Here is a 57671-nt window from a genome sequence, read left to right as displayed (position 1 = left end):
CGCCGCGCGCGGCTCGCGTTGCAGGGTTTACGCGAGTTGCTGACGGACTTTCATGCGCGTGCAGCGGCGTCCAAGATGCGCACGGTGATCGCCACCACGCCGATGCTCGCCGCCGTCGTACTGCCGCAACTCATCCAGTCGTTCCGCCAGGCGTATCCGTCGATACAGATCCAGGTTCGCGACCTGCAATACGAGGCCGTGCTCGCGACGCTCGAAGCCGGACAGGCGGACCTGGCCGTCAGCGCGTTCGATGGCGATTCCAGCAAGCTGCACTTCGAACCGCTCGCCCGCGAACCGATGCTCGTCGTGCTGCCCAAGGCGCATCCGCTGGCGGGCGCGCAGGACATCACGCTGGAGCAACTCGCCGATCTGCCGCTGATGCTGCTCGACCGTTACGCGTTGCTCCAGACGCGTCTCTCGGCCGAACTCGCCCGACGCGGCCTCACGCTCTCGACCATCCAGCACGCGACCAATGTCGGCACGGTGCTGGGGCTCGTCGATGCCGGGCTCGGCGCGACCTTCCTGCCGCGCTACATGGCGCAGCGCTACTCGCTCGAATCTCGTGCGACGCTGAACGTGCCGGAGATCGACCTGTCGCGCAACTTCGGCATTCTGGTGCGCGAAAAAGCCGATCTCAACCTGGCCTCGACGCTGTTCCTCGATCATCTGCGCGCCCACTTCGCCACGACGCTGCACGCCGGACAGACGTGACTACCTCGCGCCGGCCTTCGACTTCTTCGGCGCGCGCGGCGGCTCGGTCATCGACGTCATCGCCTCGGGCACGGGAAGGCCCAGCGAGCGAAAAGTCGTGTCGGTGATGATGCTGCGGAAGGTCTGCTCGGCGAAGTCGGGATCGCCGGACTTGAGCGCTTCGACGAACTCGTGATGATGATGCACGACGCTTTCGCTGCGCACCTCGTAGCTCGTATTGCCCTGCTGATAGAGCCGCACGAGCGAACTGATGGAATGCCAGGTGGTTTGCAGCAGATCGTTGTCGGCGAGCGTGCAGACGAGTTCGTGAAACTCCCAGTCCACCGCACGCAGCACGGCGGCATCATGGCCCGCTTCCGCGCGCTCCAGTTCCGCGAGCGACTGCTCCAGCTGCACGACGACATCCGGCTCATGACGGCAACGCGCCGCCACGAGCCGCGCGGCGAAGCCTTCGAGCACGGCGCGAATGCCGGTCATGCGCACGAAGTCGTCGTGCGAGACCTCGGCCACGTAGGTGCCCTTGCCGCGCACGGTGAAGACCAGCCCGTTGGCTTCGAGCGACTTGAGCGCCTCGCGCAACGGCCCGCGGCTCACGTTGAGCTGCCGGGCCAATTGCGTTTCGACGATGCGCTCACCCGCCTTGAGATCGCCTGAACGGATGGCGCTGACCAGCCGCGCCTCGACGAGTTGCGGCAACGAATGCTGCGGCGGCAGGGCCCATTTCTGATCGTCTGCGCTCATGGCGGTGGGCTGTTTCGTGATGACCCGAAGCGCGGCGCGAGGCTCGTCTGTCAACACGCCAGGGCCGCCGAAAAAGGATGCGCGATCATATCAGATGGCCCCTTCTTCCCTGAGCGTGGCGAGCTGCTCGGTATCGAGTCCGAGCAAGCCGCGATAGATGTCGTCGTTATGCTGGCCGAGGTCCGGTCCGAGCCAGTCGATGCCGCCCGGCGTCGCAGAGAGACGCGGCACGACATTCGGCACCGCCAGTTCGCCGATGCGCGCGTCCTGCATGGTCTTGATGTTCTCGCGCGCCGCGTATTGCGGATCTTCGAAGATCTCGTCGATGCCGTACACCGGCCCGCACGGCACCTGGAACTGTTCGCAGCGCGCGAGCACTTCGTCGCGCGTGAACTGCGTGGTCCATTCGCCGACAGTGCGGTCCACGTCGGCACGATCGCGCTCGCGACCCGAAATGTGCCCCCACTTGCCTTCGCCCGCGAGTTCCGGCGTGCCCATCGCTTCAGCGAGACGCGCGAAGATCTTGTCGCTGGTGCAGGCAATGGCGATCCAGCGGCCGTCGCTGGTCGGATAGTGGCTGTGCGGCACCACGTTCACCGTGCCCGGACCCATGCGCTGCCGCACGAAGCCGTTCTTCTGGAACGACGGCGCGAGTTCATCGAGGATGCGGAAGATCGGTTCGTACAAGCCGATATCGACGAACTGCCCTTCACCCGTGCGTTCGCGCGCCTGAATGGCCAGCAGCGCGCCGAGCGCGCCGTAGAGGCCCGCCATGTAGTCGGGAATGGTCGCGGAGCCGGGCGTGACCGGCGGCCGGTCCGGATAGCCCGCGAGGAACGACAGCCCGCCGAACGCATTGCCGATGCGCCCGAAGCCCGGCCGGTCGCGATACGGCCCGGTCTGGCCGAAGCCCGAGATGCGCACCATGATGAGCCGCGGATTCACTTCATGCAGCACGTCCCAGCCGAGGCCCCACTTTTCGAGCGTGCCCGGCTGAAAGTTCTCGACAAGGATGTCGGCGTCCGCGACCAGCTTCTTCAGCAACTCGGCGCCACCGGGCTTGCGCAAGTCGAGCGTGATCGACTTCTTGTTGCGGCATTCGGACAGCCACGGCAGCGTGACGCCCGCCTCCGTCATCGAGCCGAAGCGGCGCAATGCATCGCCCACGTCGGGCAGCTCCGCCTTGATGACCTCGGCGCCGAATTCGCCGAGCTGCGTCGAGCAGAACGGTCCCGCCAGGAAACTCGATACGTCGATCACGCGAATGCCGTCGAGCGGACGAACGTTGCGGGTGTCAGCCGATGTTGCAGTCATTGCCGTTTCTCCGATGGATGAAATGTTCTCAGCGCGCGTCGATCTGCGCGGCGAAGTCGAGCACGCGTTGCGCGCGATACGCGACCGGGTAATCGATGAAGGCGCCGTCGAGCCGGATCGACGCAACGCCTTCCGCTTCGGCGCGCTTGAACGCCTCGACGACGGCGCGCGCCTGAGTGATCTCGGCTTCGGTCGGCGAGAACGCGCGGTTCACCGCGTCGCATTGCGCCGGGTGGATGCACAACTTGCCCTGGAAGCCCATGCCGCGCGCACGGACCGCCGAGCGCGCGAGACCGTCGGCGTCGTCGAGGCGCACCCATACGGTATCGACGGGCGCCTGCAGTCCTGCCGCGCGCGACGCCAGCACCAGCGCGCTGCGGTACGCATGCAGTTCCGACTCGTCGCCGCTCCATATGAGGTTCATGTCGAGGCAGAAGTCGCCTGCACCAAAAGCGAAGCGCTTGAGACGCCGCACACGCTGCGCCGCCGACGTGCACAGCGCCTGAATCGCCGCGAAGCCCGCGCCGGTTTCGATGATCGGCATCAGCTCGATGGAATCCGCGTCAAGGCCACGCTCGCGCTCGAGCTGGCTCATGATCCAGTCGGCGGCATGCAGCTGTTCCACCGATTCGAGTTTCGGCAGCACGATGCCGTCCACGCCACGCGCGATCACCGCGTGCAGGTCGCCGAACGCGTACTCCGTGTCCAATGCGTTGATGCGGATATAGCCGCGCGCGCGATGCGGTGCTTGCAACGCTTCGACGACCGCCGCGCGCGTCGCAACCTTTTCGCTGGCCGCGACGGCGTCTTCGAGATCGAGGATTGCCGCATCGACATCGGCGTTCAGCGCCTTCTCGACGCGGCGCGCATGATTGCCGGGGACGAACAGAAAGGTGCGGGACAGCGCCATCGAACATCTCCTCAAGGTTTGGGGTCCAGTCCGGATTCGAGACTTTCGAGCGTCCGGCCGCGCACGTTCGGACCGAGCACGGCGAGCAGCAGCGCCATCACGACATAGGCGACGCCGACGGACGACACGACATAGAACGGGTTCTTCAACGTGAGCAACGCGGCCGCGACGGCGAACGGCGTGGCCGCCGACGCCAGCCGGCCGATCAGCGCGGCAGTGCCGAGGCCGCGCAGGCGCACGCCGGTCGGCAGGATCTCGGGGATATAGGTCGCAAAGCCGACCGACGATATAAAAAATATCGCCGTGACGAGGATCAGGCCGGTGATCATCAGTCCCTGCGGCGATGTCTGTCCCGCATAGGCGACGCCCGCGCACGCAGCGACCAGCGCGGCCGCCACCAGCGACCAGCGCCGCTCGATGCGGTCCGCCACCACGATGCCCAGCAGCGGCCCGAGGAAGCCGCCCATGAAGCTCACCGCAGCGAACGTGAAGGTGGAGCCGAGCGTGAGGCCGCGCGAGACGAACAGCGTCGGCAGCCAGCTGATGAGCACGAACAGGCCCGTCAGATGACAGATGTTGAACACGACGGCCAGCGCGAACCGTCCGCGCACGAGCGGCGAGAACAGCGCATCCCAGCCGAGATGCCGCGCCGGTTCGCGGGCGAGTTCGGCATCGGGCAACGTCTTGCCTTCGCGCTGCACGATGCCGGCCTCGATCGAATCGACCACGCGTGCCGCTTCCTCGTCGCGACCGACCGACGCAAGCCAGCGCGGCGACTCCGGCAACAGGCGCTTGTTTGCGAAGACCAGCAGCGCCGGAATCACCGACAGCAGGAACAGCACGCGCCAGCCGACGTTCACGTCGGTGTTCGGCACGATGAGCCGTGCCATCAGGGCGCCGAACGGCAGGCCGCCGTTCAGCAGCAACGCCACCGCCGACTGGAAGCGTCCGCGATAACGCCGCGGCGTGAACTCGTTCAGATACGCATAACCGGTGACGGTGACCGTGCCGATCGCGAAGAGGTTGATCGTGCGGAACGTGAGCAGCATGCCGTAGCTTGTCGCGAAGCCGCAGCCGAGGCTCGACAGGCTGTAGACCAGCACCGTCGCCTGGAACAGACGTCGGCGGCCGATGCGGTCACCGAGCAGTCCCGCCGCGATCGAGCCGAATGCGGCAGCGATGAGCGGCACCGAGATGAAGGTGGCCGTGGTCGCCGGCGTGAGCCAGCCGTGCTTGTGCAACGCCGGGATGACGAAGCCGGTGACGGTGAGATCGTAGCCGTCGAAGAACATCGCGACGCCCAGGATCGCGAACAAGGTCCAGTGAAAGCGCGACAGCGGCAGGCGCTCCATGCGCCCGGCGATGTTCAGCGCGGAGACATGCGCGTCGGTCCGCGCACGCACGTCGGCATCGTCGTACGAGGTCAGCGTGGCCTGCTTCATGACGTTCTCCCTTGCGCGTAGGCGGCGATGTCGAGCAGCCGCTGCATGCGCGGCACCAGATCGATGGCGACGAATTCGCCGTCGACGATGGCCGTGCCCTCGCCGCTCGCCTTCACCGCCTCGAACGCGTCGACGATGCGTCGGGCTCGCGCGGTTTGCGCTTCGGTCGGCGTGAACGCGCCGTTGACCGCATCGACCTGAGCGGGATGGAACACCACCTTGCCGCTGAAGCCCAGTTCCCGCGCGCGCAACGCGTCTGCATGCGTGCCTTGCGGATCGCGCAGGCCGTGCAGATAAGGCGCGTCGATGGCGTCGCAAGCAGCGGCGCCCGCTGCCGCGACGATCGTCGAACGCGCCCACAACAAGGCGGTCGGCGTGATCTCGGCGCCGGTTTCCATCGTGTAGTCGCCCGAGCCGAAGAAGAACGCGCAAAGGCGCGGCGAGGCGTCGGCGATGCTCAGTGCGTTCAGCACGCCGCGCGGCGTCTCCAGCGTGGCGATCAGCCTGACCGGCGCATCGCGACGTGTGAGTTCGGTGTCGAGCCAGCGCAGTTGCTCGGCGGATTCGACCTTGGGCACGAGCAAGGCGTCGCAGTGCGTCAGCGGCACGGCGTCGAGATCGCGCACGCAATCCGCCGTGCCCACCGCGTTGATCCGCACCACGCGCTCGCGGCCGCCGAAGTCCAGCGTCGGCATCAGCTTCGCGAGATTGGCGCGCGCTTCGTCACGGCGCACGGGCGGCACGCCATCTTCGAGATCGAAGACAAAGGAATCGACTGCCAGCTTCATCGCGCCCGCCATGCGGTCGGGGCGATGCGCGGGCGTGATGAGCATCGAGCGGCGGATACGCATCATTGCGGCCTCCGCGTCGAAGCTCGATGAAACAGCGCCGGAAGGCGCGGAGAGAGCATGCACGTACGCATTCGGTCGTCTCCTGAAGAAGCCCGCCGGGTCACTGCCGGCGGGTCTGCAATTCATTCTGTCAAGCTGTCGACAGTCGGACGATAGGGGTAAACGCGCCGAGCCCTGCTTTTCCCGCAGTACGGCACGTTTCGCTGCAAGCCTTACAGCACAAGGGTTCGCGCGCCATGAACACCCGTGCGCTATGCGGATCCTGCATAACAGGTATTCGAGCGTTTGCGTCGGGCTATCAATACGCTCCACCGAAACAACCCGCCATTGACGAACCATCCGGGAGGAGATACCCATGAGCATCGACGCAATCGACGGCGCCGCCGCGCAGTCCGTCGACGAAGGCAAGCTGTACAAGAAGCTGTTGTGGCGCATCGCGCCGATCCTGTTCCTCTGCCACACGTTTTCGTTTCTCGACCGCGTCAACATCGGCTTCGCGAAGCTGCAGATGCTCGGCGATCTCAAGATCGGCGACTCGGCCTTCGCATTGGGCGCGAGCATGTTCTTCATCGGCTATATCGCGCTGGAGATTCCGAGCAATATCGTGCTGCACCGCGTGGGCGCGCGACGCTGGATCGCGCGCATCATGCTGACCTGGGGCCTGATTTCCGCCGCCACGATGTTCACCGCCGAACTCGCGAAACTGTTCGGCGTCGAGAACGCGACGATGTTCTATATCCTGCGGCTGCTGCTCGGCTGTTGCGAAGCGGGCTTCTATCCCGGCGTGCTGCTGTACATCAATTACTGGTTCCCCTCCGACCGTCAGACCAAGGTGACCTTCGGCCTGTTGCTCGCGCTGCCTACCAGCCTCGTGCTCGGCGGCCCGCTGTCCGGCTGGCTGATGCAGCATTCGCACGGCTGGATGGGTTATAGCGGCTGGCAATGGATGCTGCTGATCGAAGGCGTCCCGGCGATGGCGCTCGCGTTCCTCGTCTACTTCGGTCTCGCCGACAAGATCCATCAGGCGAAGTGGCTCACCGACGCCGAGAAGCGTCTGCTCGACAAGAACGTCGTCACCGAAAACGCGCACAAGGAATACAAGTTCGGTCCCGCGCTGCGTGACTATCGCGTATGGCTGTGCGCGGGGATCATCTTTACCTACGCGACCGGCTGGTACGGGCTGTCGTTCTGGCTGCCGTCCATCGTGCGCGAGTCGGGCGTGAAGGACACGTTCCACATCGGCCTGCTCACGGCGCTGCCCTTCGTCTGCGCCGCCGCGACGATGCTCTTCAACGCATGGCATTCGAGCAAGACCGGCGAGCGCCGCTGGCACGCCGCGATTCCCGCGTTCGTGGGCGGTGCGGCGCTCATCATGAGCGCGGCCTGCGCGGGCAATCTGCCGGTTGCAATGATCTGCCTGTGCGTCGCCGCATCGGGCGTGCTCGGACTCACGCCCGTAGTGTGGACCTATCCGGGCAGTCTGCTGTCCGGCACGGCGGCCGCCGCCGGTTTCGCGATGATCAACTCGTTCGGCAGCCTCTCGGGCATCGCGGGATCTTGGATCACCAGCGTCATGAAGCAGGTGACCGGCAACATCAACAACGGCACCTATGCGCTCGGCTGCGTGCTCCTCTGCACCGGCATCCTCGTGCTGTGCATGCCCGCGGCGACCTTCGTGCGCGGCGGCGCGAGGAAGGCGCCTGCCGGGCCGAACGTCGCGAACGATGCGCTGACCGATTCGCCGGCTTGAGGCGCTAAGGCCGTTCGTCGATCGCGCGCCAGACGCCGTTTCGCACCAGCGATTCGGTTTCCTGGCGCACGATGCGATACAGCGCCTTCATCGCGAGCGTGGCTTCCTTCTTTGGCGAGAACGCAATCGACAGCACGCCGGACAGCGACGGCTCGCGAAGACGCCGCGCCTTCAGCGTGCCGCGTTCGAGGCGTTTCTCGATCGCGGCAAACGGCGCGATGCTGAAGCCCAGCCCCGCTTCGACGAGATCGAAGATGCCCGCCATGGCGTCCAGTTCGACGACGATGTTCAGTTGCAGTCCCTGCGCGGTCGCGGCATCCTCGGCGAGCGTGCGCAGGCCATGCGGACGCGGCGGCAGGACCCATTGCAGGTCCACGGTTTCAGCCAGCGCGATGGAGTCCGCCGAGGCATTCAGCACCTCGGCATCGGGCGGGCCGATCAGCAGCATCTCGTCCGACAGCAACGGCTCCACGCCGATCGTATTCAGCGACGTCACGTTGTACAGCACGCCGATATCGAGCTTCCCGGTCATCAGCCATTCGAGCAGATAGCCGCTCACGCTTTCGCGCAGCTTGAGCCGCACGTCGGGAAACTCCGCGCGGAAGCGCCTGGTGAGCGGCACCAGCAGGAATTCGCCGAGCATCGGCGGAATGCCGATCGTCACCGTGCCGCCCGGGTTCGAGCGCAGCGCCTGCATCTGGTTCAGGGCGCTGTCGGTGCGCATCAGGATGTCGCTGGCCGAGGCGAGGAAGGTCTTGCCGCCGTCGGTCAGCGACATGCCATGACCGTTACGGTAGAGCAGCGCCAGGCCGAACTCCTGTTCGAGACTCTGGATATGGCGTGTCAGCAGCGACTGGCTCACGCCGAGCAGTGTCGCGGCGCGCGAGAGACTGCCTTCACGCGCGACGACCTCGAAATACCGCAACTGTTTCAGTTCCACTTGCGCACCCTCCGGACTTGCCGGTATTGTCAGCGGCGACGGATTTCAGGTTTTGCATAACTGGTATGCAAGCGGCGCGGATGTCGCGTCGCTACGCTTGCCTCGTTCCATTCGATCAAGATCAGGAGAGTGCATGCTGCCGAAAGCACCGGGCTTTTCATTGCATGGCAAGACAGCGTTGATCACCGGCGGCGGACGCGGCATCGGCCTCGCGGCGGCGGCGGCGCTGGCTCAGGCGGGCGCGCGCGTGACGCTGGTTGCGCGTTCCGCCGATGAACTCGAACGCGCGTCCGGCCAGATCAACGAGGAAGGCGGCCAGAGCGACTTCATCGCGTTCGACATCACCGATTCGGCCGCCGTCAGCGCCGCCATCGAGGCGCGCGAGCCCTACGACATCCTCGTGAACTGCGCGGGCACCAATCGCCCGAAGCCGCTCGTGGAGGTGACCGATGACGATATCAACGCGATCATCGACCTCAATGTAAAGTCGGTCTTCCATGTGTCGCGCGCGGTCGCGAAGGGCATGCTGCGCGCCGGGAACGGCGGCTCGGTCATCAACGTGTCGTCGCAGATGGGGCACGTGGGCAGCCCGGGCCGCACGGTGTACTGCGCATCGAAGCATGCGCTCGAAGGCATGACCAAGGCGCTGGCATGGGAGCTCGGGCCGCACGCCATTCGCGTGAACACGGTGTGCCCCACGTTCATCGAGACCGTGCTCACGGCAAGCATGTTCGATGCGCCCGGCTTTCGTGACTGGGTCACGCAGCGCATCGCGCTGGGCCGCGTGGGACGCGTCGAGGAAGTGATGGGCGCCATCGTGTTCCTCGCCAGCGATGCCTCCACGCTCGTGACCGGCAGCGCGCTCATGCTCGACGGCGGCTGGACGGCTGCGTGATATAGACCATAACTCAAGCGAGACAATTGATGAACGTAGCGAAGATGAAGCTGGACAAGCCCGTTGCCATCATCGGCGCGGGGCTCGTGGGCGCGGGCTGGGCGATTGCCTTCGCGCGCGCCGGGCTGAACGTGCGCGTGTACGACGCGAATCCGCGCACCGCCGAGAACGCCATTCCGTGGGCCGCGAACCAGTTGGCGGCGTTGCACAGGCACGGTCTCATCGACGAAGCGCCGGAAACCATCGCCGCCCGCCTGACGCTCGCCGATTCGCTCGCGCAAGCCATCGACGGTGCTGCGTACGTGCAGGAGTCGGTGCTCGAGCGCGTCGATGTGAAGCGCCAGCTGATGCTGGATCTCGACAAGGTGGCGGACGCCGATGTGATCATCGGCAGTTCGAGTTCGGGCATCAAGGCCTCCGACTTCGCCTGCGACCTCGCCATCTCGCCGCGCGTGCTGATCGCGCATCCGGTCAATCCGCCGTACCTCGTGCCGGTCGTCGAACTCGTGCCGTCGACGCAGACATCGTCGGCGACGGTCGAGTTCACCGATGCCCTGATGCGCGGCATCGGGCAAAGCGTCGTGCATGTGCGCAAGGAGATCGAGGGCTTCGTGCTGAACCGTCTGCAGGCGGCGCTGCTGCGCGAAGCGTGGGCGTTGCAGCGCGACGGCATTGCGAGTTGCGAGGATATCGACAAGACCGTGCGCGACGGCCTCGGCTGGCGCTGGTCGTTCATGGGCCCGTTCGAGACGATCGACCTGAACGCGCCGGGCGGCGTGGCCGACTATGCGAACCGGCTCGGACCGCTGTATCACTCGATCGTCAAGTCGCGCGTCGATGACGGTCCGTGGGATGAAGCGCTGATAGCACAGGTCGAGAAGGACCGTCGCCAGCATCTCTCCGCCGATGACCTCGCCGCGCGCCGCGACTGGCGCGACGAACGGCTGATGCAGTTTGCGGCGCAGCGGGCGAAGGAAGACGGCGAGCGTTAAGCGGCTTTAACGGCGGGCTTCGGTCGCCATTCTGAGCGCGAGGCCCGCGAGCACGGTGCCCATCAGCCAGCGCTGGATGAGCAGCCACGCAGGCTTGCGCGCGAGAAACACGGCGATGGAGCCCGCGGTCATCGCCACCGACGCATTCACCGCGATGCTCAGCGCGATCTGCACGAGGCCGAGCATCATCGATTGCGCGAGCACGCTGCCGTGTTGCGGATCGATGAACTGCGGCAGCAGCGACAGATACAGCACGGCAATCTTCGGATTCAACAGGTTGGTCACGAAGCCCATCGTGAAGAGCTTGCGCGGGCTGTCGACGGGCAGATCGCGCACCTGGAACGGCGAGCGGCCGCCAGGCTTCACGGCTTGCCACGCGAGCCAGAGCAGATACAGCGCGCCGCCGAAGCGCAGCGCGTCATAGGCGAACGGAATGGCGATCAGCAGCGCGGTGATGCCGAAGGCCGCGCACAGCATGTAGAACACGAAGCCCAGCGCGACGCCGCCGAGCGAGATCAGGCCGGCCGTGCGGCCCTGGCAGATGGAGCGGGAAATCAGGTAGACCATGTTGGGCCCGGGCGTCAGGGCCATGCCGAGCGCGACCAGCGCGAAGGCGATGAGGTGGGATGTCTGGGGCATGAGGGCGGGCTCCGGTGGGACGGGTGGAACATTGTCCCGTGCCAGGAGGTGGCGGGACAGGGACACATGCTGTGCGTGCCTTCGATACACTTGCCCACGGGTTTCAGCGCTTCAAGTCCGTGAAATGAGTTCCTGCACCAGCTTGCCGAGCCGCTGGCCCGTGTCCGCGAGCGCGGCTTCCTCCACCGGCGCGCCGGACGCCAGCAGCTTGCGCAAGGGCGTCACGTCGCCCCCGCTATTGAGCGCGACCGCCGCCACTGGGCGCGCATCCCGCAGTCCGATCCACACCGCGCGAGCGCTGTTCTGCGTCGAGCCATCGCGCACGATCCAGCGCATGTCCGGCGCGAGCGGATCTTCCAGTCCCAGAAACTGCATGTTCCAGTCGGCCTGATCGGTCCAGAACCACGGCAGCAGCGTATAAGGCGTCTCGATACCGAGCGCGTTGGCCGCCGCCGCGCGGCTCTGCTGCTCGGCGTTCTGCCAGGACTCGACGCGCACGCGCCGCCCGGTCTCGCCAAACGGAAAGCTCACGCAATCGCCAGCCGCATACACGTGCGGCGCCGACGTGCGGCAAAGCCGGTCCACCGCGATGCCCGTATCAGTGACGAGCCCCGCCTGCGCCGCGAGTTCGACGTTCGGCAACTGGCCAATGGCGATCAGGCAAAGATCCGCGTCACAGGTCTCGCCGTCACGCAGTGAGACGCGCAACGGCTTTCCCGGTTCGTCGACGATCTGCTTGATCTGCCCGCCGAAGCGAAAGCGGATGCCGCGCGCCTCATGACGCTTCAGCAATTGCGCGGAGAGCGCGGCGGGCAGCTTGTCGGGCAACAACGAATGGCGCGATTCGATCACCGTGACGTCGATGCCCTGCGCACGTGCGGCGTCGGCACATTCGAGCCCGAGAAAGCCGCCGCCGATCACGATCAGCGAGCGCGCCTGTTGCAGGCGTTCGCGCAGCACGCGTGCATGCGCGAGGCTGCGCAACGTGAGCAAACGGGCGCCGTCGCCGCGGATGCGTCCCGGCCACGGGCGCGCGCGGCCACCGGTCGCGAGAATGCAGCGGTCATAGCGGAGCGTGCGGCCGTCGTCGAGATCGATGGCGTGTTCATCCGCACGCAGCCGCAGCGCGCGCGTGCCGAGCAGCAGGTCGATCCGCGCGTCGTCGTAACGAGCGGCTTCGTAGAGGTGTACGCGCGTGGCGCCGGCGTGCGCGCCGAGCATCGCCTTGGAGAGCGGCGGGCGTTCATAGGGCGCGTCGGGCTCGTCGCCCACCAGCGATACCGCGCCGTCGTAGCCGAACTCGCGCAGCGCATGCGCGCACCGCGCGCCCGCCTGCCCGGCGCCGACGATCACGACATGCGCCAGCGCGTTCATGCCGCGTCGCCGAGTTCGACCAGCACCGCGCCCGCCTCCAGCGCCACCCGATACACGCGCAGTCCGCGATCGACCGGGCCGCATTGCGCCGCGCCGGTGCGCACGTCGAAACGCGCCTGATGCAGCGGACACTCGATGCAGCCGTCCTCGAGATAGCCCTCGCTCATCAGCGCGTATTGATGTGGGCAGACGTTCTCCGTCGCGAAGTATTCCTCGTCGATGCGGTAGATCGCCACCTGCCGGCCGTCGATCTCCACGCCAAGCGGTTCGTCGTCCGGTACGTCGGCGGCATTCACCGCGTATACAAAGCCTTGCTCCATCCATTCACCTCGCGTGAGACGTTATTCATGTCCGCGTGTTTCAGCTTGTGCTTCAGCGCCTGCCCGCCGACGGCACCAGCAAGCTCAATCCAATCCAGCGCTGCATCACCAGGATGCCGGCCGCCGACAGCACCACGACGAGCGTCGAAAGCGCCAGGATCACCGGCTCGAAATCGAACTGCAACGACTGGAAGACCTGGACCGGGAACGTCACGTTGCCGTCGCTCGCGAGAAAAACGGTGACCGGCACGTCGCCGAAGGACACGATGAAGGCATAGAAGAAGCCCGCCACCACGCCGGGTTTCATCGCCGGAAAGACCACGCGCCAGAAGATGGTCCAGCGGGTCGCGCCCAGGCTCTGCGCCGCCTCTTCCAGCGCAGGATTCAGGCGCGTCAGCACGGCGGCGACCGTGCCCACCGCGTAGGGAATCGTGAGGAACACATGCGCGATGATGAGGCCGGTGAGCGTATCGATGAGATTCACGCCGCTGTCGGACAGACGGTAATAGAACTGCAGGAACACCACGCCCGTGACGACCGAAGGCACTTGCAGCGGCAGCCGGAAGAAGCTCTGCAACGCGCCCTTGCCGCGATACGTGCCGCGCACGATGCCGAGCGCCGCCATGCTGCCGATGACCGTCGAGATGAGCGCCGCGCTCAGGCCCACGATCAGGCTCGTCTGCAACGAATGCAGATACTTGACGGGCAGATGCCGGTACCAGTGCAGCGAGAACTGCTGCGGCGGGAAGCGAAAATAGAACGTCTGGCTGCCGTCGAACGACGCAATGGCCACGGCCAGGATCGGCGCGAGCATGAACGCGTAGACGAGCGCGGTGATCGTGGTCAGGACGACGCGACGCGACGTGCGCCAGTGACGGTCGGCCAGCCGCGCGAGCGGAAGAGGCATGGACAGGTTCATCGCGGCTCCCTGCGGCGGGCACGGAAGAAGAAGGCGAACGCAGCGTTCAACGCCAGCACGAAGACGAGCAGGATGGTCGACAGCGTCGCGCCGGTGCCGTAGCTCACGTCCTGCACGATCTTCTGCTGGATCAGCAACGGCAAGGTCAGCACCTTGCCGCCGCCCAGCAGGACCGCGGACGTGAAGGCGCCCATGTTCATGTTGAACGTGATCAGCGCGCCGTTGATGATGCCCGGCGCGGCGATCGGCAGGACCACGCGGCGCAGCGTGCCGAGCCAGCTCGCACCGTGGATCTCGGCGGCTTCCTCGAGGCTTTCGGGAATCGTCTGGATCACGCTCAGCAGGATCATCACGAGCAGCGGCAGCGTGTACTGCACGAGCCCGATCACCACGCCCACGCCGTTGCTCGTCAGCTGCAAGGGCTCGTCGATCAGGCCGATACCGCGCAGCGCCGCGTTGATCAGCCCTTCGCGGTTGATCAGCAGCGACAGGCCCAGCACCTTCACGACCAGCGTGATGAACGACGCCATCAGCAGCAGCGCCAGCAGATGCGAAGCCCAGCGCGCCTTCATGCGCGCGAGAAGATACGCGCACGGCAGCGCGAGCAGCAGGCCCACGACCGTACCCATCACTGAAAGATAGAAGGTCACCCAGATGGTCTTCAGGTAGAAGACATCGGTGAGCACGCGCGCGTAATTGCCGAACGTGAACGCGGTCCCGGTCTGCCCCATGCCGAGATCGCGATGGAAGCTCAGCCAGACATAGAAGGCCTGCGGCACGACCAGCAGGAGCGTGGCGATCACGAGCGGCGGCCACAGCAGCGTCGACCAGCCGGACGCGCGCGACAATCCGGCGGGCCGTCCGCGCGTTGCGGTCTCGGCACTCATGGGCGGAGGCGGCGTAAGCGGTGCGCGGCGCTCGGCGTTCGGCGGCGAGTCGACGGCGTTCATGCGCGCGCGCCTTGTGCTGAAACATGCGCTGGATCATGCGGGCGCGCGTCGAGGGCGAAGCAGCGCTCCTGTCCGGGCGGCCACGCAAGCCCGATCCTTTCGCCGACCTGCGCGAGAATCTCATCCCCGCTCCGCTCCACGACAATTTCCCCGCCCGCGCCGAGATCGACGTGATAATGCACCGCGTTGCCCAGGAAGCGCCGCTGCGTCACCACGCCATCGAGACGGTTGCCCGTGGGCGGCGCATCGGGCGGCAGCGCGCGCAAGGTCTCCGGACGCAGCGCGAGCGCGACGCGCGCACCCAGAACCATGTCCCCGTGCCGCGCCGCGGCAATCCGTGCACCGCCGACATCGATCATGCAGCCGTCCCCCGCCACATGCATGACCGTGCCCTCTATCAAGTTGACCTTGCCGATGAACCCCGCCACGAACGGATTCGCCGGCCGCAAGTAGATGTCCTCGGGCGTGCCGGTCTGCTGCACGCGGCCGCCGCTCATCACGACGATGCGATCCGCCAGGCTCATCGCTTCCTGCTGATCGTGCGTCACCATGACCGTGGTGATGCCCAGTTCGCGTTGCAGGCGCGCCAGTTCCGCCTGCATCGCCTCGCGCAGCTTCAGGTCGAGCGCGCCGAGCGGCTCGTCCATCAGGAGCACGCGCGGACGCGTGGCGAGCGCGCGGGCCAGCGCGACACGCTGCTTCTGGCCGCCCGAGAGTTCGTCCGGATAACGCTGCGCCAGATCGGGCAGCCGGATCATGTCGAGACATTCGCCGACGCGCCGCGCAATCTCGCGCGAGGGCACCTTGCGCTGCTCGAGCCCGAACGCGACGTTCTTCGATACCGTCATGTTCGGGAACAGTGAATAGTCCTGGAACACCATGCCGACATCGCGCTTGCGAGGCGGCATCCAGGTAACGTCCTGACCATCGATGCGAATTTCGCCCGAGGTCGGTTCGACGAAACCGGCGATCATGCGGAGGGTCGTCGTCTTGCCGCAGCCGGACGGACCGAGCAGCACGAGGAACTCGCCCTCCGCGATGGAAATGTCCACGTCCGACACGACCGGCCCGGATGAATAGCTCTTGCACACACGCTGCAACGAAACGTTCGCCATGCTTCTGCTCCGACTTTCATCGCGGCCCGGCGGATGATCCGGGCCGAAGTTCAGACGCCAAACACTCAGGACGTACTACATACGCCGGATAAGCCCTAGCGCGTGATGTCGCGTGCCCAGCGGTCGTGCCAGGCGGCCAGATCGATCTTCGAGTAATCGACTTCCTTCATCGCGTTGATGTCGGCGTCCGAGAACTTGAGGATGTCCTTCACCGACGCTTCCTTCGACATCCGCTCGCGCGCCTGCGGGTTCATCGGCAGATCGCCGACGGCCATGCCGAAGCTGAACTGCGTGTCGGGCGCGAGGTACTGGTTCAGGAAGGCCTCGGCTGCGGCCGTGTTGGCCGTGCCCTTGACGATGTGGTACAGGTTCGGCCAGATACAGCCGCGCATCGTGTCGCCGAACTGCATGTAGGACACGGCGATCGGCAGGCCGGAGCGCTTCAGGCGCAGCGCCCACGCCGCCGACCATGGCGCGGCCCAGATCTCGCCGGAGCCGAAGCGCGTCGCCAGTTCGGTGGAGGCCGCGAAGTAGTAGGCGGGCTTGATCTTGTTGACGAGCGGAATGGCGCGCGCGATGGAAGATTCGTCGCCGCCCGCGTCATAGGCCAGGCCGACGATCGCGCCGAGGTGCTCGGTGTGATCGACGTCCGGGAAGGCCACGCGGCCCGCGAGCTTCGGATTGGCCAGATCCGAGTAATGCGTGGGCGGTGCGATGCCCGCTTCCTTGAACTTGTCGGCGTTGTAGACCACCACGTCGAGCAGCGCGAAGGTGGTCACCGCGTACGGCTTCACGGCGATGGCCGGCAGCGGCTTCATGTTGGGCACGTTGGCGGCATCGATCTTTTCGATAAGACCCGCGCTGACCATCCGGTTGACGAGTTCCGGCGCGCCTTCCATCGCGTCGAACGGACGGGCGCGGCCGCGTGCCGCGATCAGCTTGGCGAGATTGCCGGTCGGCGAATCGATCACATAGCCGACATTCGCGCCGCGCGCCGCCACAGGCTGGCCGACGAACTTGTCGAGGTTGTCGCGCCACGATCCGCCGTAAGTGCCGACCTTGAACGCTCCGTCGAGCTGTTCCGCGGCGCGCGCCGACGGCGTGAAAGCCGGCAGCAGCGACGACGCCGCGCCCGCCAGCGCGGTCTTGAGCAGACTTCTTCTACCTTTGCTGAACGAACCCGTCGCATCCATCGGCTTTCTCCCCTTCGCTGCGCGCGTGAAAAGTAGTGAGAACTTGTCAGGGCGTCTTCGGACGCGGTGTCCTCAGATCGCACAAACGTTCATCTATGTGAACGTCCATTTCCAATTATGTACATCCAAAAAATTCAAAACACAAACTTTTCAATAATCTGTTCTCGCGCAGGATGAGGCGTTATAAAGGTTTGCGAGAAGAATGGACAGGAACGCACGGATTGTTTGACAATCCAAATTTGTTTGAATAGATTGATAACACGGAACGTTCATTCACATATGTGAACGAATTTACCAAGGAGATGACTTGAGCAAGATTCCGTATCAGGCCACGCCCATCGACGCCGCTGACCCCGCAGCGTCGCGCGCCAGCGAGGACACCCGGGCCAAGGCCGCCGACAGTGCGGCAGAGCCGGGCCGCGGTGCGGGCGTGAAGAGCGCATTGCGGGTGCTGACCATCCTCGAATTCTTCGCGACCACGCGGCGCCCCGCCACGCTGGCGCAGATCGCGCGTCAGCTGGAGTGGCCGAAGTCGAGCCTGCTGGCGCTGCTCGAAACCTTGCGCCAGGAAGGCTATCTGTACTGGCTCGGCCGTGACGACGGGTATTACCCGACGCGGCGCTGTCTCGACCTTGGTCAGGCCATCACCGGCCACGACCCCATCCTCGCCGCTGCGCGGCCGTTCCTCGCGCGCATCTGCGAGGAGACCGACGAAACCGCCATCCTCGCCAAGCGCGAAGGGCTCGAAGTGCTGTATCTCGAAGTGGTGGAGCCGTCGCGCGCGCTGCGCTACAGCGCGCGTCCCGGCCAGCTGAAGCCGATCCACAGCGGCGCGTCGGGCCGCGCGCTGCTCGCGCTGATGTCGGCGGAAACGCGCGGCGAGCTGATCCAGCGGCTCGAGCGGCGGCGCTTCTCGGACCAGACGCTGGTGGATCCGCAGGACATCGCGAACGCGGTAGAGATCGGCTCGGCGCGCGGCTGGCACGTGGCGGTCAATGAGTATCAGGCGGAAACCACCTCGATCGCGGCGGGCTTCCGCTTCGGCGCCGAAGACTATGCGTTCGTCGTCGCCGCGCCCAATGCGCGCGTGCTGGAACGCGAAGAGGAGATCGGCGCGATCGTCGCGGCGCAGGCCGCCGACATGTACCGGAGATATGCACGATGAGTCTTTCCACCCGGCTGGTCGACGCCTGGACCCAGCTCTTCGCGCTGTGCAAGCTCAAGTCCGAAGAGAGCGTGCTGATCCTGATCGGCGACATCACGGACCCGGAACATCACGCGGCGGCGCGCTTCGCGCTCGCCCGGCTGGGCAATCCGATGATGAGCGTGGAACTGGGCGCGTCCGTGGCGGTCAAGGTGGGCGGCGACAGCACCGCGCACTACGGACCCACCGCGCTGTCCGGCAACCGGCTCGCCATCGAGGCGATGAAGCGCACGGATCTCATCGTCGATTTGATGGGCATGTATCGCGGCTCCGAACAGGAAGAGATTCTCGAGTCCGGCGCGCGCATCATCCTCGTCAAGGAACCGCCCGAGATCTTCATGCGCCTGCTGCCCACGGAGACGGACCGGCTGCGCGTCAAGCGCGCCGAAACGCGCATGCGCGCGGCGCGCCGGCTGGACGTCACGTCGGCGGCCGGCACGCGCTTCAGCGCGCGCTTCGGCGAGTATCCGCCGCTGGTCCAGTACGGTTTCGCCGACGAACCCGGCCGCTGGGATCACGCGCCGAGCGCGTTCATCGCGCGCTGGCCGGACGAGGCGTCGAGCAACGGCATCGTCGTGCTCGACGAAGGCGACACCATCCTGCCGTTCAAGGACTACGTGCGCACGCCCATCCGCCTCACCATCGAGAACGGCTTCGTGACGGGCATCGAAGGCGGCCTCGACGCCCGCTACCTGCGCGATTACATCGCCTCCTTCAACGATCCCGACGGCTACGCGGTCTCGCATCTGGGTTGGGGCCTGCTCGACCGCGCGCACTGGACCATGCTCGGCATGTACGACAAGCGCCAAACCAACGGCATGGACGCCCGTTCCTACGCCGGCAATTTCATGTTCTCCACCGGACCAAACGCGGAAGCGGGCGGCACGCGCCACACGCCCTGCCATCTGGACATTCCGATGTCCGGCTGCAGCGTGCAGATCGACGGCGTGCCGGTGGTGATCGACGGACAAGTGATCGAAACCGCGCCGGATACCGTCCGCGCCTGACGCAACCAAGCACGTTCAAAACAAAGGAATCGCACCATGAATTCAGTCATGCAGACGTTCGACGACGAACCGGCGCACCGCACGCTGCATCCTTGGGACGGTGTGATTCCCGACGCGGATCTCGCTGCGTTCGACGCCGCCGGCTTCGACGGCCGCAGCGGCACCGGCCAGCGTCCGGCGCTGCTTGTCATCGACATGCAATACCGCTCCTTCGGCGAGACGCCGCGCCCGCTGCTCGACGCCATCGCCGAATATCCGACGAGCTGCGGCGAATACGCCTGGTCGTGCGTGCCGCACATGGTGCGTCTGCTGGCCGCGTTCCGCCGCAACCGCTTCCCGGTGATCTTCCCGCACGTCGCGCCGAAGGGCGTCCACGACGCCGGACGCTTCGGCGACAAGGTGCCCGGCATCATGGATATCGACCGGCGCGGCTATGACTTCGTCGAGGAAGTGGCCCCGGCGGCGGCCGAACTGCGCATTCCCAAGTACCACGCGAGCGCCTTCTTCGGCACCGCGTTGACGAGCTATCTGATCGACCAGCGCATCGACACGCTGTTCGTCACCGGCGGCACGACGAGCGGTTGCGTGCGGGCCTCGGTGGTCGATGCGTCGTCGCTCGGCTTCAAGGTGGTGGTGCCGCACGAGTGCGTCTTCGACCGCTCGCGCATCTCGCACGCCGTGAACCTGTTCGACATGCACAAGAAGTATGCGGACGTCGTCGATACGGACCATGCGCTCGCGTTGCTGAGCGAGGCGAACGCGCTCGCGCAGCGCGGCGTGTGAAGGCTTTGTCAGACCCATTCGGCGCGCGGGGCGAACGCCCGCGCCAGACGGTATTCCGGAGATCCCCATGAACGCCAATGTGCCGCTGCAATTCATCGACCTGCAAGACCGCTTCGCCCGGACCCGCGAGCAGCTCGCCGCCGCGCGTCATCTGCCCGGCGAGGTCTACGCCAAGACTGACGTGCTCGCCCTTGAAAAGCAGAAGATCTTCCTCGACACCTGGCTGTGCGTGGGCCGCGAGGAAGAACTGCCGAACGTGGGCGATTACCTCACCGCCAGCATCTGCGATGAACCGTATGTGCTGACGCGCAATACGTCGGGCGAGATCAGCGCGTTCATGAACATGTGCCTGCATCGCGGCGTCGCGATCGCGGAAGGCCGCGGCAATGCGCGCGACTTCAGTTGCCCGTATCACGCCTGGCTTTACGATCTCGAAGGCAAGCTGCTGGTCGCGCCAGGCATGGGCAAGACGCCGCTCGACATCGCCGGCAAGCGCCTCAAGACGCTCGAAGTGCGCACCTGGCGGGGCTGGATCTTCATGAGCTTCAACCGCGAGCCGATGCCGTTCGAGGAATTCATCGGCGAATTCGCGGAGAACACGCCTTGGTTCCGCACCGACGAATGCCGGATGGCCGAGAAGATGCAGATCGAAGTGGCCTGCAACTGGAAGCTGCTGGTCGAGAATCTGGTCGACATCTATCACGTTCCGGTGCTGCATACCGGCACATTCGGGCGTTTCAACGACTACCGCAACCTCGATGTGAAGCTGCATGCGCGCGGCAGCTGGTCCTACGACCAGAAGGCCCGTTCCCACTCGAAGACGGGCAAGAGTCTCTTCCCCACATTGCCCTGGCTCGAAGGCCTGCCGGACGACACCTCCTCGCGCGGCGGCCTGTTCCCGAACGTGACGCTCTCCATGCGCAGCGACAGCCTGCGGCTGTGGCAGGTGTGGCCCATCGACGCCGAACGCACGCGGCTCGACATCTACCTGATGTTCCCGCCGGTCGCGTTCGAGCAGCCCGATTTCGAAGCCAATCTCGCCGAATACAAGGCCTTCGTCGCGAAGCTCGTGGCGGAAGATGCGTCGATGGTGGTTTCGTTGCAGAACGCCATGAAATCGCCCTTCTACGAGCCGGGTCCGATGTCGTCGATGGAAGTCGCCGTGCATCACCTGATGAAAGCCTATCTCGACGCAATCGAACGCTGAGCCGTCATGTCCACCGCACGTCTGCCTCAAGGAACCTCTCAAGTGAGCCGTCCCGTTATCGAAACTTCGGTGCTGATCGTCGGCGCCGGTCCCGCTGGTCTTTCTCTCGCGCTCGACCTCGGCTGGCGCGGCATCGACTGTCTGCTGATCGACCAGCAGCCGTCCGCCGACGTGGTCCTCCCGCGCGCATCCGGACTAAGTTCGCGCACGATGGAGTTCTTCCGCCGCTGGGGCATTGTCGAGGATGTCGCGCGCGCGGGCTTCCCGCAGGACTATGCGCTCGACATCGTTTACTGTACGAGCCTCGCCGGACACGAACTGGCGCGCGAGCCCTATGCGCCGCTCGGCGGCCGGGAAGCGCCCGACTTCACGCCGCAGGACCGGCATCGCTGCCCGCAGAAACTGCTTGATCCAGTTCTTGAAAAAGCGCTCGCACGCTTTCCTTCCGTCACGCTGATGCGCAGTCTGCGGCTCGCCAGTTTCTTTGATGACGGCCAGGGCGTGCGCGCGTTCGTCGACCGCCTGCCGGGCGGCAAGCGGCATCAGTTCACGGGCGAGAACATCGACCGTGTGTTCATCGGCGAACGGGCGGAGCCGCCGCAATCCGGTGTGGAGACGCTCGAGATCCGCGCGAAGTACATGGTGGCGTGCGACGGCGTGGACAGCGGTATCCGCAACGCGCTGGAGATTCCGCTCGAAGGCACGCCGGTCCTGAACTACACGATGAGCCTGCTGGTCGACGCCGAGCACCTGCAGGACAAGCACAAGATGGGCGCCGCCGAGCGCTACATGATGATCGGGCCGGAAGGCGTGTGGGGCAATCTGACCGTGGTGGACGGCCATACGGAATGGCGGCTGTCGCTCTCGGGTTCGGCGCAGAAGCTCGATCTCGCCAATCTCGACACGGACGCGCTCGTGCGCCGCTGCTTCGGCGACGACACCATTCCGTTCAAGGTCCGCGCAATGTCGCCGTGGCGGCGCCGCGAAGTGGTGTCGTCAAAGGTGCGCGCGGGGCGCGTGTTCATCGCCGGCGATGCGGCGCACGCGATGTCGCCGACGGGCGGCTTCGGCATGAACACGTGCATCGGCGATTCCGTCGATCTCGGCTGGAAACTGGAAGCCGTGCTGAAAGGCTGGGGGGGCGAGGCGCTGCTCGATACCTACGAATGCGAGCGCAAGCCGGTCATGACCCGCTTCGTCAAGGCCGCCGCCGATCTCTTCAAGCCGTGGATGCTCAAGCTCGACTACAGCGCCGTGCTCGACGAAACGCCGGAAGGGGAAGCCGCGCGCCGGCATGTCGGCGCGACGCTCAAGGACGCGATGCTCGCGGAATGGGAGATCGCGGGGACCTCGATGGGGTATCGCTATGACCGCTCGCCGATTGTCATCGGCGACGGCACCGAGCCCGTGCCCGACGAACCGATGGTATATATCCAGAACGCGCGGCCTGGCTCGCGCGCGCCGCACGCCTGGCTCGACGACGGCCGCTCCACGCTCGACCTGTTCGGCGAGGGATTCACCCTGCTGTCGTTCGCCGGCGATGCGCCGTCCACGCAGGCGCTCGAACGGGCGGCGAGCGAGCGCGGCATGCCGCTTTCGGTGGTGCAACTCGACCGCCCGGATATTGCGGCGCTGTACGAGAGGCGTTTCGTGCTGGTGCGTCCGGACGGTCACGTGGCGTGGCGCGGCGACGCGCTCGACGCACCGGACGAACTGCTCGACACCGTGCGCGGTGCACGCTGCGTGGCGCAGGCCCAGGCCGCGGCATGACTCACACGCCACCGGCGACGCCCATGTCCAGCACCTTCCAGTACGGCGCGCATGTCAGCGCGAACGGCATCCGCCAGCATTACCTCCGCTTCGGCGGACGCGGGCCGGCGCTCGTTATCGTGCCCGGCATCACGAGTCCGGCAGCCACTTGGGATTTCGTCGGCGAGGCGCTGGGCGAACAGTTTGATACTTACATCCTCGACGTGCGCGGACGCGGCCTGTCTGAAGCGGGTCCGCATCTCGAGCACGGCACGGCGGTCTATGCGGCCGATGTCGCCGCGTTCGCCGGCGCCATGCGCTTCACGCGCTTTCACGTGCTGGGACATTCGCTCGGCGCGCGCGTCGCGGCTCGTCTTGCAGCCAGCGCTCCGGGCGCGCTGGAGCGGCTGATTCTCGCCGATCCGCCGGTCAGCGGACCGGGGCGCCGGCCGTATGTGAAGTCGCTGCCGTTCTATCTGGATGCGATTCGCGAAGCGCAATGCGGCGGTCTCGATCACGAGGCCATGCGCAAGACCTACCCGACGTGGTCGGATGCGCAACTGCGGCGCCGCGCCGAATGGCTACATACGTGCGATGAAACCGCGATCGCCGCGAGTTACGCGAGCTTCCAGGACGACGATTTCCATGCCGACCTGCCGCGTATTCAGGCGCAGACGCTGCTGATGGTCGCGGGAAGGGGCGACGTGATTCGCGAGGAAGAGCTGCTCGAGATCGAGGATCAGGTGCTGGATCTCAAGGTGGCGCGCTTCCCGCATGCCGGACACATGATTCCATTCGACGATGCCCGCGGGTTCACGTCATGCGTGCTCGAATTTCTGGGCACGGACTGAAGGTGTCATCCGGCGGCGCTGTCGAGACCCAACGCCGAAGCCAGCCCGCGCGACTCGCGCCAGGCGATTTTCACGAACGGATCGGTGGCGTCGTAACGTCCTTTGCCCGTCGACATCACCAGATTCGCATCGGTGAGCGCCAGTAGTGCGTTCTGGATCGCACTCTGCGAGACCGGCATGCCAATCTCAACAGTGAGCGCCTGATTGGTTTCAGAGGAATAGAACCCGCCGGTGGGTCCGTCGCTCAGGCAGATTCGATTGAACAGGGTCGTGGCAAGATCGCCCAGGCTCTCGGCTCGCGAGATCTCGGCATCGGCCGCGGCATGGCGCAACGCCTGCACGATGATCGGCAACTGGGCGTCGGGCGCGAGGTCGGAGGGGCTGTCGCGCAGAGCAATCAGAGCCTTCAACAATTCTTCCGGCCGGCTGCCCAGCTGCTGGAAGGCGTTGACCGCAGCAGGCAATGTGGTCAAGCGTTCGCCGAGCTGCTCACGCGTCAGGTCCAGCACATGCATCACGTAGTCCTGGCCCAGCAGCGGGAACGCCTGCGACCATGCACCCTGAAACGCCTGATTGCCGCGCATCATCATTTCCTGCACCTGCGCCCGGTGCGACCCGGTGCCGATGATGAAGAGCCGCCCGGGCATGCCGGGCTCCAGATTGACCGCGTCCCGGGCCGCCTTCAGGGCCAGCAGCAGTTCGTTGCCGGCGACGCTGCCCATTGCGTGCTGAATTTCGTCGATGATCAATACGACATCGGCACGTGTTTTCTCCACGACCTCAGTGAACACGTCCGCCAGAGTCGGTCCGGTTTTCTTGCCCAACTGATCCAGCCTGAAGCCGAATTCGAAGCCGGCGCCCCCTATGTCGATTTCTGAAACACGCTTGAGCTGCCGGGAAATTCGGCCGAACAGGTCGGATGCCGGCGTCTGCAGGTCCGCCAAGGTTTGTTCCATGGCGCCCGTGACCAGATCCGCAGGATCGGCCTGTACCTGACTCCACAAATCGGCATACATGACGATGGCGTCCTGACGCTGCAGCGCCGGCATCAGATCCTGCCGGATGAAAGTCGTCTTGCCGATGCGCCGCGGCCCGGACAGAAACACGCCGGCCCCGAAGTGCGGATCGAGCGCTCGGGGATGAAAGATCTGCCAAACCATTTCTTCAGCCAGCTCCGTGCGGTGGTAGGCCATGGCAATTATGAAAATTATTTACTTGGGATAATTACCCCATCCAAATAATTTTGGTTAAAGGCCGCCCGCGCCTCTTCGCTGTCAAAGAAAGTGCCCTCCTCAACCCCGCAAGGCCAGCCCGATATAATCGCCGGACCATTCCACGAGGATCCGCGCATGAAAATTCTTGTCGCCCTGAGCACTGCCCTGGCCCTGTCGAGCACCGCGTTCGCCGCCAACACCACCGAAAAGCTGCCCTCCGGCGTCGTGGTCGAGCACCTGAAGCAAGGCACCGGCGCACAGCCGACGGCCAGCGACGTCGTCCGCGTCAACTATCGCGGCACACTCGCCGACGGCACCGAATTTGACAGTTCCGCGAAACACGGCGGCCCCGCCACCTTTCCGCTCGGCCGCGTGATTCCGTGCTGGACGCAAGGCGTACAGAAAATGAAAGTGGGCGGCAAGGCCAAGCTGACCTGCCCGTCCGCCACCGCCTACGGCAGCCAGGGCGTTGGCCCCATTCCGCCGAACAGCGATCTGACCTTCGAAATCGAACTGCTCGGTATCGGTCAGTAAGCCATCGCGCAGTAACCATCGCGCAATAAGAAAGGGCGCCGCAGGAGTTCATCCTGCGGCGCCCTTTCTTTCGCGCCGTGGCGCGTCAGCGAATTACATCGTCACGGTGTCGGCCACTTGCTTGAAGTCGTCGATGCGGTCGAAGTTCAGGTACTGATAGATCTTGTCGCCATTGGCGTTGATCACGCCGATATCGCCCATGTACTCGTCCTTGGTCGGAATCCGGCCCAGACGCGAGCAGATGGCCGCCAGTTCCGCCGAGCCGAGATACACGTTCGTGTTCTTGCCCAGACGGTTCGGGAAGTTACGCGTGGACGTGGACATGACCGTGGCGCCCTCGCGCACCTGCGCCTGGTTGCCCATGCACAGCGAGCAGCCCGGCATTTCGGTACGCGCCCCGGCCGTGCCGAACACGCCGTAATGGCCTTCTTCGGTCAGCTGCTTCTGGTCCATCTTGGTCGGCGGCGCGACCCACAGCTTGACCGGAATGTCGCGCTTGCCTTCCAGCAGCTTCGACGCCGCACGGAAGTGGCCGATATTCGTCATGCACGAACCAATGAACACTTCGTCGATCTTCGCACCGGCAACATCCGACAGCGTCTTCACGTCGTCCGGGTCGTTCGGGCAGGCCACGATGGGCTCATGCACGTCGGCCAGATCGATCTCGATGACCGCCGCGTACTCGGCGTCCGCATCCGGCGCGAGCAATTGCGGATTGGCGAGCCATTCTTCCATCGCCTTGATGCGGCGCTGGAGACTGCGCGGGTCCTGGTAGCCCTCGGTGATCATCCACTTCAGCAGCGTGATGTTGCTGTTGAGGTATTCGATGATCGGTTCCTTGTTCAGGTGCACCGAGCAGCCTGCCGCCGAACGCTCGGCCGAGGCATCCGACAGTTCGAACGCCTGCTCCACCTTCAGATCCGGCAGCCCTTCGATTTCGAGGATGCGGCCCGAGAAGATGTTCTTCTTGCCTTGCTTGGCGACCGTCAGCATGCCCTGCTTGATGGCGTACAGCGGAATGGCATTGACGAGGTCACGCAGCGTGACGCCCGGCTGCATCTTGCCCCTGAAGCGCACCAGCACCGATTCCGGCATGTCCAGCGGCATGGTGCCGGTAGCGGCCGCGAAGGCCACCAGTCCCGAACCCGCCGGGAAGCTGATGCCGATGGGGAAACGCGTGTGCGAGTCGCCGCCGGTGCCGACGGTGTCGGGCAGCAGCATGCGGTTCAGCCACGAGTGGATCACGCCGTCGCCGGGACGCAGCGCGATGCCGCCACGGTTGCTGATGAAGTTCGGCAGGGTCTGGTGCGTCTTGACGTCGACCGGCTTCGGATACGCGGCGGTGTGGCAGAACGACTGCATCACCAGATCGGCCGAGAAGCCGAGGCACGCCAGGTCCTTCAGTTCGTCGCGGGTCATGGGGCCCGTGGTGTCCTGCGAGCCGACCGAGGTCATCTTGGGTTCGCAGTACGTGCCCGGACGCATGCCCTGGCCTTCCGGCAGGCCGCAGGCGCGGCCGACCATCTTCTGCGCCAGCGAGAAGCCCTTGGCCGTGCCGGCCGGCTGTTGCGGCAGACGGAACAGGTCCGACGGCGCCAGGCCCAGCGCTTCACGCGCCTTGGCCGTCAGCCCGCGGCCGATGATCAGCGGAATGCGGCCGCCGGCGCGCACTTCGTCGAACAACACTTCCGACTTGACCTGGAATTCCGCGATGACCGCGCCGTTCTTCAGCGCCTTGCCTTCGTACGGACGCAGCTCGACGACGTCGCCCATTTCCATCTGCGACACATCGAGTTCGATGGGCAGCGCGCCCGCGTCTTCCATCGTGTTGTAGAAGATCGGCGCGATTTTCGAGCCGAGGCACACGCCGCCGAAACGCTTGTTCGGGATGAAGGGAATGTCTTCGCCCGTGAACCACAGCACCGAGTTGGTGGCCGACTTGCGCGAGGAACCCGTGCCGACGACGTCGCCCACATAGGCGACCAGGTGGCCCTTCTCCTTCAGCGACTCGATGAAGCGCACCGGGCCGCGCTTGCCGTCTTCTTCCGGCGTGATGCCGGGACGCGCGTTCTTCAGCATGGCCAGCGCGTGCAGCGGAATGTCCGGGCGCGTGGTGGCGTCCGGCGCCGGCGACAGGTCGTCCGTGTTGGTTTCGCCCGTCACCTTGAAGACGGTCACGGTCAGGCTGTCAGGCACTTCCGGACGGCTCGTGAACCATTCGGCGTCCGCCCAGCTCTGCAGCACGGCGCGCGCGTGGGCGTTGCCCTTGTCTGCGAGTTCCTTGACGTCGTGGAACTGGTCGAACATCAGCAGGGTTTTCTTCAGCGCGTCCGCGGCGACGGCGGCCACTTCGGCGTCAGAGAGCAGTTCGATCAGCGGCGCGATGTTGTAGCCGCCCAGCATCGTGCCGAGCAGTTCGGTGGCGCGCTGGCGCGAGATCAGCGGGCAGGCGGTTTCGCCCTTGGCCACGGCGGCCAGGAAGCCCGCCTTGACGCGTGCAGCCTCGTCCACGCCGGCCGGCACGCGGTTCGTGATGAGGTCGAGCAGGATCTGCTCTTCGCCTGCGGGCGGATTGGTCAGCAACTCCACCAGCTCGGCGGTCTGCTGAGCAGTCAGGGGCAGAGGCGGAATGCCGAGCGCGGCGCGTTCGGCGACATGAGCGCGAAAATTTTCAAGCATGAGGGGACCGTTCGTTTGCGTTTCAAAGGACGACTTTCCAGTCGCGCCGAGGCTGCTCCCGGCATTGCTTCGAGCGCAATTTTAGCGTTTTGACCGTGTCGCGTCAATTATCTTATGTCTTATGTCTTATACAAGACTCAGGCTCAAAGCCTGTTGCGACCGTCGGTTTTCATGGTTCGACGGCATGCCTGACTGGCGCCCCGCGCTCACGCCGAAGCCGACGGCCACGAAGCTTCGATCGCCTGCAACGCACTCGTCACGATGGAACGGTTCAGTGCCGCCGCCAGCACGCCGTCGCGTTCCTCATAGGCTTCGCACAGGCGTTGATGATCGGAGCACGAGCGTTGCAGGCGTCCGGGCAGCGACGTACTCAGGCGGCGCAGTCTGTTGATACGCATGCGCATGGATTCCAGCACCTCCTTGAAGATGCCGTTGCCGCACACGCGCAACTCTTCATCGCGGAACGCGACGTTAGCCCAGAAGTAGGCATCGACGTCGCCGCGCGCGGCGGCCTCGGCAAGGTGCCGATGCGCGTGCCAGAGCCGCTCGATGTCCTGCGGCGTCGCCCGCTCGACCACGCCCAGCGAGATCTGCGCGTACAGCAGCGCGCGCAGCTGATACAGCTCGCGCGCGTCTTCGATCCTGATGGCCGAGACCCTCGGACGCTTGCGCGGCGGCCAGTCAACCAGTCCTTCGCGGCTCAGGACGAACAGCGCTTCGCGCACCGGCGTGCGGCTGACCTCAAAGCGCCGTGCGAGTTCGACGGAGTTCAGATCGTCGCCGGGTGCGAGCCGCCCTTCGATGATCCCGCGCGCGACCCAGTCGATGATCTCTGCGGTTGCGGGATTGAATGTGTCGACACTTTCGCTCATGACGATCATTTCGGATGTCTGGTAAGGTGCAATAAGACGCCAATAATTCTACCTTCGCCGCGATGGAGTTCGGTATCAGATACTCCATCTGTCGACACTTGGAAGAATTTCCACTACGAGGAGACAATGCATGTCCGAGCGCCATCGGCCTCAACGTCGCAGGCTGTTGCAATCCGCCGGCGCACTCGCCGCGCTATCGCTGGGCGGTTCGCGCCTCGTCTTCGCTGCGGACGAAAGCGCGAGCGAAGCAGCGAGCACCGGCGCAGACAGCGAGCACATCACCGCGCAACTCGCGCGCTACATGGCGCAGGCCCGCACGATGCCGCTCCCCGCTCCCGTCGTCCTCGCCTGCAAGCACCGGATTCTGGACACCTTCGGCGCGATGGTCTCCGGATCGCGTATGCGCCCCGGCATGCTCGCGGCGAAATACGTCGGCACGCTCGGCGGCGCGCCGCAGGCGACGGTCATCGGCACGCACGCGCGCACGAGCATCGTCAATGCGGCGCTGGCCAACGCCATGTGCGCCCATTCCGATGAAACCGACGACTTCGAACCGGTGACGAAGGCGCATCCCGGAAGTTCGGTGGTGCCGTCGGCGCTGGCCATGGCCGAGCACGGCGCGCAAAGCGGCGAAACGATGATCCGCGCGGTCACGCTCGGCTATGACCTCGCCTGCCGCCTGCTGATGGCGCTCGGTCCCGATCTCGTGCGCGGCTCGCATCGCAGCGCGGAAGGCACGGCCTCGACCTTCGGCGCGCTCGGCGCGGCGTCCGCCCTTGCGGGTCTCGACGAAACCGCGATGCGCTATGCGATCTCCTATTCGGCACAGCAGGTGTCGGGACTGTGGAGCTGGGTCAAGGACAAGGACCACATCGAGAAAGCCTTCGACTTCGCCGGCATGGGCGCGCGCAACGGCGTCATGGCGGTGAGCATGGTGCAGTCCGGCATGACGGGCGTGCGCGACGTGCTCGACGGCACGCACAACCTGTTCATCGCGCTTTCCACTCAGCCTGATCCGCACGCGATGATCGACGGGCTCGGCTCGCGTTTCTACGTGACCGAGACGGCGATCAAGACGTACTCGGTGGGTTATCCGATCCAGTCTCCGCTCGACGCGCTGCTCGCCCTGCGCAAGCAATACGGCCTGACGCCGGACAACGTGAGCCGCATCGTCGTGCGGATTCCGCCGGATGCGGAAGGCATCGTCGGCGATAGCGCGATGCCCGACGTCAACTGCCAGCATCTCGTGGCGCTCGCGCTGGTGAAGGGCGCGGTGTCGTTCCGCGACAGCCACGATGTCGCCCTGATGCGCGATCCCGCCATTCTCAAGGAACGCGCGAAAGTGACGGTGCAGCCGGACCCCGCGTTGCACGATCCCGCCGCGCCGCGCGGTGCGAAAGTGCAGGTCACGCTGACGGATGGCCGCACGGTCGAGCACTTCACGCGCTTTGCACCCGGCACGAAGGAGAACCCGCTGTCGAGCGAAGCGGTCGCGGCCAAGGCGCGCGACCTGATGGCGCCCGTGCTGGGCGCCGCGCGCACGGCCGCGCTCATCGAGAAGATCGAGCATCTGGAAACGCTCAGGGATGTGCGCGAACTGCGCCCGCTGCTTACCGCCTGACGCCCGACACACTACAAGGAGACGAACACATGGCCAACATCGACCGGCGCTACTTCCTGAAGACCGGCGCGGCGGGCGCACTCGCGTCCGCCACCGTGGGCACGAGCGCGCTGGCGCAAGGCAACAGTGCGGCATCGCAGCCCGGCGCCACGAATGCGCGCCCGCCGAAGGTCACGCGCATCCTTGCCGAATTCATCGGCAAGACGCGCTACGAAGACCTGCCCGCACCGGTGCGCCGCGAAGGCGTGCGCACGCTGATGAACTGGGTCGGCGTGGCGGTGGGCGGTTCGCACGACACGACAGTCGATCGCGCCGTGGCCGCGCTCACGCCTTTCTCGGGGCCGCCGCAAGCGAACCTGCTTGGACGCACGGAGCGCTTCGACATCATGAACGCGGCGTTCATCAATGGCGTCAGCAGTCATATCTTCGATTACGACGACACGCACCTGAAGACCATCATTCATCCGGCCGGTCCGGTGGTGTCCGCGATTCTCGCGTATGCGCAATACCAACCCGTGTTGGGCAAGGACTTCCTCAATGCGCTGGTGCTGGGCGTGGAGACCGAGTTGCGCATCGGCAATGCGGTGTACCCGAATCATTACGATGTCGGCTGGCACATCACCGGTACCTGCGGCGTGTTCGGTTCGGCGGCGGCGATGTCGAAGCTCATGGGCCTCAGCGTACAACAGACGGTCTGGGCGCTGGGACTGGCGGCGTCGCAGCCGGTCGGCTTGCGCGAGTCGTTCGGGTCGATGAACAAGAGCTTCAATCCCGGCCGCGCCGCTGCCAACGGCATGTTCGCGGCGATCCTGGCGAGCAAGGACTACACGAGCTCGGACGGCATGATCGAGGCGAAGCGCGGCTGGGCGAACACGATCAGCACCAAGCAGGATTACCGCGAGATCACCGACGGGCTCGGCACGCATTACGAGTCCACGCTCAACACGTACAAGCCGTTTGCGTGCGGCATCGTGATTCACCCGGCGCTGGACGCCGCCATCCAGCTGCGCGACCAGAACCATCTCAGCGCCGATCAGATCGAGCGCATCGACTTGCGCGTGCATCCGCTCGTCATCGAACTGACGGGCAAGAAGACGCCGCAGATCGGCCTCGAAGGCAAGTTCAGCATCTATCACGCGGTGGCGATCGCGATCATCGACGGCGCCGCCGGCGAGAAGCAGTTCAGCGACGCCAAGGTGCGCGATCCGCAGACCGTCGCGCTACGCGAGAAGGTGAATACGATCGTCGATCCTTCGATCAAGCCGGAACAGGTGGACATGACCATCACGCTGAAGGATGGCCGCAAGCTGCACAAGTTCATCGAGCATGCGATCGGCAGTACGGAGGTGCCGATGAGCGATCAGCAGCTGGAGAAGAAATTCTCCGATCTCGCCGACGGTATTCTGCCGGCGGATCAGACGCGGAAGCTGATCGACACGTGCTGGCATGTCGAGGCGCTGGAGAATGCGGGGGATATTGCGGTGGGGGCGGTGAGGCGTTAGCGCATCCCGCCACTCGCAATCAGACTCTCACCCGTCAACCACCGCGCATCGTCCGACGCAAGAAACACCGCAACGGCCGCAATATCATCCGGCCGCCCAACCCTGCCGAGCGGCGTTTGCGCCAGCGCCGCCGTTTCGAATTCCGAACCGATGACGCCCGCCGTATGCGTGCCTTCCGTCACCACGACGCCCGGATTGATCGAGTTCACACGGATCTTCCTCGGACCGAGTTCGCGCGCCAGCGAACCGGTGATGGCATCCACAGCGCCTTTGGTGCCGCTATAAACGGCAGTAGTCGCCGGCGTGATGCGGCTCACGACCGAACTCACATTGACGATGCTCGCGCCTTCGCCCATATGCTTGACGGCGGCCTGCGCGGTCAGCAGCGTGCCCAGCACGTTGACATTGAACTGCTTGTGGAAGTGCTCTTCGGTGATCTCTTCCAGCGCCGCGAATTCATAGACGCCGGAATTGTTCACGAGAATATCGAGGCGGCCGTAGGTTTCGATTGCCGCGTTCACGATGCCTTGCGCATCCGCCGCCTTCGATACATCTCCGCCCACTGCAACCGCACGGCCGTTCGCCGCGGTGATCGCGGCGACGACGGCATCGGCGCCTTCCTTGCTGCTGGCATAGTTGACGACCACCGCCGCGCCTTCGGCTGCGAGCGCCTTGGCGATGCCTGCTCCGATGCCCTTCGATGCACCCGTGACCACCGCGACCTTGCCTGCAAGTTTGCTCATGATGTCTTCCCTGAAAAGTTGACTGGACGGTAGAGGACCGGCTGCTTTGTTGTTTCGCTGGGTCGGCCCTGCCATGGTGACAATGTAGTTGGGCTGTCACCACCGATAAAGCGGACTAAAGTGAATTGACATGCAGGCAAACGCGAATAATGAACCGGCGCCATGGAGGCAGACCGCATGAGCATGCTTCGAAGCGATGCGAACTTCGCTGGACCGATCGCCGGGCTGTATGAACAATTACTCGTGCCGATGCTCTTCGCGCATTACGCCGACGACCTCGTCCGCCGTATCGCCGCACTTGATCCATCGCGGGTACTGGAAACCGCTGCGGGAACCGGCGCATTGACGCGTGCGATGTCGCGCAGGCTGCGTCCGCAGGTTGCCATCGTCGCGACGGACCTGAGCCAGGCCATGCTCGACCACGCAGACGCAGCAGGGACGCCCGCGAACGTCACGTGGCAACAGGCTGATGCGCAAATCCTGCCGTTCGCCGATGCAGGCTTCGATGTCGTCGCCTGCCAGTTCGGCGCGATGTTCTTTCCCGACAAGCCGGCTGCCTTCGCGGAGGCGCGTCGCGTGCTGCGGCCGGGCGGGACGCTGTTGTTCAACGTGTGGGATTGCATCGAAGAAAATGCTTTCGCCGATACGATCACCACCGCGCTCGGCCACGTGTTCCCCGATGATCCGCCGCTGTTCATGAAACGCACGCCGCACGGCTATTTCGATGCGCACACGATCTCGACGGACCTCGCCCGCGCAGGCTTCGATGCAACATCGCGCATCGAAACGGTAACCGCGCAAAGTCATGCGCCATCCGCGCGGGCCGTCGCCGTCGCGTACTGCCAGGGAACGCCTTTGCGCAATGAGATAGAAGCACGCAAAGGCGCGACGCTCGACGAAGCCACGGCCGTCTGCGAAGCTGCAATCGCGGATCGCTTCGGCACCGGACCCGTGCACGCGAAGATGCAGGCGCACATGATCGTCGTGCGCCGCTGAAGCCTCACGCGCGATCCAGCACCCGCGTGAGCCATGCGATGAGCGCCTGCCCATCGCAAGACGCGCTGCGGTAGCCCAGATGACCATCGGGCCGCACCGCCCACACCATGCCGTTGCGCGCGCCGAACTGCGCCGCGAACTCGCCCTGGAAATCGCTCAGCGTGCGATAACGTTCGTTCGCGCCGTTCATGATCGAAGGGGACATGATCAGCACCACGCCGCCCGTGAGGCCGAGCGCGGCGCGCCATGCATCGACGGCTTCATCGAACGCGGCGCCGCGCGCGCCATCCTCGTCATCGTCGATATAGCCGAGCAGCGTATGCCGGCCACGCCCGATGTGATCCTGCAAACGCTGCACCTGGCCGACGAACGCCTGCGCCAGACCGCCCACTTGCGGCACGCGGTCGCCGGGCGCGGGCAGTTCGGATGCCATGTCCCGGCATTCGTCGACGACAGCGGGACTGCCGCGATAGCCCACCAGCAACTGCGTCTCGCGCATGCCGGGCCGCATCTCGCCATGCGCGAGCACGGTATGCATGGCGCGGCTCGTCGACTCGACCACATCGAGCCCGACGGGCCGCCGTTCCGCTTCATAACTGTCGAGCAGTTTCGGGCCAGCCATCCCGCGCGCCGTCAGGCCGATCTTCCAGGCGAGATTGTGCGCATCCTGCAAGCCCGTGTTCATGCCCTGCCCACCGACCGGCGGATGGATATGCGCGGCATCGCCGGCAAGGAAGACGCGGCCCCGCGCATAGTGCTGTGCAATGCGATGACTCACGCGATACACCGACGACCAGCGCATCGACGACAAGCGCGTGTTGCGCGGCAGGATCGGCAGCATGATGCGCTCGACTTCATCGAACCCGGGCGCCGAGTTCAACGCGTGCAGCGCGGCATCGTCGGGAAGCAGCACCATCGACAGGCGATAGCGGCGCTTCGACCCGCGCACCGGCAACGCGGCAAGCGTGGTGGATTGGGGCGCGGCGCCTTCTTCCGTGCCCTGAACCTTGCCGGAGAGATTGAAGCGGTACATCGGTCCACGCGGCAGATTCCAGTCCACGTCGACATCGGCGAGCATGAAGGTCTGCGGGTATTGATCGCCTTCGAAAGGCACGTTCAACTGATGCCGCACGCTGCTGCGCGCGCCGTCGCAACCCACCAGCCAGCGGCAGCGAACCGTGCGGATCTCGCCGTCCGCCATCTGCACGCGGGCATCGACGGCGTCGCCCGAGTCGGTGAAGTCCACCAGCGTCGCACCATAGTCGACGTGCCCGCCATGCACCGCGAGCGCCGTCTCCAGCAGGCGCTCGGTTTCGAACTGCGCCAGCGAAAGTGCGCCGTAGGGCATGCCTTCGCGCGGAAACTGCGCGCTGAACACGGGATCGCCGTCCTGGAAGGTCTCGGCGCCCGTGAGCCAGACGCCCGTGTCGATCGCATCGCGCGCGATGCCCAGGTCTTCGAAGATTTCCAGCGTGCGCGCTGTCACGCCCAGCGCCTTGACGAAGAATGCACGCGTTTCGTGCGCATCGATCAGGCACACATCCAGCCCGTCGCGCTTCAGTTCCGCGGCGAGCAGCAGGCCAACGGGGCCGGCGCCGGCTATCAACACATCGGTCGTATCGTTCATGATGCGATTTCTCCCGAGGAATGCGATGCGTGCGCGTGTGACGCGCGAGATCGTCGTCCGGCGAAAGGGAGAATAACCGTTGTGCCTATGCTTGTGCCGCCATTCGATCGCCCGATCCGTCAGCCGGCGAGCGGACCGAGCCGCACGCCGAGCACGCAGCCGGCCGCGATCACGGCGAGCACGGCGGTGGCGAGCGCGGCGTAGAGCATGTTGCGCTGCCGGGCGAACACCGCGAGCAGCAGCGCGACGCGCATGACGGGAAGCAAGACGAACAGCGCGACGCCCGCCGTCATGGCCTGCGCGGCCCACGGCACGGGCCACGCCTGAAGCACCAGACCCGCGCCGATCAAGCCGCACGCGATCCACGTTCCGGCCTGAAGAAACACGGCGAGCAGGCGGTCGAGCGAAACATGCGCGGGCGACTTTGTCATCCGGCGAGTTCCGTGAGGTTGATGCCCATGCCTTGCAGCACCATCTGGCCCGCGACGATGACGAGCACGGAAAGAAACAGCACGCGCAGGCGTTCGCTGCGCACCTTCATCAGCACCCGTGCGCCGAGCACGGCGCCGAGCACCGAACCGAGCGCGACCGGCGCGGCCAGCGCGCTGACGATCTCCCCGCGCAGGAAGTACGCGCATCCGCTGGCGGCAGCCGTTACGCCGATCATGAAGTTGGAAGTGGCCGTTGAAACCTTGATGGGCAGCCGCAACGCATTGTCCATGGCGGGAATCTTGAGGATGCCGCTGCCGATCCCAAGCAACGCCGACACCATCCCGGCCACCACCATCAACGTGAGACCCAGCGGCACACGCTGCACGCGATAAGCGACGTCGCGATGCAGCCGATGATCCGGATAGCTCGAATGCAGTTCGAGCGCGGCGGCGAGCCCATGCGAAGGCGCGGTGGAGGTAGCCGACGCCGGATCTTCGCGCCGCACGAACATCTGCCATGCCGACACGAGCAGCACGCCTGCGAACAGGAAGTCCAGCGCCGATACCGGCACGACGCCCGCCAGCAGCACGCCGCAGAGCGCGCCGAGCGTCGTGCCGGTTTCGAGCACGAGGGCCAGCCGTACATTGGTCAGCCCGCCGCGCAGGAACGCGGCCGCGCCGCCGCACGAACAGGCGATGACCGACACGATGCTGGTGCCGATGGCCGCATGCATGTCGACGTGAAAGAACATGGTCAGGATGGGCACGATGAACAGGCCGCTCGCCATGCCGAGCATGCCGCCTGCAGCACTTGCGCCGAGGCCTGCGCAGAACAGCCACAGCGTTGCCTGCAAGCTCATTGGATCCGCTCTGAGGAGATCAGTGAGCTTGAACTATAACATGTCATAACAAGTATGAAAATGCATGACGGACAGCCCGTCATGCATCCGGCTACACCAACTTCACTGGAACTTCACCGGCACCGGCCGCGTGAGCAGATCGACATAGAACGCGAAGAAGCGGTTGTTGTCATAGCGCGTCACATACGTGATCTTCTGCGGCGAAGCGCCGGCCGCAGGCGCATCGGGATAGACCATCACATGCCCCTGATCTTCTCCGGGCGTCGTGTCGATGTCGAGATACGCGCTCTGCGTCTGCGTCGCATAAGTGGGATCAAGAAAGTATCCGATCGTCAGCGTGTCGTAGATGTCGGTGTTGTTGGCGAACGCGCCCGCATTCTCGATGGCATATACCTTCGTCACGGCGGTCTGTCCCGTCGGCGGATTGACGATCTGGTTATAGACGGTCTCGGTCAGCGGAACGGTATTGGTGACGTCGAGCGGAATCACCTTCTGCGGGATCGTGGTCTGCAACAGCGTGCGCACTGCGACGGGATCGAACCACCAGTTCAGTTCGCCCACTGCGTTCGCGTTACCCGGCACGTTCATCGCACCGCCCATGTAGACGATCTGCTTGATGAGCGGCACGATCTCCGGCGCCTTCTGCACGGCGGTCGCGAGATTGGTGGGCGGCCCTACTTCGATGATCGTCACCTGGTTCGGATAACGCTTGATGGTGTCGATCATGAAGTCCGCGGCGGCCTGCGCTTGCAGCTTCGTCGAAGTTGCGAAGCCGTCGGGCGGCGCGGTCAGTTGCGATTGCTGAGTGGGTTCGGGACGCATCCACGCGCCGAAATAGCCATTGGGATTGGCGGCCTGCTGCGCGCGAATGCTTGCGACGTCATATTGCAGCGGATAATTCGCGCCCGCATAAACGCCTACCTTGTCCTGCACGCCCATGCGTTCGACGGCCTTCAGCGCATCGGCCTCTTCCTGCAACAGCCAGTCGTTGCCGGTCACGACACACAGGCCGAGCAGATTGACCTTGCCCTGCCCCATCAACTGCGTGGTCATCGCGAAGAGCTGGCCGTCGTCGCCCATCGTGTTGAAGTCCGAGTCGATGATGATCTTCGGTGCATTCGAATAGGCAGGCTGATTATTGTCGGACCCGCCGCACGCGGCAAGCGCGACGACACACGGAATGATCAGGATTACCGCTTTGCAACGCTGCATGGTCGTGTCTCCCGAATCGATATAAGTAGAGTGGGCGCACCGCCGCCATGCAGGCAAGGCGCCACTCATTCTACGTTCGATCCGGGAACCGCATGGACCGCGTACTCACTCGTTCCAGTGCCCCGCGCTGCCCGCGAAAGCCGGCACGCCGAGCTGGTCGCGCTGTTGTTGCGCTTCACGCGCCTCGTCGGCCTCGACGGTCTTGCTCGTATCGATGAACAGCGCCGCGACCGCACCCACGCCGAGCAATGCCGCCGAGATCGTGAACGGCACGTTGTAGCTGCCGGTCTGCTGGATCAGATAGCCGAACACGACGGGCGAAGTCATCCCCGCAATGCCGAAGCCCGTGTTCATCATGCCGCCGGCCGTACCCGCATACTTGCCCGCGATGTCGAGCGGCAGCGTCCACAGGACCGGATTCGTGATCTCGAGGAAGAAGAACGAGCCGGTCAGGAACCACACGGCGGCCACGGGACTGGGGGCGTTGACCATCGGCAGGAGGAAGGCCAGCGAGCCGCCCATGCCCACCACGAGGATGCTGCAGCGCGCGAGCCGCAGACGGCCGGTCAGTTTGTAGATGCGGTCCGAGATGACGCCGCCGAGCGTGTCGCCGACGACGCCCGCCAGCAAGGGCAACGCGGTGAAGAGCGCGAGATGCTTGAGGTCGAAGCCGCGCGACTCCTTGAGATACGACGGCAGCCAGGTCAGATAGACCCACAGCAGCCAGCCATAGCAAAAGTCGACGAAGGTCACGAGCCACATGCGATGAATCAGCTTGCGCCAGGGCGTCACGCTCTTTCGGGCACGCGCACAATCGCCCGCGCGATAGCCGATCTCCGCGGTCTCCTCCGGCGTGATGCGGCGATTCTCATCGGGCGAATTGGTGAACACGAAGAAGTACAGCACCGTCCAAGCAAGGCTTGCGATGCCCAGCAGGATGAACGCCTCGCGCCAGCCGCTCGCGGCTACCACGGCCAGCACGAGCGGCGGCGTGAGCGCACCGCCCAGCCGCGAGAAGCTGTGCGTGATGCCTTGCGCAAAGCCCCGTTCATGCACCGGCATCCAGTACGTGAAGGCGCGCGTGGCGGTCGGGAACGCGCCGCCCTCGCCGATGCCGAGCGCCAGGCGCAGCACCACGAGCATGCCGATGCTGCCCGCAAAGCCCGTCGCCAGCGTGGCCGCGCCCCAGATCAGCGAGAGCACGATCAACACGAGCTTCGGACCGAACTTGTCGGCCAGCCATCCGCCGACGACCTGCATGACCGCATACGGATACGCAAATGCCGAGAACACGAGTCCGAGCTGCACGGAGCTCAGTCCCATCTCCTGACGGATCAGCGGACCCGCTACCGCAATGTTCACCCGGTCGATGTACGAGATGAAGTACATCAGGCACATCACGCCGAGGATGATATGGCGCGTCTTCACGCGCTGACGATGCTGGTTCATTGTGTCTCCCATGTCCATCTGATGTGGAATGTGCAAGTCCTGCCGTGAAGCGCGCGCCCGCTTATCCCGCCGGCTGCGGCTTCTCGACGAGCTTCAGGCGCTGCACCTTGCCCGAGGGGCCGCGCGGCAAGGCATCGGTGAAGCGGAATTCGCGCGGTGTCTTGTAGCGGCCGAGTTCGCGCAGGCAGTGCTCGCGCAGATCGGCGGGATCGGGAGGAGGCGCGCCGACATGCGGCACGATGAACGCGACGATGTCCTGCCCGTAGGCCGGGTCCGGCACGCCCACGGCAGCCGCTTCCAGCACGCCCGGATGGCGCAGCAGCGCTTCGTCGATCTCGCGCGGCGCGATGTTCTCGCCGCCCTTGATGATCAGTTCCTTCGCGCGGCCGTTGATGTAGAAGAAGCCGGCTTCGTCGCGATAGCCGAGGTCGCCGCTGTGCAGCCAGCCATCGGCGGTGAAGGCGTTACGGGTCTCCTCGGGCCGCTTGTAGTAGCCGCTCATCAGTTGCCCGCCGCGCAGCACGAGTTCGCCGGTCTCATTGGCCGCGCATTCGCGGCCTTCGGGATCGACGATCTTCGCCTCGCCGCCCGACGGCAGACCGATGCTGCCGATCCTGCGCAGCGCCGGGTCATACGGGTTGCTGAAGGCGGGCGCGGCGGTCTCGGTCATGCCCATCGTCTCGATCACGCCGATGCCGAAGCGCGCCTCGAACGCGCGATGATGATCGGCAGGCAGCGCCGCCGACGCACTGCGGCAGAACTTGAGCGCCGACAGATCGAAGCCTTGCGCGCTTTCGCCGTTGAGCAGATAGGCGACGATGGTCGGCACCACGTTGATCCAGGTGCAGCCGTGCTGCGACGCTTCGCGCCAGAACGTGCGCGCGGAAAAGCGCGGCGTCATCACGGCCGAGCCGCCGTGTTGCAGCGGCGTGAGCAATGCGACGACGAGGCCGTTGATGTGATACAGCGGCAGCGACACGAGCACGCGGTCGTCCTCGCACAGGCGATGTTCGGCGCTGATGTTGCGCATGTTCGCCAGCAGGCTGCGATGGCTCAGCAGCACGCCCTTGGGTGCGCCGGTCGTGCCCGAGGTGTACATGAGCAGCGCGGTGTCGGCGGGGTCGGCGCCTTTCGCGACGATCTGCGTGGCATCGTCGCCAGGCGGCGGCATGGTGCTGGAGGCAAGCACGGGTATCGCGGGCAAATCCGCTGCATCGGGCGATGTGCGCACTACCGCGATATCGCGCGCCATGCTCTTGAGCGCTTCCGCGACGGTCTCGTGCGTATCGTCGGCCACGAAGATCAGGCGCGTATCCGAATGCTCGACGATGTAACGCACCTGCGACGGCTGGCACAGCAGGTTCAGCGGATTGGCGACGAGCCCGCTGTACATTGCGGCGAGCAACAGCCGCGCGGTCTGGATGCCGTTGCCCATGAACACCGAGACCACATCGCCAGGCTTCAGTCCCGCCGCTTCGAACCGCGTTGCGAGCGCACGGCAGTCGTCACGCAACGCGCGGAACGAGAGTACGTTGCCGCCCTCGGCATCGAGCAGGAACGGCTTGTCGGGAGCATGTTCAGCGCGCGCGTCGATCAATGCGCGCAAGGTCGTTGCATCGAGCGGCGCGTGCCCGGAAGATGCAATGCGATCAGCGAGCGTGCTCATCGTCCGATCCTCCGGAAGTAGTCGCCGAGCAACGCGTCGACTTCCGGCACGCGTTCCGCAATCGGGTACGCGACGCGCGTCACGTTCATGTATTGCCGGTAGCCGAGGTTCGCCGAGAAGTTGTTGCCGCCCCAGGTGCCGCAGCCCATCGAGAGCGAGAACGGCAGGCCGTTGTCGAAGTTGCCGCCGGTCGCAAGGCAATGCGCCTGATTCACGATCACGCGCGCCACCGGCAACTGCGTGCCGAGCAGAACGGCCAGCGCATCGTCCGCGCCATGCACGCCCACCGAATGTCCCGCGCCCATGTAGCCGTAGATGCCGCGCACGATGTCCATCGCGTGTCCGGTATCACGCGCGCGATACACGGTCAGCACCGGCGAGAGCTTCTCTCCCGAGAAAGGATGGTCCTTCCCATAGCCGGTTTCCTCGACCATCAGGAACCTCGGCTCGCGCGCGGCGATGTCATCGAGGCCGGCTTCACGGGCAATCGCCGCAGCGGAGCGCGCCGTGCAGCGCGCCGACAGCTTGCCGTCCTGCCACAGCACTGCCTGCAAGCTTGCCTTCTGCGCGGCGTCCAGCAACACGCCGCCCTGCTTGCGCAGCGCATCGAGCATGCGGGCATGAATGGCGTCCTCGATCACGACGCTGTTCTCCGACGAGCAACTGGTCGCGTTGTCGAAGGTCTTGGAGATGGCGATCTTGCGCGCCGCGTCATCGGCATCGGCCTGCGCGGTCACGATGGACGCCACGTTGCCCGCGCCCACGCCGAAGGCCGGCGTGCCGCTCGTATAGGCCATGCGCACATTGGCCTGCGAACCGGTGGCAACGACCAGATCGGCGAGGCGCATCAATGCGGCCGTCGCGGCCTTGCTGGCGGGCGGCGGCAGCATCTGCACGAGATCGGGATCGAGACCGGCCTTGGCGAACTCGGCGTGAATGAAGCCGATCAGCAACGCGCACGACGAATAACCCTTCGGCGAAGGCGCGACGATGATCGCGTTGCCGCACTTGAGCGCATTGATGATCTTGTTGGCGGGCGTCGCGCCGGGATTGGTCGAGGGCGTGATGGCCGCCACCACGCCCACCGCGCGCGCGATCTCGACGATGCCATGTTCCTCGTCCCGCGCGATCACGCCCGTCGTCGCGACGCCATGCAGGTCGCGCAACAGGCCCAGCGTCTTGCGATGGTTCTTGCGGAACTTGTCGTCGGCGTTGCCGAGTCCCGTGTCGCGCACGGACAGGTCCGCCAGTTGCCGGTTGCGCGCGGGCTCCATGATGGCCCACGCGGCGGCGGCCACGGCCGTATCGAGCGTGTCCTGCCCCGCGTGTTCGAAGCGTTGCTGCGCCGCGCGCGCCCGCTCGACGAGCGCGCCGACCGCGCGTTCCGCTTCCGCCTGCTGCGCGGCCTGATTGGAGTCCGGCGTGGAGTCTGGCGCGTGTGCGCGTGAACGCACGAGTGTTGCGCCGCTTGCCATGTCATTCATGCGATGAACCTCGGCTGATGATGGATGGGAGGTGCTATCCAATCTAGTCAGCTCTGTTCGTCGCGCGGTCCCGTTTTCCGGAGTAACGCATGCAGCGACGGCGCGTGCATCGGAAAGTGTCGATTTCGGGACTTTCCAGAGTCCCGAAAAACAATGTTTTCGACGCACAATGAAATAAAAACGCAAGCGACACATATAAAGCAGGAGACAGCGTGACATCGAATCAATCGAATGCCGCCGCCGTGCGCGCGTTCCGCGTGCTGGAAACCCTGGCGGAAGCGAACCGTCCTCTATCGATGACCGAACTGGTCGATGCGCTTGGCCTGCCGAAGCAGACCGTGCACCGCATCCTCGTGCAACTGATGGATGCGTGGCTCGTCACGCGCGGCGCCAGCGACAGGCTCTATGAATGCTCGCCACGGGTGCGCACGCTCGCCATCAACGTGCTGATGCACGCAGGGCCTGCTGCGGCGCGGCATGCGTTGCTCGAACAACTCGTCACGCGGGTCGGCGAGACCTGCAATCTGACGATGCTCGCGGGCAACGACGTCGTGTATGTGGATCGCGTGGAAACGGGCTGGCCGTTGCGCATGCATTTGCAGCCGGGTTCACATGTACCGCTGCATTGCTCGGCGAGCGGCAAGCTGCTGCTGAGCTTCCTGCCGAAGGAGCGGCGCGAGCGCATGATCGAGCGCCTGCCGCTACGGTCTTACTCGGAACGCACCATCACCGACCGCGACGTGCTGCGCCGTGAGCTCGCCTTGACGCGCCGCCGCATGCTGGCTATCAACAATCAGGAGCATCTGCAGGGGCTCGTTGCGATTGCGGTGCCGGTGATGCTGGACCGCAATCGCGCATGCGCCGCGATCGCGATCCAGGCGCCGGTGGGACGCGTCGCGCTCGATCAACTGCTTGCCTTCGAGCCCGACCTGCGCCGCACGGCTGAAGAAACCGCGCGGACTTTCAGGGAAGAATGAAGCGGTTCAACGTTCGGCGGTTTGCAGATGCTGCGCTGCGTGCTCGTCGGCGTGAGCCTCGACCTCGTTGCGGCCGCGCTTGAACACGAAGTACGCGACGATCAGGATGCCCAGACTCACGACGCCGAGCCACAGCGGCTTGCGTTGATCCGGGATGAACGCCATGGCGATGAGAATCGCGAGCATGCCGACGATGGCGAGCCAGGTGAGATAGGGAAATCCCCACATGCGCACGCGCAGGTCGTTCGCCTCGAAGCTCGTCATGCGGCTGCGCAGGCGCAGTTGCGAGAACGCGATCAGCAGGTACACGAAGATCGCGACCGTGCCATACGAGTTGACGAGGAACGCGAACACCGTATCCGGCGATACATACGACATCACCACCGATACATAGCCGAACACCGTGCCCAGCAGGATGGCGCGCGTCGGCACGCCGCGCTTGTTGACCTTCGCGAGTCCGAGCGGCGCATCGCCATGACGCGTCAGTGCGAACAGCATGCGCGACGCTGCGTACAGACCCGAATTCAGCGCCGACAGCACCGCCGTCAGCACGATGGCGTTCATCACGTTCGCGGCAGCGGGCATGCCCATGACCTCGAGCGCGCTGACATAGGGCGTGGCCATCTGATGCGAATTCCACGGCACCAGCGCGACCACCAGCGCCACCGACCCCACATAGAACACGAGCACACGCGTGATGACCGAATTGGTTGCCTTCGCAACTGCCTTGGCCGGCTCCTTCGCTTCCGCGGCTGCAATTGTCACGATCTCCGCGCCGAAGTAGAAGCCTGTCGCGGCCACCGCACCTGTCAGCACCGGTCCGATACCCTTCGGCATGAAGCCGCCGTGCCCGAGGAAGGTCGTGGCGACGTCGGTCGTATGCATCGAGGCGGGCCACAGGCCGCACACATAGAGGCCGCCGAGGAACAGGAACACGATGATCGCGCCGACCTTGATCGACGAGAACCAGAACTCGAACTCGCCATAGCTGCCGACCGAGATGAGATTGGTCAGCGTGAGCACGACCAGCAGCACGAGACTGATGATCCACGCGGGCACGTCGGGGATCCAGAACTGCACGAGCTTGGCCCCGGCCACCGCTTCCAGCGCGATCACGATGACCCAGAAGTACCAGTACATCCAGCCGGTAAGGAAGCCGGCCATCTTGCCGGGCCCGCGCTGCGTCCTGAAGGCGAGCCGCGCGTATTCATAGAACGAGCCGACGGCCGGCATCGCGCAGGCCATCTCGCCCAGCATGCGCATCACGAGCACCACGAGCACGCCCGTGATGAGAAAAGAAAGAATCGCGGCGGGTCCGGCCTGCTGGATCACCACGCCGCTGCCGACGAAAAGTCCGGCGCCAATGACGCCTCCCAACGCGATCATCGTCATGTGGCGCTGCTTGAGGCCACATTTGAGATCGCCCTTGTCCGTGCTCGATTGCATCTCGTCTCCTGATTTGCTGTGTTCTGCCTGAGTCAAATCCCGCCTCGCCGGCCGATACGTTGCCGGACGGTCGAGGCGTTTCCCTGCGTCACGCGATGCCGGTTTCCCTCATGCGTCAGAGGGCGGGGCGGTCCTTGCGGAAAGCGTTCTTCACCGCGATCTTGCCGCCGCTGAAGGTGAAGACATCCACCATGCGCGCCTCGATGCGCGAGCCGTCCGCCTTCGTGCCGCGAAACGTCGATTCCGACACGCCGCGCTCGCCGCTGACGAAATGCTCGCCTTCCTTCCACGAGGCATCGGGGCAGGTTTCCCAGGCGAGCGTGAAGCCCTTGCGCACTTCGTCGCGACCGCTGAAGGTGCGGCCCAGCACGTCGGGGCCGGCCACGCCGTGAAACTCGCAGCGCTCGGCCATGCAGTCCATCAGCGCGTCGATGTCGTGGCGGTTCCAGGCATCGTTGAAGGTCTCCAGCAGGCGAAGATAGTCGTGATTCGTCTCAGTGCTCATGTATCGCTCTTGTCCATAGGTTCGAAAGGGTTAGCGCTTCTCGTCCTGCGCCAGGTACTTGTGATACAGAAAGCGTTGCCCGACCCGGCGGAACGGCGCAAAGCCCTTCCAGCGCACCATGTTCAGCACGTTCGGGTATTCGAGCGCGGATTCGTAGATCGGCAGGGAATCGCGGCTGTGCTGCCACTTGCCGGCGACGCGCTCCGCGAGGCGGCGCCCCGCGTGCGCCGAGAACGACACGCCGTTGCCGCCATAGCCGACCGCATAGAACAGACTCTGCTGCGGATCGGGCTGCGCGACGCGCGGCATCATGTCGTGGCTCACGTCCACCCAGCCCCACCACGAATAATCGACACGTATGCCGCGCAAGGCCGGAAACTTGCGATGCAGCCCTTCCACGAGCACCTCCATGTGCCGGGGATTGGCGGCGTCGGCGCCGGTGATGGCGCTGCGGCTGCCGATCTGCAAACGGTCGTCCGGCAACAGACGGTAGTAGAAGCGCAGGGTGCGGGTATCGGTGATGACTTCGCGCGTCCTGAAGCGGGTTGCCTCGAGTTCCTGCCTCGTCAGCGGGCGCGTGACCAGCGAGTTCGACAGGATCGGCATGATCTTCGCGTTCAACGCGCGATGCATGTCGTTGCGCGTATAGCCGCCGGTCGCGAACGCCACGGCCTTGGCGCGGATCACACCGCGCGGCGTGCGCACGTGATGCACGCCGCGAATCGTCTGAACGTCCAGCACCGGCGTGCCCGGATGCACCTTCACGCCCAGCGAGCGCGCCATGCGCAGGTAACCGAACGCCAGTTTGAGCGGATGCACGCCGATGCCGTCCGGTTCATGCAGCGCACCGCAGCTTTCCTGGTCGTCGACGTAGGATTGCGCCACTTCCTGTGCGTTGAGCATGCGTGCGTCGTAGCCGAAGACATCGCGCATCACCTTGCATTCGTTGCTGAGAAACTCCAGCTTGCGCTCGCGATGCGCGATATACAGATGGCCGCCCGGCTGCGGATCGCACGCGAATTCGCTCACCAGCTTGCGGAAGGTGTCGAAGCCTTCGCGGATCTCCGCATCGAGCTTCAGCGCTGTCTGCTTGCCCCAGCGCTCGATCCACTGCGAACGGTAGAGCCGCCCGCTCGCGTTCTGGCCTTGCCCGCCATTGCGGCTCGTGCAGCCCCACGCGGTGCGGTTCGCATCGACGACGGTGGCGCGGATGCCATGCTCACGCGCAAGGAACAGCGCCGTGGACAGTCCGGTGAAGCCGGCGCCGACGATCAGCACGTCCACGTCTGCATCGCCGGGCAAGGGTCCGTCGTCCTCGGGCGGCGTGCCCGCCGTGGCGACCCAGTAGGTGGGCGCATAGTCCATGGCCTCGCGCTTCATCGGCGAGACGAGCGGGTCGTAGAGTGGATCGTATGGGGCGCACGCGCCACCCTGGGCCGGCGCAACGAATTCGAGAGTAGCCACCGATAACTCCTTGGAAAGTGGCTTCATGTTGCCCCGAACCCCGTGCGCGGCTTAGTGCCAGCCAAAAACCTTCGTTGGTGCCAGGGGACGGGCCGGACAGCGGGCTTGCTGGACCTAGCGATTGCCCTGCTCTGGCACTACGGCCAGCCATTTTTGTCTGGTCATACTGCACCGAATTCCTTTCTCTTCCGCGCGATGCAAGCCCTGCGCGGGCCAATGATCATACGGAGTAGACCATGCTCAAAGTCTTGATCGGACTCGGTTTGCCGTTTGTCGGCGTGATCGGCATGCTGCCGTGGGCGGCATCGAACGATATTTTTGTGTTCGGCATTCCGTTTATTTATGCGTGGATTTTCGGCTGGTTCATAGCCACCTCGGTCTGCCTGCAACTCTGCTGGATCCTGTTCGACAAAAAAACGGAACGGCGCGAAGCGCGCGGCGCATAAGGAGAAAACCGACATGGCTTCCACCGTATTTCTCGGCTTCATCGCGCTCTCCATCTGGCTCGCCTTGCGTGCAGGCAAGGGACGCGGCGGGCAAAGCGTGCATGACTTCTTCGTCGCGTCACGGCAGTTCGGCGCGTGGCTGGTGTTCTTTCTCGCTGCGGGCGAGATCTACAGCATCGGCACGATGGTGGGCTTTCCCGGCGGCATCTACGCCAAGGGACCGACTTATGGCGTCTGGTTTCTGGGCTATATCCTGCTTGCCTACCCGATCGGCTATTTCATCGGCCCGAAGATCTGGGAAGCGGGCCAGCGCCACAACGCCATCACGCTGCCCGATCTCTTCAAGGGCCACTTCAGCAGCCGTGCGCTCGAACTGATCGTCGCCGTTTCATCGCTCGTGTTCCTGCTGCCCTGGGGACAGCTGCAATTCACGGGTCTCGTCGCGGCATTGAAAGGGCTGGGATGGAACCTGAACCCGGTCTTTCTCATCATGATCTCGGCGCTGCTCGCGTTCACGTACATCGCCATCGCGGGCGTGCGGGCGTCGGCGTACATTGCGATTCTCAAAGACCTGCTGATGGTGGCCGCCATCGTCATCACGGGTCTGGCCGTGGCATGGGAAGCCGGCGTCGAACCCGTGTTCAGGGCCGCCAGCCAGCATGTGTCGAATGCGATGAACGCGCATCAGCTGACCTTCTCCATGAGCACCATGCTGTTCCAGTCGCTCGGCTTCTATGTCATGCCCTTCGCGATTCAGAACTTCTTCACCGCGAAGAGCAGCAACACCATTCGCCGCTCGCAAGTGGTCATGCCCCTGTACATGCTGATGTACCCGTTTCTCGTGGTGGCGTCGTACTACGCGATTGCGCAGAACGTGCCGCTCGGCTCGCCGAACGAAGCGTTCTTCACCGCGGTCGTGCATCTGCTGCCGTCGTGGCTCGTCGGACTGGTTGCGGCGGGCGCTTCTCTGTCGGGCCTGCTCGTGCTCGCGGGCATCTGTCTCGCCATCGGCCCGGTGGTCACGCGCAATCTGCTGCCCAACATGCCCGAGACGCGCCAGAAGGCGAGCGCCAAGGTGGTGATCGGTTTGTATCTGCTGCTGTCCATTGGCATGACGCTCGCAACGCCGAACCTGATGCTCACGCTGATCAACATGACCTACTACGGCGTCACGCAGTTCTTTCCCGGCGTGATCGCGATCATCTTCGGCCTGCGGGTCGGCGCGCGCGCGATTGCGTCAGGCATGCTCGCGGGACAGGTGCTCGCGGTCGTCCTGTATGTGCTGCATGTCGATATCGCGGGCCTGAATCTCGGCCTCATCTGCCTGGCCGTCAACGTGCTGGTCGTGTTCCTCGCGAATCCGAGCGCAGGCCGCAAGCACGTCCACGCCGATCTGATCCACTCGAACGACTCATGACCCAGAACTCAATCGATAGCCAGGCGGTAAAGGTGTTCGCCGCCCGCAAGATCCTGACCATGAATCCGCGCCAGCCGGTCGCGACGCACGTTGCGATCCGCGAGGGCAGGATTCTCTCGGTCGGCACGCTGGACGAGATCCGCCAGTGGACCGACGCCGAACCCGACACGACCTTCGCCGACAAGGTGCTCATGCCGGGTCTCGTCGAAGGCCATTCGCACCTGATGGAAGGCGCGATGTGGAGCGCGGTCTATGTCGGCTACTACGAGCGGCGCGGTCCCGACGGCACGCGCTGGCCGGGCCTGCAATCGCTCGATGCGGTGATCGCGCGCTTGCAGGAAGCGGAGCGCGCGCTGGACAGCACGGACGCACCGCTGCTCGCCTGGGGCTTCGATCCGATCTTCTTCGGCAGCGAGCGGCTGACCGTGACGCAGCTCGACAGGGTATCGGCCACGCGGCCCGTCGCTGTCCTGCATGCAAGCGTGCATCTGATGAACGTGAATTCGCCGATGCTCGCACTCGCGGGCATCGACGAAGACACCGATGTCGACGGCATCGTGAAGGACGGCGAAGGCCGCCCGACCGGCGAACTGCAGGAGTTCGCGGCCATGTTCCCGGTGTATCGCGTGATCGGGCCGAAGCTCTCGATCTCCGCGAGCGACAATCCTGAAGCGATCCGCGCGTTCGGCAAGGTCGCGCAGCTCGCGGGCGTGACCACCGCCACCGACCTGCTCAACGACCTCTCCGACACGGGCATGCGCAATCTCGTCGAAGTGACGCGCGACGCGCGCTTCCCGATCCGCCTGGTGCCCGCGTTCGGTCCGCAGCGTAATCCGGAAGGCGGCCCGGACCGTGTGCTCGAAGCGATCAGGCTCAATGCGGACAAGCTGCGTTTCGGTCCGGTGAAATTCATCGTCGATGGTTCGATACAAGGCTATACCGCGCGCCTGCGCTGGCCGGGTTATGTGAACGGCCATGCCAACGGCCTGTGGCTGATTCCGCCCGAGCAGTTTGTCGAGACCTTCCTGCCCTATCATCTCGCCGGCCTGCAACTGCATATCCACACGAACGGCGACGAGGCCACCGAGCTCGTGCTCGATGCCATCGAGACCATTCTCGCGCGGCATCCGCGCCCGGATCATCGGCATACGCTGCAGCATTGCCAGATGGCCGATGCGCGGCAACTCGCGCGCGCCGCGCGTCTCGGCATGTGCGTGAATTTTTTCTCGAACCATATCTACTACTGGGGCGACGCGCATTACGCGCAGACCATGGGCGCCGATCGTGCGAACCGCATGAACGCGGCCGCCACGGCTCAATCGCTCGGCATCACGTTCGGCATGCATTCGGATGCACCGATCACGCAGCTCAACCCGCTCTTCACGGCGTGGTGCGCAGTGCAGCGCAAGACCGCCTCGGGCCGCGTGCTGGGCGAGACGGAATGCTTGAGCGTGCCTGACGCGTTGCGCGCGATCACGCTCAGCGCGGCGCATACGATCGGCATGGATGATGCGATCGGCAGCATCGAGATGGGCAAGTTCGCGGACTTCGCGGTGCTCGATGAAGATCCGCACGAGGTGCCTGCCGAACGTCTCGGTCAGTTGCGTGTGTGGGGCACGATTCTCGGCGGACGTGTGTTCGAGGCGCCGGCATGAAGCCGCCCATTCCGCTGGCCGTCATCGGCGGCTATCTCGGCGCGGGCAAGACCACGATGATCAACGCGCTGCTGACCAACACCGAAGGCCGCCGCGTCACGGTGCTGGTCAACGATTTCGGCGCGATCAATATCGACGCCGCTTTGATCCGCGAGCGCAGCGACGACGTCATCGGACTGGAGAACGGCTGCATATGCTGTTCGATCGGCGGCAAGCTGATGGAGACCTTGATCGAGATCAGCGCGCGCGAGACGCGGCCTGATCTGCTCGTGATCGAAGCGAGCGGCGTGTCGGACCCGTTGCGCATCGCGCAGGTCGGCATGCTGGATCGTGCGTTTCGTCTGCAAGGCATCGTGGTGGCCGTGGATGCGCAGCGTATCGATGAAACGCTGGCCAATGCGTATGTGGGCGAGATGGCGCGGCGGCAGATCGAGACGGCGACGGCCATCGTGCTGACCAAGACCGATCTGCTCGACGATGATAACGCGCGACGAGCGCGAGCACGGGTGCAGGAGATAGCGCACACGCGCATCGTGTTCGACGGCGATCAGGGCAAGGTACCGGGCACGCTGTTTTTCAGCGATACGGCGGCGTCGGCTCCGCTTGGACTTTCGCGATCCATCGTGCCTCTGCATCAACTTGCGGCTGGCTTGCGGAGCGTGATGTTCCATTCGAACGAGCGCTTCGACAAGCGCAAGCTCAAGGCCGCGTGCCTGTCTTTCTCAAACAAGCTATTGCGCGCCAAGGGCTTCGCCCGCCTCGCGGACGGCTCGTGCATCGAGCTTCATGTCGTCGGCGCGCGCTGGCATGCCACGCCATGCCGCGACGTTGCGCATACGGAGATCGTCTTCATCGGCATGATCGACGACGATGACATACAGCGCGCGCTAGCTGCTGCTCCTGCGGCGCGCGCCGAGCCAGCCTGCGAGCTTCGCGAAGAGTGTCATGTCGGGCGGCACGGATAGATCCACGCCGAAGCTGTGCCGATAGTACGGGCTCAGATCGAGTCCGACACCGAGCCCCAGCACCTCCACACCCTGCAACGCCTCATGACGCTCGACCACTTCGCGCAGGTGCTGGTCGAGATAGTGGGCGTCGTTCGCTTGCGCGGTCGCGCTGTCCATCGGGCTGCCATCCGACACGACGACCAGGATGCGCCGCGGCTCGTTACGCGCGAGCAAGCGCCCGCACGCCCAGTCCACCGCTTCGCCGTCGATGCCTTCGCGAAACAGATCCGCCTTGAACAGCGCGGCGATGTCACCGCGCGCGGCACGCCATCCCGCATCGGCTTCCTTGAAGATCATGTGGCACGCTTCGTTGAGCCGTCCCGGCGTGGGTGGACGTCCTTGCGCCAGCCAGTCCAGCTTCGCGCGCCCGCCGTTCCATGCGCCCGTGGTGAAGCCCAGCACTTCAGTGGTGACGCCTGCCATGCCGAGCGCACGCACGAGCACGTCGATCATCACCGCGACCGGTTCGATACTCGCCTTCATCGAACCCGAGCAGTCGATCAGGAAGCTCACCGCGCAATCCGCCGTGGGCGTGTCGCGTTCGCGCCTGAACACGCGACGCTCAGCCGGTGACGCGATCACCTGCGCCAGACGCCTTCCGTCGATGCGCCCTTCCTCTTCGCCGAACGACCAGCCGTCGCGATGCGGCACGGCAATGGCCGCCTGCAACATGCGCGCGAGGCGTGCAACGTTGATGTGGCGTGCGGCGATGAGGTCGTCGAGACGCTCGCGGTATTCGCGCAGCAACGCGGCGCGGATCAGCGCGGCGGGATGGATGGTCTTGTCGTAACGCGTCGTGAAGATGCGATAGCCGTCGCCCGACGCATCGCGCGCGCTGCTGGCGCCGCTTGCGGCAAGCGCGAGCCGTTCCGCCTCGCCCTCGTCGTCGTCGATGTCGAACCAGGTGCCGAGCATCGTGCGCGCGGCGTCTTCCTCGGTGTCGTCGGTTGAAGCGTGATTCTCGACGAAGGCGTGACGCACGTCGCGCACCATCTCGCCGATGCGGTTCGCAATGGCAAGCGCATGGTTCGCATAGGCGCGCTGATCGGCGCAGTCACGCCGCAATCCCGCCAATGCCACGCCGAGCAGGGGCGCGAGCGCCGCACGCGTCGCCTCTATCAGCCCTTCGGTCTGTTCGACCACCGCTTGGCCTGAGAGACGCGACTCGGCAATTTGCGCGACCGTATAGATCAGCAGACCGATATCGCTGTCCAGCAAGCCGCCCTTGTAGCACGCCAGCGACCACGTTTCGAAGCGATGCCGCACGTTGCGCCGCACGCCCGCCATGCCGTCCGGCACGCGCGCTTCACAGCGCAGTTGTTCGAGCAGGTCGAAGACCATGCGGGCGACTGGTTCTTCCGGTGCGAGGCTGTCGTGCAACGCCGCATCCGAATACACGATGCGCAGCGCCGATGCATCCGCCGCGCCGCGCGTGGAATCGAGATCGTCCGCTTCCCTGCCTTCGCCACGCAGATGCGGTGCGTGCAGCGCGACCGGCCGCAGATGCCTGAACAGACGTCCGCCGCGATAGTGCAGCGTGCCGTCGCCGGTCAGCGCGCGCACGGTCGCCGCGCACAGCGCGTCGCGCCGCGTAAGTTCGCGAGCGTCGTTTCGCACGGCGTTCATTTGCTGCGCTCGTCGTGCCACTGCGACGGCGTTTCCAGTTCCTCGCCGAACGCGCGCTGAAAATATTCCGCGACAACCGGCCGTTCCGCTTCGTCGCATTTGTTCAGGAAAGTGAGACGCAACGCGAGCTTCACGTCGTGAAACAGCTCGCAGTTCTCCGCCCAGTTGATGACGGTGCGCGGCGACATCAGGGTGGACAGGTCGCCGGCCTGGAAGCCGCGCCGCGTCAGCCCCGCCATGCTCACCATCGATGCGACGAGCGCGCGCCCACGGTCGTTTTCGAGTTGCGGCACGCGCGCGAGCACGATGCGCGTTTCTTCCTCGCGCGACAGATAGTCGAGCGTCGCGACCACGTTCCAGCGGTCAATCTGCGCATGGTTGAGCATCTGGGTGCCGTGATACATCCCGTTCAGGTTTCCGAGACCCACGGTATTCGTTGTCGCGAACAGACGAAAAAAAGGATGCGGCTGGATCACGCGATTCTGATCGAGCAGCGTGAAGCTGCCCTCGCGTTCCAGAATTCGCTGGATCACGAACATCACGTCGGGACGGCCCGCGTCGTATTCGTCGAAGACCAGCGCCACGGGCCGCTGCAACGCCCAGGGCACGATGCCTTCCTGAAACTCGGTGACCTGCACGTCATCGCGGACCACGATTGCATCCTTGCCGACCAGATCGAGCCGGCTTACGTGACCGTCGAGATTGACGCGCATGCACGGCCAGTTGAGGCGCGCCGCGACTTGTTCGATATGCGTGGACTTGCCCGTGCCGTGCAGGCCTTGCACCATGACGCGCCGGTTGAACGCGAATCCCGCAAGAATCGCAAGCGTGACCTCGGGATTGAACCGGTACGCATGATCGATTTCCGGAACATGCGGATCACGGCCGCTGAACGCGGGCACCAGCAGGTCCGAATCGATGCCGAACAGCGCGCGCACCGGCACGCGCTGATCCGGTTCTTCCATCCACGTGTCGCGCATCATGATGCCTGCCTCCGTGCTTGCCGCCGTTTTCGAGCGACCATCTTAGCTGTAATTGTTTTTCGGAACAATTCATTTCGTTTATTTGTAGCCATTCGGCCGATGGCGGCGGGACTGAGGCCCCATTTACAATAATGTCGAACGAAATCAAACGGAAAACGCCGATGGACAAGCCCGACACGCCCACGCTGCGCGCCTTCGCGCTGCTCGAATATCTCGTGCAGGCGGGCAATCCCGTGTCGCTCACGGACATGGCCGAGGACATGGGCATGCCCAAGCCTTCGCTGCATCGCATGCTGGCTTCGCTGGAGGCGGGCGGTCTGGTGATCCGCGAGCCGGGCGACCGCAATGCCTATGTCGTGGGCCCGCGTCTGGCGCAGCTGGGTCTGAGCGTGATGACGCACGCGGGCGCACGGCGGCTGCGCCACGCCATTCTCACGCGGCTCGTTGCCGATCTCGGCGAAACCTGCAATCTCACGATGCTGCACGAGAACGAGGTGCTGTATCTGGACCGCGTCGAGGCCCCCTGGCCGCTGCGGCTGGACCTCAGGCCGGGATCGCACGTGCCGGTGTGGTGCAGCGCCAGCGGCAAGCTGCTGCTCGCCATGCTGCCGCGCGAGGAGCGCAACGCGCTGGTGCGTGCGATGAAACTCGAGCGCTTCACGGCCAACACCATCACGGATACCGAGATGCTCGAAGCGGAACTCGATCGCACCGCAAGGAAGGGCGTCGCAATCGACAACGAGGAATTCGTGCAGGGCATCGTGTGCGCGGCGGCACCCATCGTCGACACATATGGCTCGTGTATCGCGGCTATCGCGGTCCATGCGCCGGTCTCGCGCTCGCCGCTTTCGCGTGTGCTCGAGATGCTGCCGCGCCTGAAAGAAGCCGCCGAGGACCTGAAGAAGACGTTCTGATAGCGTCGAAGTTCAAAATAAAAACGCAACCGTACGTTCCGAAAAATGTAGCGCGCGACGCCGGAACCCGCGTAGAGTACCCGTAATCCGAAACCATTCGTTCCGATTCCGGTTCATGCGCGACGTCACTCATCTCGATCCCGCCGACCTCGCCGGCGACGAAGCACGGACGCTTCGTCCGCTTGCGGTGCTCGAACAACTCGCCTCCGCTGGCCAGCCATACACGCTGTCCCAGCTTGCCGCCCGCGTGCGGATTCCCAAAGCCACGCTGCTGCGCCTCATCGAGGCGCTGGAATCGCAGGGCTACGTGACCCACATGCCCGATTCGCGCGGCACCGACCGCGGCATCGCGCTCGGTCCGCGCGCCGCCCAGCTCGCACTGGCGACGCTCGCCAACAACTCGTTCACGCGCGGGTGCCGTTCGCTGCTGCGCTCGCTCGTCGACGTGATCGGCGAGAGTTGCAACCTCACCGCGCTGGACGGGGATACCGTGCTCTATATCGAGCGCGTCGAAACGCCCGAGCCGCTGCGTCTGCACATGCAGGCCGGCATGCGCGTGCCGCTGCATTGCACGGCCAGCGGCAAGCTGTTCCTGTCGCACATGACGCTTGCCGAACGCCGCCAGATCCTCAGCCGCCTCACGTTGACACGAAGAACGCATCGCACGCTCACGGACCCGGCGTTGCTCGAGGCCGAACTCGACCGGCTCGCCACGCGGGGCCTCGGTATCGACAACGAGGAATTCGTGCTTGGCATGGTGGCCGTGGCGGTGCCCATCACGGACGCTGCCACGGGTCGCGTATTGGCGTGCCTCGCCGCCCATGCGCCGACCGCGCGCGCCAATCTCAACGATCTGCTGAAAGCCGTGCCGCAACTCCGCGAGACGGCCGAGAAGCTGGCGACGCTGATCGATACGTCCGAAGGTCTGACGCTCATGGCGCGGCAGCGCCAGGCTGCGCGCTAGCCGATTCCGCGCCCTGCAGAACCCCGCCGCACAACGCGCGCGGCGCCGGATGCATTTATTCGTCGCAACGCGTCTAAATTTTTTTAGAGACGATTCATTCCATTTATTTGAAAAACCGGTTGACGTCCTGATCGACCAGTCCTACGATGTCTCCACGATACACATTCCGGAACCAAACGTTCCGTTTTTCATTCGGAGACATCTCATGAGCGAGCACGACCAAGCCCGTCCTTCCAAGACCACCGCCGCAGCAACCGCGGCCCCGAGTGGTCCGCAGGCGATGACCCCCTCGGAAGCCTTCGTCGAAACGCTCGCTGCCAACGGCGTGACGGAAATGTTCGGCATCATGGGATCGGCCTTCATGGACGCGATGGACATCTTCGCGCCGGCCGGCATCCGCCTGATTCCGGTCGTGCACGAGCAAGGCGCCGGTCACATGGCCGATGGCTATTCCCGCGTGTCGGGCCGCCACGGCGTCGTGATCGGCCAGAACGGGCCGGGCATCAGCAACTGCGTGACGGCCATCGCGGCGGCCTACTGGGCGCACAGCCCGGTCGTGATCGTTACGCCGGAAGCCGGAACGATGGGTATCGGTCTCGGCGGCTTCCAGGAAGCCAAGCAACTGCCGATGTTCCAGGAATTCACCAAGTACCAGGGCCACGTGACGCATCCGGCACGCATGGCCGAATACACCGCGCGCTGCTTCGATCGCGCGATGTCCGAGATGGGACCGACCCAGCTCAATATTCCGCGTGACTACTTCTATGGCGAGGTCAAGGTCGAGATTCCGAAGCCGCAGCGCCTCGATCGCGGCCCCGGCGGCGACCAGAGCCTCAACGAAGCGGCGGATCTGCTCGCCGAAGCCAAGTTCCCGGTCATCATCTCGGGCGGCGGCGTGGTGATGTCCGACGCCATCGAGGAATGCAAGGCGCTCGCGGAACGCCTCGGCGCACCGGTTGTGAACAGCTACCTGCACAACGACTCGTTCCCCGCGAAGCATCCGCTGTGGTGCGGCCCGCTCGGCTATCAAGGATCGAAGGCCGCGATGAAGCTGCTGAGCCAGGCCGATGTCGTGATCGCGCTGGGCTCGCGACTGGGACCGTTCGGCACGCTGCCGCAGCACGGTCTCGATTACTGGCCGAAGGAAGCGAAGGTCATCCAGATCGATGCGGACCACAAGATGCTCGGCCTCGTGAAGAAGATTTCGGTCGGCATCTGCGGCGATGCCAAGGCCAGCGCCATCGCGCTCACGCAGCGCCTCGCGGACCGCAAGCTCGCCTCGGACGCGACGAAGGAAGCCCGCGCGAAGACCATCGCCGATGAAAAGGCCGCCTGGGAGAAGGAACTCGACGAGTGGACCCATGAACGCGACGCCTACAGCCTCGACATGATCGAGGAGCAGAAGGGCGAGAAGCCGTTCAGCGGCGGCCAGTTCCTGCATCCGCGCCAGGTGCTGCGCGAACTCGAGAAGGCGATGCCGGATGACGTGATGGTCTCGACCGACATCGGCAACATCAACT

The 57671-nt window shown here is 65.0% G+C and carries 51 protein-coding genes (2 of these 51 cut by a window edge); 22 read left to right on the top strand and 29 right to left on the bottom strand.

The window, feature by feature from the left end:
* Positions 1-711, top strand: partial view of a LysR family transcriptional regulator gene (locus QCE69_RS16110; RefSeq protein ID WP_309931819.1) — the 3' portion only. 252 nt of this gene lie to the left of the window's left edge; the window shows 711 of its 963 coding nt (coding positions 253-963); the start codon falls outside the window, past its left edge; it ends in the stop codon at positions 709-711.
* Here QCE69_RS16110 and QCE69_RS16105 read toward each other — a convergent pair whose 3' ends face one another.
* The 5 genes from QCE69_RS16105 to QCE69_RS16085 form a co-directional block, all read right to left on the bottom strand.
* Positions 712-1452, bottom strand: a complete 741-nt coding sequence (locus QCE69_RS16105; protein WP_309920237.1) for a GntR family transcriptional regulator — start codon at positions 1450-1452, stop codon at positions 712-714.
* 90 nt (positions 1453-1542) lie between these two features.
* Positions 1543-2766 (bottom strand): CoA transferase, encoded by a 1224-nt coding sequence (locus tag QCE69_RS16100; RefSeq protein ID WP_309931817.1) that lies wholly within the window; start codon positions 2764-2766, stop codon positions 1543-1545.
* A 28-nt stretch (positions 2767-2794) separates the two neighbouring features.
* On the bottom strand, positions 2795-3676 hold the full coding sequence (locus tag QCE69_RS16095; RefSeq protein WP_309931815.1) for a CoA ester lyase: 882 nt from the start codon (positions 3674-3676) through the stop codon (positions 2795-2797).
* A gap of 11 nt (positions 3677-3687) precedes the next feature.
* Positions 3688-5118 carry an MFS transporter gene (locus QCE69_RS16090; protein WP_309920228.1) on the bottom strand — a complete coding sequence of 477 codons (1431 nt, stop codon included), beginning with the start codon at positions 5116-5118 and terminating at the stop codon, positions 3688-3690.
* The gene (locus tag QCE69_RS16085; RefSeq protein WP_309931813.1) at positions 5115-5972 is read right to left on the bottom strand and encodes a CoA ester lyase; all 858 of its coding nucleotides are present in this window, start codon (positions 5970-5972) and stop codon (positions 5115-5117) included. Before QCE69_RS16085 ends, QCE69_RS16090 begins: the two co-directional genes overlap by 4 nt.
* A 352-nt stretch (positions 5973-6324) precedes the next feature.
* Here QCE69_RS16085 and QCE69_RS16080 point away from each other — a divergent pair, with 352 nt between their 5' ends.
* A complete protein-coding gene (locus QCE69_RS16080; RefSeq protein WP_309931811.1) occupies positions 6325-7719 on the top strand; it encodes an MFS transporter in 1395 nt (464 codons plus the stop codon).
* A 4-nt stretch (positions 7720-7723) separates the two neighbouring features.
* Here the strand turns inward: QCE69_RS16080 and QCE69_RS16075 are convergent, their stop codons facing one another.
* A complete protein-coding gene (locus QCE69_RS16075; protein ID WP_309920218.1) occupies positions 7724-8659 on the bottom strand; it encodes a LysR family transcriptional regulator in 936 nt (311 codons plus the stop codon).
* A 133-nt stretch (positions 8660-8792) separates the two neighbouring features.
* Between QCE69_RS16075 and QCE69_RS16070 the strand changes: the two genes are divergently transcribed.
* Entirely contained in the window at positions 8793-9554 is a 762-nt protein-coding gene (locus tag QCE69_RS16070) for a glucose 1-dehydrogenase (protein ID WP_309931809.1), read from the top strand.
* Between the two features lie 29 nt (positions 9555-9583).
* Entirely contained in the window at positions 9584-10546 is a 963-nt protein-coding gene (locus QCE69_RS16065) for a 3-hydroxyacyl-CoA dehydrogenase (RefSeq protein WP_309931807.1), read from the top strand.
* Positions 10547-10552: 6 nt separating this feature from the next.
* Here QCE69_RS16065 and QCE69_RS16060 read toward each other — a convergent pair whose 3' ends face one another.
* From QCE69_RS16060 to QCE69_RS16030, 7 genes are all read right to left on the bottom strand, one after another.
* The gene (locus QCE69_RS16060; protein ID WP_309811988.1) at positions 10553-11185 is read right to left on the bottom strand and encodes a LysE family translocator; all 633 of its coding nucleotides are present in this window, start codon (positions 11183-11185) and stop codon (positions 10553-10555) included.
* Positions 11186-11296: 111 nt separating this feature from the next.
* A complete protein-coding gene (locus QCE69_RS16055; RefSeq protein ID WP_309931805.1) occupies positions 11297-12559 on the bottom strand; it encodes an FAD-dependent oxidoreductase in 1263 nt (420 codons plus the stop codon).
* Positions 12556-12879, bottom strand: coding sequence for a non-heme iron oxygenase ferredoxin subunit (locus tag QCE69_RS16050; RefSeq protein ID WP_309920204.1), 324 nt, complete (start codon positions 12877-12879; stop codon positions 12556-12558). The genes QCE69_RS16055 and QCE69_RS16050 overlap by 4 nt, the downstream gene beginning before the upstream one ends.
* Positions 12880-12931: 52 nt before the next feature.
* Positions 12932-13798, bottom strand: coding sequence for an ABC transporter permease (locus QCE69_RS16045; RefSeq protein ID WP_309931802.1), 867 nt, complete (start codon positions 13796-13798; stop codon positions 12932-12934).
* Complete coding sequence (locus QCE69_RS16040; RefSeq protein WP_309920198.1) at positions 13795-14748, bottom strand: ABC transporter permease; 954 nt, start codon at positions 14746-14748, stop codon at positions 13795-13797. Before QCE69_RS16040 ends, QCE69_RS16045 begins: the two co-directional genes overlap by 4 nt.
* Positions 14745-15863, bottom strand: a complete 1119-nt coding sequence (locus QCE69_RS16035; protein ID WP_309931801.1) for an ABC transporter ATP-binding protein — start codon at positions 15861-15863, stop codon at positions 14745-14747. The genes QCE69_RS16040 and QCE69_RS16035 overlap by 4 nt, the downstream gene beginning before the upstream one ends.
* 95 nt (positions 15864-15958) lie before the next feature.
* Positions 15959-17056, bottom strand: coding sequence for an extracellular solute-binding protein (locus QCE69_RS16030; RefSeq protein ID WP_309920195.1), 1098 nt, complete (start codon positions 17054-17056; stop codon positions 15959-15961).
* A gap of 307 nt (positions 17057-17363) precedes the next feature.
* Here QCE69_RS16030 and QCE69_RS16025 point away from each other — a divergent pair, with 307 nt between their 5' ends.
* The 6 genes from QCE69_RS16025 (at position 17364) to QCE69_RS16000 (ending at position 23857) form a co-directional block, all read left to right on the top strand.
* Complete coding sequence (locus QCE69_RS16025; protein ID WP_309920192.1) at positions 17364-18221, top strand: IclR family transcriptional regulator; 858 nt, start codon at positions 17364-17366, stop codon at positions 18219-18221.
* Positions 18218-19267, top strand: a complete 1050-nt coding sequence (locus QCE69_RS16020; protein WP_309920189.1) for a 2,5-dihydroxypyridine 5,6-dioxygenase — start codon at positions 18218-18220, stop codon at positions 19265-19267. The genes QCE69_RS16025 and QCE69_RS16020 overlap by 4 nt, the downstream gene beginning before the upstream one ends.
* A 36-nt stretch (positions 19268-19303) precedes the next feature.
* The gene (locus QCE69_RS16015) at positions 19304-20050 is read left to right on the top strand and encodes an isochorismatase family protein (RefSeq protein ID WP_309931799.1); all 747 of its coding nucleotides are present in this window, start codon (positions 19304-19306) and stop codon (positions 20048-20050) included.
* A gap of 67 nt (positions 20051-20117) precedes the next feature.
* Entirely contained in the window at positions 20118-21257 is a 1140-nt protein-coding gene (locus QCE69_RS16010) for an aromatic ring-hydroxylating dioxygenase subunit alpha (RefSeq protein ID WP_309931797.1), read from the top strand.
* Positions 21258-21299: 42 nt separating this feature from the next.
* Positions 21300-23027: an FAD-dependent monooxygenase gene (locus QCE69_RS16005; protein ID WP_309920179.1), complete on the top strand. Its 1728-nt coding sequence runs from the start codon at positions 21300-21302 to the stop codon at positions 23025-23027.
* 23 nt (positions 23028-23050) lie between these two features.
* Positions 23051-23857: an alpha/beta hydrolase gene (locus QCE69_RS16000; protein ID WP_309920177.1), complete on the top strand. Its 807-nt coding sequence runs from the start codon at positions 23051-23053 to the stop codon at positions 23855-23857.
* A gap of 5 nt (positions 23858-23862) precedes the next feature.
* Here QCE69_RS16000 and QCE69_RS15995 read toward each other — a convergent pair whose 3' ends face one another.
* A complete protein-coding gene (locus QCE69_RS15995; RefSeq protein ID WP_309931795.1) occupies positions 23863-25050 on the bottom strand; it encodes an AAA family ATPase in 1188 nt (395 codons plus the stop codon).
* Between the two features lie 156 nt (positions 25051-25206).
* On the opposite strand from QCE69_RS15995, the gene QCE69_RS15990 reads away from it, so the two are divergent.
* Entirely contained in the window at positions 25207-25605 is a 399-nt protein-coding gene (locus QCE69_RS15990; RefSeq protein ID WP_309811983.1) for an FKBP-type peptidyl-prolyl cis-trans isomerase, read from the top strand.
* A 93-nt stretch (positions 25606-25698) separates the two neighbouring features.
* On the opposite strand, the gene acnB is transcribed toward QCE69_RS15990, so the two are convergent.
* The gene (acnB, locus tag QCE69_RS15985; protein ID WP_309931792.1) at positions 25699-28284 is read right to left on the bottom strand and encodes a bifunctional aconitate hydratase 2/2-methylisocitrate dehydratase; all 2586 of its coding nucleotides are present in this window, start codon (positions 28282-28284) and stop codon (positions 25699-25701) included.
* A 206-nt stretch (positions 28285-28490) separates the two neighbouring features.
* Positions 28491-29156 carry a GntR family transcriptional regulator gene (locus QCE69_RS15980; protein WP_309931790.1) on the bottom strand — a complete coding sequence of 222 codons (666 nt, stop codon included), beginning with the start codon at positions 29154-29156 and terminating at the stop codon, positions 28491-28493.
* A gap of 130 nt (positions 29157-29286) precedes the next feature.
* On the opposite strand from QCE69_RS15980, the gene QCE69_RS15975 reads away from it, so the two are divergent.
* Positions 29287-30777, top strand: coding sequence for an MmgE/PrpD family protein (locus tag QCE69_RS15975; RefSeq protein WP_309931789.1), 1491 nt, complete (start codon positions 29287-29289; stop codon positions 30775-30777).
* A 29-nt stretch (positions 30778-30806) separates the two neighbouring features.
* Positions 30807-32279, top strand: a complete 1473-nt coding sequence (locus QCE69_RS15970) for an MmgE/PrpD family protein (RefSeq protein ID WP_309931787.1) — start codon at positions 30807-30809, stop codon at positions 32277-32279.
* Here QCE69_RS15970 and QCE69_RS15965 read toward each other — a convergent pair.
* The gene (locus QCE69_RS15965; RefSeq protein ID WP_309920153.1) at positions 32276-33022 is read right to left on the bottom strand and encodes a glucose 1-dehydrogenase; all 747 of its coding nucleotides are present in this window, start codon (positions 33020-33022) and stop codon (positions 32276-32278) included. The genes QCE69_RS15970 and QCE69_RS15965 overlap by 4 nt on opposite strands.
* 177 nt (positions 33023-33199) lie before the next feature.
* Between QCE69_RS15965 and QCE69_RS15960 the strand changes: the two genes are divergently transcribed.
* On the top strand, positions 33200-34018 hold the full coding sequence (locus QCE69_RS15960) for a methyltransferase domain-containing protein (RefSeq protein ID WP_309931785.1): 819 nt from the start codon (positions 33200-33202) through the stop codon (positions 34016-34018).
* A gap of 4 nt (positions 34019-34022) precedes the next feature.
* Here QCE69_RS15960 and QCE69_RS15955 read toward each other — a convergent pair whose 3' ends face one another.
* The 7 genes from QCE69_RS15955 to sauS all read right to left on the bottom strand — a co-directional run bounded on the left by QCE69_RS15955 (position 34023) and on the right by sauS (position 42747).
* Positions 34023-35645, bottom strand: a complete 1623-nt coding sequence (locus QCE69_RS15955; protein WP_309931783.1) for an FAD-dependent monooxygenase — start codon at positions 35643-35645, stop codon at positions 34023-34025.
* Between the two features lie 119 nt (positions 35646-35764).
* Positions 35765-36076: a DUF1634 domain-containing protein gene (locus tag QCE69_RS15950; RefSeq protein ID WP_309931782.1), complete on the bottom strand. Its 312-nt coding sequence runs from the start codon at positions 36074-36076 to the stop codon at positions 35765-35767.
* Complete coding sequence (locus QCE69_RS15945; RefSeq protein ID WP_309931780.1) at positions 36073-36936, bottom strand: sulfite exporter TauE/SafE family protein; 864 nt, start codon at positions 36934-36936, stop codon at positions 36073-36075. The genes QCE69_RS15950 and QCE69_RS15945 overlap by 4 nt, the downstream gene beginning before the upstream one ends.
* Positions 36937-37038: 102 nt before the next feature.
* Positions 37039-38148 carry a nucleoside hydrolase gene (locus QCE69_RS15940; RefSeq protein WP_309811964.1) on the bottom strand — a complete coding sequence of 370 codons (1110 nt, stop codon included), beginning with the start codon at positions 38146-38148 and terminating at the stop codon, positions 37039-37041.
* Positions 38149-38253: 105 nt separating this feature from the next.
* On the bottom strand, positions 38254-39597 hold the full coding sequence (locus QCE69_RS15935) for an MFS transporter (protein ID WP_309920140.1): 1344 nt from the start codon (positions 39595-39597) through the stop codon (positions 38254-38256).
* 61 nt (positions 39598-39658) lie between these two features.
* Positions 39659-41263: an AMP-binding protein gene (locus QCE69_RS15930; protein WP_309931778.1), complete on the bottom strand. Its 1605-nt coding sequence runs from the start codon at positions 41261-41263 to the stop codon at positions 39659-39661.
* A complete protein-coding gene (sauS, locus tag QCE69_RS15925; RefSeq protein WP_404987369.1) occupies positions 41260-42747 on the bottom strand; it encodes an acylating sulfoacetaldehyde dehydrogenase in 1488 nt (495 codons plus the stop codon). The genes QCE69_RS15930 and sauS overlap by 4 nt, the downstream gene beginning before the upstream one ends.
* Positions 42748-42959: 212 nt before the next feature.
* Here sauS and QCE69_RS15920 point away from each other — a divergent pair, with 212 nt between their 5' ends.
* Positions 42960-43724 carry an IclR family transcriptional regulator gene (locus tag QCE69_RS15920; RefSeq protein ID WP_309811956.1) on the top strand — a complete coding sequence of 255 codons (765 nt, stop codon included), beginning with the start codon at positions 42960-42962 and terminating at the stop codon, positions 43722-43724.
* A 6-nt stretch (positions 43725-43730) separates the two neighbouring features.
* Here the strand turns inward: QCE69_RS15920 and QCE69_RS15915 are convergent, their stop codons facing one another.
* The 3 genes from QCE69_RS15915 to QCE69_RS15905 form a co-directional block, all read right to left on the bottom strand.
* Positions 43731-45170, bottom strand: coding sequence for an amino acid permease (locus tag QCE69_RS15915; RefSeq protein WP_309931776.1), 1440 nt, complete (start codon positions 45168-45170; stop codon positions 43731-43733).
* Positions 45171-45285: 115 nt separating this feature from the next.
* Positions 45286-45675 (bottom strand): nuclear transport factor 2 family protein, encoded by a 390-nt coding sequence (locus tag QCE69_RS15910; protein WP_309931774.1) that lies wholly within the window; start codon positions 45673-45675, stop codon positions 45286-45288.
* 30 nt (positions 45676-45705) lie between these two features.
* Positions 45706-47055, bottom strand: coding sequence for an FAD-binding oxidoreductase (locus tag QCE69_RS15905; protein WP_309932805.1), 1350 nt, complete (start codon positions 47053-47055; stop codon positions 45706-45708).
* A gap of 320 nt (positions 47056-47375) precedes the next feature.
* Between QCE69_RS15905 and QCE69_RS15900 the strand changes: the two genes are divergently transcribed.
* Genes QCE69_RS15900 through QCE69_RS15885 form a run of 4 tightly spaced genes read left to right on the top strand, consistent with a single transcriptional unit; the run spans position 47376 to position 51622 of the window.
* Entirely contained in the window at positions 47376-47585 is a 210-nt protein-coding gene (locus QCE69_RS15900) for a DUF3311 domain-containing protein (protein WP_309931773.1), read from the top strand.
* A 13-nt stretch (positions 47586-47598) separates the two neighbouring features.
* A complete protein-coding gene (locus QCE69_RS15895) occupies positions 47599-49002 on the top strand; it encodes a sodium:solute symporter family protein (RefSeq protein ID WP_309931770.1) in 1404 nt (467 codons plus the stop codon).
* Entirely contained in the window at positions 48999-50657 is a 1659-nt protein-coding gene (locus QCE69_RS15890) for an amidohydrolase (protein WP_309931769.1), read from the top strand. The genes QCE69_RS15895 and QCE69_RS15890 overlap by 4 nt, the downstream gene beginning before the upstream one ends.
* A complete protein-coding gene (locus tag QCE69_RS15885; RefSeq protein WP_309931768.1) occupies positions 50654-51622 on the top strand; it encodes a GTP-binding protein in 969 nt (322 codons plus the stop codon). Before QCE69_RS15890 ends, QCE69_RS15885 begins: the two co-directional genes overlap by 4 nt.
* Here QCE69_RS15885 and QCE69_RS15880 read toward each other — a convergent pair.
* Positions 51545-53290: a cobaltochelatase CobT-related protein gene (locus QCE69_RS15880; RefSeq protein WP_309931766.1), complete on the bottom strand. Its 1746-nt coding sequence runs from the start codon at positions 53288-53290 to the stop codon at positions 51545-51547. The genes QCE69_RS15885 and QCE69_RS15880 overlap by 78 nt on opposite strands.
* Complete coding sequence (locus QCE69_RS15875; protein WP_309920117.1) at positions 53287-54273, bottom strand: AAA family ATPase; 987 nt, start codon at positions 54271-54273, stop codon at positions 53287-53289. Before QCE69_RS15875 ends, QCE69_RS15880 begins: the two co-directional genes overlap by 4 nt.
* A gap of 161 nt (positions 54274-54434) precedes the next feature.
* Here QCE69_RS15875 and QCE69_RS15870 point away from each other — a divergent pair, with 161 nt between their 5' ends.
* The 3 genes from QCE69_RS15870 to xsc form a co-directional block, all read left to right on the top strand.
* Positions 54435-55187, top strand: coding sequence for an IclR family transcriptional regulator (locus tag QCE69_RS15870; protein WP_309811938.1), 753 nt, complete (start codon positions 54435-54437; stop codon positions 55185-55187).
* Positions 55188-55302: 115 nt separating this feature from the next.
* The gene (locus tag QCE69_RS15865; protein ID WP_309931764.1) at positions 55303-56151 is read left to right on the top strand and encodes an IclR family transcriptional regulator; all 849 of its coding nucleotides are present in this window, start codon (positions 55303-55305) and stop codon (positions 56149-56151) included.
* A 205-nt stretch (positions 56152-56356) separates the two neighbouring features.
* Positions 56357-57671: the 5' portion of a sulfoacetaldehyde acetyltransferase gene (xsc, locus tag QCE69_RS15860; RefSeq protein ID WP_309920112.1), read on the top strand. Its footprint extends 527 nt past the window's final position; the window shows 1315 of its 1842 coding nt (coding positions 1-1315); it begins with the start codon at positions 56357-56359; its stop codon lies beyond the right edge, outside the window.

This window comes from Caballeronia sp. LZ032, assembly GCF_031451315.1.
Classification (GTDB): Bacteria; Pseudomonadota; Gammaproteobacteria; order Burkholderiales; family Burkholderiaceae; genus Caballeronia.
The sequence above is the reverse complement of the archived record's forward strand: the minus strand, read 5'-3'. Positions and strand labels throughout refer to the sequence as shown.

Coding starts and splice junctions, on each gene's coding strand:
- QCE69_RS16105 (WP_309920237.1), bottom strand. CDS start 1,452: ATGAGCGCAGACGATCAGAAATGGGCCCTGCCGCCGCAGCATTCGTTG.
- QCE69_RS16100 (WP_309931817.1), bottom strand. CDS start 2,766: ATGACTGCAACATCGGCTGACACCCGCAACGTTCGTCCGCTCGACGGC.
- QCE69_RS16095 (WP_309931815.1), bottom strand. CDS start 3,676: ATGGCGCTGTCCCGCACCTTTCTGTTCGTCCCCGGCAATCATGCGCGC.
- QCE69_RS16090 (WP_309920228.1), bottom strand. CDS start 5,118: ATGAAGCAGGCCACGCTGACCTCGTACGACGATGCCGACGTGCGTGCG.
- QCE69_RS16085 (WP_309931813.1), bottom strand. CDS start 5,972: ATGATGCGTATCCGCCGCTCGATGCTCATCACGCCCGCGCATCGCCCC.
- QCE69_RS16080 (WP_309931811.1), top strand. CDS start 6,325: ATGAGCATCGACGCAATCGACGGCGCCGCCGCGCAGTCCGTCGACGAA.
- QCE69_RS16070 (WP_309931809.1), top strand. CDS start 8,793: ATGCTGCCGAAAGCACCGGGCTTTTCATTGCATGGCAAGACAGCGTTG.
- QCE69_RS16065 (WP_309931807.1), top strand. CDS start 9,584: ATGAACGTAGCGAAGATGAAGCTGGACAAGCCCGTTGCCATCATCGGC.
- QCE69_RS16060 (WP_309811988.1), bottom strand. CDS start 11,185: ATGCCCCAGACATCCCACCTCATCGCCTTCGCGCTGGTCGCGCTCGGC.
- QCE69_RS16055 (WP_309931805.1), bottom strand. CDS start 12,559: ATGAACGCGCTGGCGCATGTCGTGATCGTCGGCGCCGGGCAGGCGGGC.
- QCE69_RS16050 (WP_309920204.1), bottom strand. CDS start 12,879: ATGGAGCAAGGCTTTGTATACGCGGTGAATGCCGCCGACGTACCGGAC.
- QCE69_RS16045 (WP_309931802.1), bottom strand. CDS start 13,798: ATGAACCTGTCCATGCCTCTTCCGCTCGCGCGGCTGGCCGACCGTCAC.
- QCE69_RS16040 (WP_309920198.1), bottom strand. CDS start 14,748: ATGAACGCCGTCGACTCGCCGCCGAACGCCGAGCGCCGCGCACCGCTT.
- QCE69_RS16035 (WP_309931801.1), bottom strand. CDS start 15,863: ATGGCGAACGTTTCGTTGCAGCGTGTGTGCAAGAGCTATTCATCCGGG.
- QCE69_RS16030 (WP_309920195.1), bottom strand. CDS start 17,056: ATGGATGCGACGGGTTCGTTCAGCAAAGGTAGAAGAAGTCTGCTCAAG.
- QCE69_RS16020 (WP_309920189.1), top strand. CDS start 18,218: ATGAGTCTTTCCACCCGGCTGGTCGACGCCTGGACCCAGCTCTTCGCG.
- QCE69_RS16015 (WP_309931799.1), top strand. CDS start 19,304: ATGAATTCAGTCATGCAGACGTTCGACGACGAACCGGCGCACCGCACG.
- QCE69_RS16010 (WP_309931797.1), top strand. CDS start 20,118: ATGAACGCCAATGTGCCGCTGCAATTCATCGACCTGCAAGACCGCTTC.
- QCE69_RS16000 (WP_309920177.1), top strand. CDS start 23,051: ATGTCCAGCACCTTCCAGTACGGCGCGCATGTCAGCGCGAACGGCATC.
- QCE69_RS15995 (WP_309931795.1), bottom strand. CDS start 25,050: ATGGCCTACCACCGCACGGAGCTGGCTGAAGAAATGGTTTGGCAGATC.
- QCE69_RS15990 (WP_309811983.1), top strand. CDS start 25,207: ATGAAAATTCTTGTCGCCCTGAGCACTGCCCTGGCCCTGTCGAGCACC.
- acnB (WP_309931792.1), bottom strand. CDS start 28,284: ATGCTTGAAAATTTTCGCGCTCATGTCGCCGAACGCGCCGCGCTCGGC.
- QCE69_RS15980 (WP_309931790.1), bottom strand. CDS start 29,156: ATGAGCGAAAGTGTCGACACATTCAATCCCGCAACCGCAGAGATCATC.
- QCE69_RS15975 (WP_309931789.1), top strand. CDS start 29,287: ATGTCCGAGCGCCATCGGCCTCAACGTCGCAGGCTGTTGCAATCCGCC.
- QCE69_RS15970 (WP_309931787.1), top strand. CDS start 30,807: ATGGCCAACATCGACCGGCGCTACTTCCTGAAGACCGGCGCGGCGGGC.
- QCE69_RS15965 (WP_309920153.1), bottom strand. CDS start 33,022: ATGAGCAAACTTGCAGGCAAGGTCGCGGTGGTCACGGGTGCATCGAAG.
- QCE69_RS15960 (WP_309931785.1), top strand. CDS start 33,200: ATGAGCATGCTTCGAAGCGATGCGAACTTCGCTGGACCGATCGCCGGG.
- QCE69_RS15955 (WP_309931783.1), bottom strand. CDS start 35,645: ATGAACGATACGACCGATGTGTTGATAGCCGGCGCCGGCCCCGTTGGC.
- QCE69_RS15950 (WP_309931782.1), bottom strand. CDS start 36,076: ATGACAAAGTCGCCCGCGCATGTTTCGCTCGACCGCCTGCTCGCCGTG.
- QCE69_RS15945 (WP_309931780.1), bottom strand. CDS start 36,936: ATGAGCTTGCAGGCAACGCTGTGGCTGTTCTGCGCAGGCCTCGGCGCA.
- QCE69_RS15940 (WP_309811964.1), bottom strand. CDS start 38,148: ATGCAGCGTTGCAAAGCGGTAATCCTGATCATTCCGTGTGTCGTCGCG.
- QCE69_RS15935 (WP_309920140.1), bottom strand. CDS start 39,597: ATGAACCAGCATCGTCAGCGCGTGAAGACGCGCCATATCATCCTCGGC.
- QCE69_RS15930 (WP_309931778.1), bottom strand. CDS start 41,263: ATGAGCACGCTCGCTGATCGCATTGCATCTTCCGGGCACGCGCCGCTC.
- sauS (WP_404987369.1), bottom strand. CDS start 42,747: ATGAATGACATGGCAAGCGGCGCAACACTCGTGCGTTCACGCGCACAC.
- QCE69_RS15915 (WP_309931776.1), bottom strand. CDS start 45,170: ATGCAATCGAGCACGGACAAGGGCGATCTCAAATGTGGCCTCAAGCAG.
- QCE69_RS15910 (WP_309931774.1), bottom strand. CDS start 45,675: ATGAGCACTGAGACGAATCACGACTATCTTCGCCTGCTGGAGACCTTC.
- QCE69_RS15905 (WP_309932805.1), bottom strand. CDS start 47,055: ATGAAGCGCGAGGCCATGGACTATGCGCCCACCTACTGGGTCGCCACG.
- QCE69_RS15900 (WP_309931773.1), top strand. CDS start 47,376: ATGCTCAAAGTCTTGATCGGACTCGGTTTGCCGTTTGTCGGCGTGATC.
- QCE69_RS15895 (WP_309931770.1), top strand. CDS start 47,599: ATGGCTTCCACCGTATTTCTCGGCTTCATCGCGCTCTCCATCTGGCTC.
- QCE69_RS15890 (WP_309931769.1), top strand. CDS start 48,999: ATGACCCAGAACTCAATCGATAGCCAGGCGGTAAAGGTGTTCGCCGCC.
- QCE69_RS15885 (WP_309931768.1), top strand. CDS start 50,654: ATGAAGCCGCCCATTCCGCTGGCCGTCATCGGCGGCTATCTCGGCGCG.
- QCE69_RS15880 (WP_309931766.1), bottom strand. CDS start 53,290: ATGAACGCCGTGCGAAACGACGCTCGCGAACTTACGCGGCGCGACGCG.
- QCE69_RS15875 (WP_309920117.1), bottom strand. CDS start 54,273: ATGATGCGCGACACGTGGATGGAAGAACCGGATCAGCGCGTGCCGGTG.
- QCE69_RS15870 (WP_309811938.1), top strand. CDS start 54,435: ATGGACAAGCCCGACACGCCCACGCTGCGCGCCTTCGCGCTGCTCGAA.
- QCE69_RS15865 (WP_309931764.1), top strand. CDS start 55,303: ATGCGCGACGTCACTCATCTCGATCCCGCCGACCTCGCCGGCGACGAA.